Genomic DNA, 57671 nt, shown 5'->3' on the forward strand with positions numbered 1-57671 from the left:
TGCGAGGTTGTTGCTGGCCAAAAAAGAACTCAAGTGGATCGGCGCGGCGGCGAACCTCTTTAGAGCCCGAAACCTGAATACTCACAACACCAGGGGAGATTTGTTCAAGCATAGGTGCAAGAGTCGGTAGCTGTTGCCCATTAACTGCTATTGGTAACTTTGCGTAAGACGCTACCGGGCTCATTAATAAGCTTGTAGATAAAATAGCAGCACTGATAAGTGATAATTTCATTTTCATAGTCAAGGTTTACTCCACTTAGGAAAAACAAAAATTAAAAAAGGCTGCATAAGCAGCCTTTTTTTAGTTTGTTAGTAAGATAAAACAACAAAGCTGTTATATCTAAAGACTATGGGGTCAAAAAAAAGTTCATCAAGATGCTTTAGAGCGGTCCTGTACTTTATTTTCACCAGCAAATAAACCAGACTCACCTGACACAAAGTCTGCCGGTTGCACCTCTGCTGAAGAGCGATCAGAACGACGCTCTTTTAAAGATGCTTGTAATTGCTCTGTTGTTTCTTTTGAAAAGTAAGGGGCTGCTGGTTCTTTATTTCTATCTTCTAACAGTAATTGATTAGTTTCTTCTACATGACTCAAGAGCTGGTTGTAGTTATCTTTCATTTTATTTACAAGCTTGCTGGTGCTTGCTAAATGGTCAGCTACGTCTTGGCGGTATTGCTCAAGTTCGCTTTGCGCTTGTTCCGCTTGCTCTTTTAACTCATCTTGTTTGAACTGTTTTTTAGTAACAAATGCACCAATAAAAAATGCTATAACCGCAACAATAACGATTAAACCTACCCATATAACTGTGCCCATAAACTACCCCTTTGGGAAAATAACGAAAGAATGCTGATTCATTTATAAATCATATTAAGTGTAATATACCCCGAGTTATGATGCGTGTTAATATGCTTTACAAATTAAACTGCGTTTTGACTGAAAATACATATGACTCCTTGGCAAACATATCAACAAGATTTAAAACGAGATGACTTTGTACACGACGCAGCACAAGAAAATGCTGTGCGCCACTTGCAACGTCTATACGATGACCTCACGCAAGCAAAACCAAAATCAACAGGCTTTTTCGCTAATTTATTTGGTAAAAACGAACCAGAACCTATTAAAGGCTTGTATTTTTGGGGCGGAGTTGGGCGTGGAAAAACGTATTTAGTTGATACTTTTTATGAGGCATTACCAAGTGATCGAAAAATGCGCGTGCATTTTCACCGTTTCATGCACCGTGTGCATGATGAATTAAAAAAACTAAATAACACGACCAATCCGTTGGAAAAAGTAGCGGATATATTTAAATCAGAAACAGACATCATTTGTTTTGATGAATTCTTTGTGCAAGACATAACGGATGCCATGTTACTGGGTGGTTTAATGGAAGCGCTTTTTGCTCGTGGAATTGTTTTAGTCGCTACCTCTAATATTGTGCCTGACGATTTATATAGAAATGGCCTACAGCGGGCTCGTTTTATGCCTGCCATTGAACTGGTAAAACTCAATACTGAAATAGTGAATGTAGATTCGGGTATTGACTATCGACTGAGAACCTTAGAACAAGCTGAGATTTTTCACAGTCCGCTTGATGAACAAGCTGATAAAAATCTATTTGAATATTTTGATAAGTTGTCTGCTGAACCGGGTCAACTCGATCACCCTATAGAAATAGAAGGGCGCTTAATAAAAACGCGCAAAGTAGCTCAAAGTGTCGTGCTATTCGAATTTAGTGAATTGTGTGAGACTGCACGTAGCCAAGTTGATTACATGGAAATTAGCCGTTTATATAACACGGTAATTATTTCTAATGTAAAACAGCTTGGCCAAAGTAATGACGATGCAGCAAGGCGCTTTATTGCTCTAGTAGATGAATTTTACGAACGCCACGTGACGCTAATTATTTCAGCAGAAAAACCGATTACCGAACTTTACACCCAAGGTAACTTAAATTTTGAATTTAAACGCTGCATAAGCCGTTTACAAGAAATGCAGTCGTTAGAGTATTTAGCAAGAGAACATTTAGCTTAATAAAAATTAGAATGCCGGTCGTTTTGCGCTCTCAACACTTATTTGTAAATAGCGATAATTTTCTTGTGGGAAAAACAACCGATCGGTAGCAATGTGGTTTAAGTGCTGGTATACTCCCGCGTCTGCCACGTTGCGTTCTATGCCTTCATATAGTTTAGCCACTAATGAGCGGCGCAAAAGTCTAAAACTCGAAGGGGTTATAGCAAACTTAGAGCAGTAGTTAATATTAACTACTTGTGGTTTTAATTGAAAAACATTGGATTTTTATAAATGAAAACGTTTGTTGCTAAACCAGAAACAGTAAAACGTGACTGGTACGTAGTTGACGCTGAAGGTAAAACTTTAGGTCGCATCGCTACTGAAATCGCTCATCGCCTACGCGGTAAGCACAAAGCTGAATACACTCCACACGTAGATACTGGTGATTACATCATCGTTATCAACGCTGAGAAAGTTACTGTAACTGGTAACAAATTCAAAGATAAAGTGTACTACGCTCACTCTGGTTTTCCAGGTGGCCTTAAGTCTACTACTTTTGATAAACTTCAAGCTGCAAAGCCTGAAATGATCATCGAAAAAGCAGTTAAAGGCATGTTGCCACGTGGTCCTTTAGGCCGCGCTATGTACCGTAAACTTAAAGTTTACGCAGGTACTGAGCATAACCATGCTGCACAACAGCCTCAGGTTCTAGACATTTAAGGAGCACTATCATGGCAAATCAATACTACGGTACAGGTCGTCGTAAAAGTTCAAGTGCTCGCGTATTCTTACGCCCAGGCACTGGTAACATCGTAATCAACAAGCGCTCTTTAGAAGAGTACTTTGGTCGCGAAACAGCACGCATGGTTGTTCATCAAGCTCTTGAGCTTGTTGATATGACTGAAAAATTTGACCTTTTCATCACCGTTTCTGGTGGTGGTACAACTGGTCAAGCTGGTGCTATCCGTCACGGTATCACTCGTGCACTTATGGAGTTTGACGAGTCACTACGTCCACAACTTCGTAAAGCAGGTTTCGTTACTCGTGATGCACGTAAAGTTGAACGTAAGAAAGTGGGTCTTAAGAAAGCGCGTAAGCGTCCACAGTTCTCAAAACGTTAATCTATACGTTATCAAGAATTCAAAAACCCAGCTTATGCTGGGTTTTTTGTTATTGGCGATAAATTTCTTCTGATTCCTTTAAGCTTTAAAAAGTTGTTAGCCTAAGCTGTAATTGCAAATTACCGTTTATGATGATCACACAGTGCAATAACGGCGTATTAATTGAACGAAAGGAAGTAAATAGCCAGGTAGCTGCAAAAAAGTTAAATAATTATCGTAATTAGTTTAAATCCATCAGTTAATTGATGGAATTTTTTGCTACAATTGGCGTGGAAGTAAAACGATCAAGTTTTATAACACTATGTGTAGTCTTAAAACTTCCGCTTAGTGGAGTTGATCTTGGTCACTACATCGTTTTTACAGAAGTGATATTATTACTTTTCAGCTCGTGCTCGAACTAGCTTAATCAAACCATTGGTGAAATTAATATTTTTCAAGACCTGAGTTGTTAATAACCTTGTTTTAAACAAGGGTTTTAATTATGATCATTTCTATTTTAAAAATTTCGAATAATTAACCTGCTGTAACTGATGTTCTCAATATAGCAAGTGTTGAGAATCGTAAGTGGAGATAAGTGGATGAGCAATGCGCCTGTAGACAATGGCCGACGTCGCTTTTTAACCATAGCTACCTCTGTTGTTGGTGGTGTTGGTGCGGCTGGGGCTGCTGTTCCTTTTATTGCGTCTTGGAATCCAAGTGAGCGAGCTAAATCTGCGGGTGCGCCTGTAGAAGTAGATATAAGCAAACTTGAGCCAGGACAATTAATACGTGTCGAGTGGCGTGGTAAACCTGTATGGGTTGTATCACGAACCCCAAAAATGCTTGAGCAAATGAAAGAACACGAAGGTCAACTTCGTGATCCGCAATCGCAAGAGCCACAACAATTAGAATCATCAACAAATGACTACCGTTCATTACGTCCAGAGATTTTTGTCGCTGTAGGTATTTGTACGCATTTAGGATGTTCACCTAGCTTTTTACAAGGTGGCTTTGGTGAAAAAGTGGAAGGGACTGATGATGGTTTTTATTGTCCATGTCACGGTTCTAAATTTGATATGGCTGGCCGTGTTTTTCAATCGGTTCCAGCACCATTAAACTTAGAAATTCCACCATATACTTTTCTTGATGAAACCACTATTTTAGTGGGCGAAGAACAAGGGGTGGCCTAATGTTTGGTAAGATTATTGGTTGGATTGACGAAAGAATCCCAATGACACGTGTTTGGAACATGCATATTGCACAGTATCCAGCACCTAAAAACTTTAACTTTTGGTACTTCTTTGGCTCATTAGCAATGTTAGTACTAGTTAACCAAATACTGACCGGTATTTGGCTAACAATGAACTACGTACCGTCTGCTGAAGGTGCATTTGCATCAATAGAATATATCATGCGTGATGTAGATTATGGCTGGTTACTGCGCTATCTGCATTCAACCGGTGCATCAGCATTCTTCATTGTTGTATACCTGCATATGTTCCGTGGCATGATCTACGGTTCTTACCAAAAACCACGTGAGTTACTGTGGTTGTTTGGTATGTTTATTTTCTTAGCCCTAATGGCTGAAGCATTCATGGGTTACTTATTACCATGGGGCCAAATGTCGTTCTGGGGTGCACAGGTAATCATTTCATTATTCGGGGCTATTCCTGTTATTGGTGATGACCTTACACTTTGGATCCGTGGTGACTACGTAATTTCTGGTGCAACGCTTAACCGCTTCTTTGCATTACACGTAATTGCACTGCCATTGGTTATTGTTATCTTAGTATTTTTACACATTGTTGCACTACACGAAGTGGGTTCTAATAACCCAGATGGTATTGATAACAAACGTAAAAAAGGCACGGTTCCTGAAGAAGATAAGCCTAAATTTAAGTTCCATGAATACTACACTGATAAAAAAGACATTATTGATGCGATTCCGTTCCACCCTTATTACACAGTAAAAGATATTGTGGGCGTGGTTGGTTTCTTAATCTTGTTCTGCTGGGTTGTGTTCTTTATGCCTGCTATGGGTGGTTTCTTTTTAGAGGCGCCAAACTTTGAAGCGGCAAACCCACTTAAGACACCGGAACATATATTCCCTGTTTGGTACTTCACGCCATTCTACGCAATCTTGCGCGCAATCCCTGATAAATTAATGGGTGTTGCAGCAATGGGTGCGTCAATTGTAGTACTTGCGTTATTACCTTGGATTGACCGTGGTTCAGTTCGCTCTGTTCGTTACCGTTGTGGTTTCCACAAATGGAACATTGCAGGCTTTGTTGTTACTTTTGTTCTTTTAGGTTGGGTTGGTGCTACACCGCAAACTGACTTTAAAACAATTGTTTCGCAAGTTTGTACTGTGACTTACTTTATGTTCTTCGTACTGTTATTTGTTTACAGTAAGAATGAAAAAACTAAGCCATTGCCTGAGAGGTTAACGAAATGATGAAAAAACTAATAATTGGTTTATTCGCTTTATCAGTAAATATGTTACCTGCAATGGCGGCAGGCCCGTCAGTTCCACTAATGGACGCGGGTAACGATATATCTGATCAGCCATCTTTGCAGCGCGGCGCTAAGTTGTTCATGAACTACTGTCTTGGTTGTCACCAAATGCAGTATCAGCGTTATGAACGTACTTTCCGTGATATTGGTATTCCAACGGAAGTTGGCCAAGAGCAACTTATTTTTGATGGTTCAAAAGTAGGTAGCCATATTAAGAACTCAATGGCTAAAGATGATGCAGCAAAATGGTTTGGTGCGGCTCCGCCGGATTTAACTAATGTTGCACGTGTACGTGGAAGTGACTGGATTTACACGTACTTGAAATCATTTTATAAAGATGAGTCTCGTCCGTTTGGTGTAAATAATACGTTATTTCCATCAGTAGGTATGCCACATGTTCTACAAGAACTTCAGGGTGTTCCTACTCCTATAACTGAAGAAGTAACTGTTGACGGTGTAACAACTGTACATATCACAGGTACTGAAACAGATGGTTCAGGTGAGATGAGTGTAGATGAGTATGACCAAGCAGTTCGTGATTTAACGAATTTCCTAGAGTACGTAGGTGAACCTACTCGACTTGAATCGGAAGCGCTAGGTATTAAGGTAATTGGGTTCTTAGTTATCCTGTTTATCTTGGCATTTATGCTTAAGAAAGAATACTGGAGAGATGTTCATTAAGTTTGAACATATTTAAAGGTAATTTTGCAATAGGGGCTTAAGCCCCTATTGCTGTTTTAGTTATTTAATGGAGGTAGGCATGGCCGTAGCTGCCAATAAGCGCCCTGTAATGACCCTTTTCTCTGGGGCTAACTGTATGTATAGCCATCAAGTACGTATCGTACTTGCAGAAAAAGGTGTAAGTGTAGATATTCATTTGGCTGAAAAGGATAATCTGCCAGAAGCACTTCACGAAATTAACCCTTACGGTACAGTGCCAACACTGATTGACCGTGAGCTTGGTTTATATCAGGCAAATATCATCATGGAATACCTTGATGAACGTTTCCCTCATCCTCCACTAATGCCTGTTTACCCGGTAATGCGTGGTCGTAGCCGTTTAATGATGCACCGCATTGATACTGATTGGTACAGCTTAGCTGCTAAAATCAGCAATAATACATCAGATGCAGCACAAGCTCGTAAAGAGTTAACTGAGGCATTACTTGCAGTAGCTCCTATCTTTAGCGAAGCTCCTTACTTTATGAGTGAAGAGTTTAGCTTAGTAGATTGTTACTTAGCACCACTACTATGGCGTTTACCTGAGTTTGGTATTGAGCTTAATGGTGCAGGCTCTAAAGAGATGAAAGAGTACATGATCCGTTTATTCGAACGTGAGTCATTCCAAGCCTCTTTAACTGAAGCTGAGCGTGAGATCCGTTTATAATGACGCCTAATCGTCCTTATTTATTACGTGCTTTTTTTGATTGGATAGTCGATAACGAATGTACGCCACATATTGTGGTGGACGCTGGTTTTGCGAATGTGCAAGTGCCTACACAATTTGTGCAAGATGGACAAATTGTGCTTAACATTAGCCCATCAGCAGTAACACAGTTTTCGTTAGACCTAACCCAACTTAGTTTTAACGCGCGTTTTGGCGGTCAGCCAATGCAAGTTTATGTACCTTTAGGTGCTGTGCTTGCAATTTACGCCCGTGAGAATGGCGAAGGTACAGTCTTCACTGCAGGCGAGTTTGTAGAGGACGAAGACGAGTTTGATACAGGGCTAGAAAGTGTTGATTCATCTGAGTATATAGATGAAACACCGCCAGAAAAACCTGAAAAGAAAAAAGGCTCACATTTACGTGTTATAAAATAATATGTAGATTACAAAAAAACCGCTTAAAAGCGGTTTTTTTATCGCTGTAATTTAGTGGCTTTTAATTAATATATTCAAATACCTTTACTACTCGCTCAACGCCCGACACATTGCGTGCAATATCAACTGCACGATTAGCTTCATCTTGAGACACCAAGCCCATCAAATAAACCTCAGCGTTTTCTGTAACCACTTTAATGTTATTGCTACTAATATCTTTAGCTGCTAGTAACTGTGCTTTTACCTTTGAGGTAAGCCACGAATCATGAGTTTGAGTTGTTATACCAATATTTGAGCCAATACGAAGTTGGTTATGAATTTTACGAATACCGGCAATCGCTTCTACGGTTATTTGTGCTTCGTTTTTCATTTCCTGATTAGCAACTTGACCAACAAGCAAAACAATACCATTGACACTTATAGCGTTAACTCGAGCAGACTTTTCTAAGCGTTCAACTTCACTAATAGCAATGCTAGCTTTAATTTCTATATTGTTATCATCGATTTGAGAGCCTATAGTGCGACGGTCGTTTGCAGCGGTTACTGCACTGGCAGTGCCAGCTACAACAGCTGCAGCGCAGCCTTGTAGTAAAACAACGGTACCTAAAATAATAAGGGAGCGTTTAAACATAATTTTCATCCTGCGGGAAAAGCGTTAAATCTATAAGTTCACTTAAACAATGTAAGTTAGTTAAATGCGACTCTATAATGCGGCTTGGACGTTTAGACGGTGTTCTTATTTCAACATCATTAGGGCCAAGTAAACCTACTAATTCACCACCATCGTCACCGACCATTACAATGACCTTCATATCGCGTGTAAGTGCAGCTTCAACGGCTGAAATTACCTGCTTTTCATTGCCATTAATTGCTAATACCAATAGTAAGTCACCTTGTTGAGCGAATGCACGGATTTGACGGGCAAATGTATCGTGATCATCGCTGTGATTGTTTTGTCCAAGATTTATATTTTCTTGTGACAAAGCAATAGCAGGCAAGCAAGGACGCTCTGTTTCGTAGTGATTGACCAATATACCCGCTATATGTTGCGCAAGCATATGACAGTTAGCTGTCCCGCAACAAATTAACTTATTACCGTTAATAAGGCTTTGTGCAATTGTGAACGCGGCCGATTCAAGCGCACTGGGAAGGACCTCTCCAGCGGCTATTTGAACTTGAATACTTTCTGTGAAAATTTCTTTTATCGTGTCTTGCATAGCCTACCAATTCTTTTTAGTATTTTAAAATACGTTTTTAAGCCAATTATATGTAGGAGATGATTCTCCGGTTATGGCTACATAGTCAATTCTTAATGCCTGATTTGTTAAGTTTTTAGCTGCTAAGTAATGATGAATACTACGTTTAAGCCGTGCTTGTTTTTGAGTGCTGAGCGCATAATTTGCACCACCTCGAGCATTGTTTTTGCGAAACTTCACTTCCACAAAAACAAGGGTGTTACCCTCTTTCATAATAATATCGAGCTCACCAAAGGGGCAGTAATAATTACGTTCTATAGGTTTTAAACCTTGCGCTACTAGGTATTTTTGCGCTTGTAGTTCGTAGTACTGACCTTTTTCACGACTATTTTGCCACAGCTCTTTAAACCACGACATGCCGCCCCCTTAATTTATCGTTTTTACACCGCTAGCCGATTGCATAAATAAGGGCACAGGGCGTTGTGTTTTTAACTGCACAGACTTAATTTGGCGATTAGTATATTGTGCCCAATCAAGTACGCGTTGTAGGTGCCCATTACTATTAACCGATAACTTACCGCTCAAACCGCTAAATTGATTGCCAGGCATTAAGCTCAACTGCCTAATATCGTTAATAACGAGTACAGCATCGTATGCCATGGCGAATAAGCGCTGGCTAATATCGGCTTGCTCGGGCCAAAGTAAATTATACTGCTCACGTAAGTTATGTTGTGTGATTTGTGAGTTAAGCATCCAAGGTAGTTCTGTGAAATACAGGCCGTCTAAATCGCTTTTGTCGGTTGAGTCAATTTGCTTACTGTGACTTTTTGAGCTCGCATACAGCGGAATTCGCTCTGAGAATGTACTCACATTTACATCAAGGTAGGGCTTAATTAAGCGTGTTTCTATTGCATCACCTAAAATATAAATTACATCAATATCACTGCGTGAGCGTGTTTCACTTTCAACTTCTTGCTTAAATAAGGCTTTTATTGTTTTTATACGCTCTTTAGATTGATCAACTTCTAATAAGCTACTAATCGTTTTTGGCATGTCTTGATTGTTTTCATAAAAACCAATTTGAGGTTTAGTCTCGCTGTAGCGTTGCCATTGCTGATTAAAAAAATCAACTAAGCGCTGGCCATTCGTATTTTCTGGAGCGAGTAGCATGGGTTTTTGGTATCCCATAGCTAGAAAATGCTCTAAAGCTTGTTCAACTTCGTGCTCTGGGTTTAGGGCAAAATAGTAGTGTTGGAGCGAAATAGTGTCTCCATCGAATGTATTTAAATGCAACGTAGGAATATTAATAAGCGTTTCAGCTGCCGTAAGCTTATCTATGTTCGCTTTAAGTAGAGGCCCAACTACAAAGTCAGGGTTAATTTGGTCAAGTTTTGCTGCAATGTCTGCAGTACTTAAATTTTCATCAATAAAAATAGCTTCATTAATATTTTGTTTATCTAATGCGGCTAAAGCTCCTGCTTTTAAAGCATCACCTAGGCGTTCGTTAGGACCTGATTGAGGGAATAACAAAACTAACCGGTCAATATTCAAAGGTGCTAATTCAACAAAGTTTTCATCTTGTTTAGGTAACACGGCTCCAGCAGGGTGTCCCACGTAACGTCGTCGCCAGTTATTAATCGCTTGATCTAGCTCTACACCACTACTGGCATATACTTGGTGATATAAAGCAAGATTTACCCAGCCTTGCTGAATAACTGAGCCACGGTTAAAACGCTCCAGCGCATAAGAAGAAAGCTGTTTTAGGTTATCCCATAACTGTTGGTCGAGTTGCGGTATATCAATATTATTTTTTGCAGATGTTTCTGATGCTCTAAAAAAATAGGGAGCTGCTTTTTTAGGAAAGTTTTGTGAGGCGTAAATACTGGCTGTTAAAAACTGATGCCATGCAAAGTGTTCAGGTTGTGTCAGCTCTCCATCTAGCGATTGTAAAATAATCAAAGACTGGTCATTTTTATTTTGTTGCTTTTGCGCGTAGGCGATGTAAAGACGATTTTGAGTTTGATCAACACTCGCTGTTAATTCTAGGTCGCTACCAATTTGCTCTAATAATGGCCAATTTTTTTCAGAAATAGCTGAATCACGTGCGCTATACAATAATTGTATTTTATCTGCACCTTCGCGATTTACGGCCAATTGATAGATAGATTGAGCATTAGTCGCTTGATTTTTTAGCGCATTAGCACTGCTGCTGAAGTTATCGCTTTTTTTAATTGGTTTTTCGGTTGTGCTACACGCCGATAACCCTGACAATATAATTAATAGACCAACTAGTTTAAGTCGCACAATGATTTCCCAATACGTTAACGCGATTTGCTTATATTACTGACTGACGCAGGAGACCTCAATGTTAAATGAGGAGAATTCACATAAAATTGGCACTCTTTACGTTGTTGCCACCCCAATTGGCAATTATGACGACTTAAGTCAGCGTGCTATCACGACATTATCGCAGGTTGACTTAATCGCTGCTGAAGACACTCGCCATACAGGTAAGCTCCTTAGGCATTTTGGTATTAAGGCAAAAACATTTGCATTACATGATCACAACGAAAAACAAAAAGCACAGCAAATTATCGATCAGCTTAATCAAGGATTAAATATTGCGTTAGTATCGGATGCAGGCACGCCACTCATTAGTGACCCTGGATATGCGGTTGTAAACTTATGTCGTGAGCAAGGGGCAAGCGTAACCCCAGTACCAGGTGCGTGCGCTGCTATAACCGCGGTGTGTTGTTCAGGGCTGCCTACCGATCGTTTTCAGTTTATTGGCTTTACGCCCGCTAAAAGTAAGGCTCGCCAAGATTTTTTTATCGATGCGGTTAACTCAAGTATTACCAGTATAATGTATGAAAGTACGCACCGTATTATGGCAAGTCTAGACGATTTAGAAACTGCACTTGGCAGTGAACAGCAGGTCGTATTTGCCAAAGAGCTAACTAAAACGTTTGAAACTTTTTTTAATGGCACAGTGAGTGAGCTAAAGCAGTTTTTAACCGATGATCCCACTAAGCAACGCGGCGAAATAGTTCTCATGCTGCCGGGTAAGCCTAAGGTGGTAGACGACATTCCACCAGAGGCTCGTAAAATGTTGGCTCTACTTGAAAAAGAAATGCCAATGAAAAAAGCGTGCGGTGTTGTAGCTGAGTACTTTGGCTTGAAAAAAAATGCACTATACAAAACAATTATTGAAGAAAAAGAGTAAATATTACTGCGCTTGGCTTTAGCGTCATGTATACTGCGCGCCGAGTCAGCCAAGATAATCGCTGCCTGTGACGAAAATGATCAGGGGGAGGAAAGTCCGGGCTCCACAGGGCAGAGTGCCAGCTAACGGCTGGGGGGCGTGAGCCCACGACAAGTGCAGCAGAGAGAAGACCGCCAACTTATGTTGGTAAGGGTGAAAGGGTGCGGTAAGAGCGCACCGGGCCGCTAGTAATAGTCGGTTGCAAGGTAAACTCCACTCGGAGCAAGACCAAATAGGGTTCCTTATGGCGTGGCCCACGTTGGAACCGGGTAGGTTGCTTGAGCCATAGAGCGATTTATGGCCTAGACGAATGATTATCACTTTCTTCGGAAAGGACAAAACCCGGCTTATAGGCTGACTCACTCATTCAATAAAAAGCCCGCAGTTAACGCTGCGGGCTTTTTTGCATCTAAATTTTATTAACTTAAATAATATTCTTTCCTTGTTCAGGATCCCTTGACTGCTCTGCCTGTTCGCGTATTTCGTCAGTATCACTGCTTACATCGTTAAGTGTTTCGGTTTGCTCGTGGGTTTCCGGTGGTTTCTTTTCATTTAAACGCTCTTTTACTGCTGAGCTTGAAAATTCCTCGGTAGAGGCATTTAATAAAATCCGTTCTCTAGCATCATCCGGCATACTTATATTTTGCTCAGTAAATTCATTAACTAGTTCACGCATAAGCTGAGAGCTTACTTTAAGTGGACTATGCTGCTCGCTATTAACCCAAAAATATAAAATAAAGTTTATTGTTGATGAGCCTAAATTTTTTATAAGTACTTGTGCTGGGGGATCGTTTAATACGGCCGTTTGTTTGTTTGCTATATTTAGAGCAAGCGTTTGCGCGCTGCGTATGTCGTTATCGTAACCTATACCTATTTCCACTTTACCGCGCATTTTGGGGTTAGCAGTTAAATTTTTGATGGTATTTTTATACACCGTAGCATTTGGAATTTGAATGTGATTACCATCGTAATCAACAAGCGTTGTGGCACGGGCCGTTACTTTTTTTATAACGCCTAAACGTCCATCTACTTCAATTACATCGTCTATTTTAAACGGGCGTTGTACACTTAAAAGTAAGCTTGCTATAAAATTTTCTGCGATGTCTCTAAAAGCAAAGCCTAATATTAAGCCTATTAAACCGGTCCCACTCATTATAGCTACCGCAAATTCAGTAAGCCCTGCTAAACGTAAAAACAGATACAGGCCTAATAAAATGATTAAAGTACTAATACCGCGCCTTACAACCAGCAATACTAGCTTACTATCGGTTACTAAATTGATAGGTTTTATGAGCAAGCGTGAAAGAGGGCCTGCTGTAAAATAGCTAATAGTGAGTAAGAGTAAACCTAACAATAAGGTGGGTAATATTTGCGCTGTAGCGTGAACTAATTGCATGCTTTGGTCATAAAGAAATTGCCACGAAAACACATTTCCTTCCATTACAGGATTTAAGGAGGGTGTACTGACAGCCGATGGTACGTCTGATGCTATTGTAGGCATTGGGTTTCTTCCGTGTTTAGTTACTTTTACTTTAACAGCAAGTTTAATACCAAACACCTTTTTTAAGTTGGCAGTTATTTTGCTTCATTAAAGTACTAACTATAGTGAGATTAAGTATGAAAAAGCCAAAAAGAGGTCAATATGCAGAGCAACCAGCACATATTCCAATGAAGGGCTGGTGGGATATTGCTAAGCGTATTTTTGCGCGCATGAGCAAAGACAATTTATCTTTGGTTTCTGCCGGAGTGGCATTTTATGCGTTACTTGCTATTTTCCCAGCTATTGCTGCTTTGGTTTCTATATACGCTTATTTTGCTTCACCTGCAGAGATCAGTGAGCACCTTAGGCAGTTTACAACCTTAATACCAAATAGTTCACGTGAACTGATCTTATCGCAAATTTCAGAACTCACGCAAAGCTCTCAGGCACGGCTAACTTTAGGGGCGTTAGGTACGCTATTACTCACTATTTGGAGTAGCTCTAAGGGAAGCCAAGCATTAATTACAGCCTGCAACATAAGTTATCATGAATATGAAAAACGTTCTTTCTTGAGGGCGCAGTTTGTTCGTTTTATGTTTTCGGTAGGTGCTATTTTAGTCGCTATTTTTGCGCTGTTGATTATAGGTATTTTGCCTATAGTACTAAATTTAGTAGGTCTCAAAGACAGTATTGATTTGTTAATTAAGGTCGTGTCGTGGCCAATACTAGCCCTTACGTTTAACTTTGCCTTGGTGCTTTTATACCGTTACGCACCGCATAGAAAAGCGGCTAAATGGCGTTGGATAACGCTCGGCTCTGCTATTGCAACCGTATTTTGGATTATAGCATCTATTGGCTTTTCATTTTATGTATCGCGTTTTTCAAGTTATAACGAAACTTATGGATCCTTGGGTGGGGTGGTCATCATGCTAATGTGGTTATATATAAGCGCGTACATCGTCACCATGGGAGCCGTTATTAACGCAGAAACAGAGCAGCAAACGGCAAAAGACAGCACAATTGGACCAGAGAAAGAGCTAGGTGAACGCGGCGCGTATGTTGCTGATCACCTGGGTATCAAAAACGATTAATCAATCGTACTCTGCTGCAATTATTGCTGTAAGTTGATCTTTAAATTCTTGTGCTGCAGGGCCTAATCTATCAACATCGTTACACATTAAATATAAGTTAAGAGGACGCGTAATGCCTTGCTCAAGGTTTAGTACCTTGAGTGTATGATCATTAATAAGATGAGTGACTTGATCAAACGGAAGCCACGCGTAACCTAGATTTTGGCTCACCATATCAATTGAATTACGTAAGTGGCTAACGGTCCAGCGCATATCTGCGCCTAACCAACCTTCGTCTTGGTTAGTGTGTGTTGCAGAATCGCGCACTACAATTTGTCGATGTTGTTTTAAATCTCGAAAGCTTAATTGTTCTTCATATTTGTTAAGTGGGTGATTTTTATGCGCTACGGCAATAAACTCAACATCTGTCAATTTGCTACAACTAATGCCATAAATAGGAACTGATGAAATAGCTAAATCAACCACCGCATTGTTAAGTAATTCATTGGCGCCAGTTAGCACGCTTTCAATCAAATCGATTTTTAGTAATGGATAAAGCTCACTTGTTTTAGCAAGTGCTTGATACAAAATAGGCTGAGGGAATACTTCATCAACTGCTATTTTTAATGTACTTTCCACTCCTTCACTTAGTGTATTTGCAACAGATTCTATTTTATTCGCTTCTTCAATTAAAAACTCTGCACGGCGTAATATAAGTTTTCCACTTTCCGTTAAAAACGCTTTACGGCCTTTCACCTCAAGTAGTTTTATTTGCAAAGCGGCTTCGAGTTTTTGCACTGCATGATGAACCGTTGACTGGCTTTTAAATACCGCGGCACTGGCGCCAGCAAAACCACCATGTTCTACCACGGCTTTAAACATCCGCCATTGATCTAATGTGGGTTTTGCCATTTGAAATCCTGTTAGAAATTTATTTGCTTCTTGGACTTGACCGTATAGACGCATTTTTAATTGCATAACAGAAATAGATTAATTTATGTTTTAACCCAGCCCTAACAAAATTCATTAATCACGGTAAGTTTACTTTGAAAGAATTACCTTTTTCTCAGCAATAAGATCCATAAAATCGCTTTTATTTAAAGGCTTGGAAAATAAGTAACCTTGCCCATAATCACAACCAGCCTCAGTTAGTAGCTGGTATTGTAAAGGTGTTTCAATGCCTTCTGCTATTACTTTTAAACCAAGCTGGTGAGCCATTACAATAATTGCTTCACACAACGATAGTTCTTGGCTATCAGCTTTAATATTATCAACAAATCGTTTATCAATCTTTAAGTAGTCAGTATCCATTTCCTGTAAGTAGGCAAGCGATGAGTAGCCTGTACCAAAATCGTCAAGCGCCAGTTGCATCCCTGATTTCACAATTTGTTTGAGGCGCTTTTGCGTCAGTTCCTCAGGGTTAACCATTAAGCCTTCTGTTATTTCAGCAACAATAGAAGAGGGGGAAATTTTAGCGGCATCGAGCATGGCATACCAATCATCAATACCACTATTAGCAGTAGATAATTGTACAGGGGAGACGTTTACACTTATTTGAAAATCGTCATCAGTAAATTTTTTTATATCGGTGAGTGTTTCTATTGCTTGGGAAAATACAAATTGGCCAATGGCATTAATTTGCCTTGTTTCTTCAGCAAGTGGAATAAACGCAATAGGGCTTATTAGCCCTTTTTGTGGATGTTGCCAGCGTATTAAGCCTTCAGCCTTGTGTATATGTAAATCGTTTAGCGATACTATAGGCTGATAAAATAATTCGAACTGGTGATATTCTATTGCACAGCGCAAGTCTTTGAGTAACACCATACGAGCTTGTGCTTGCTCTCTCATATCACGAGAGAAAAATTCAAAGCCATTACGGCCATTATTTTTAGCCTTATACATTGCCTGGTCGGCTGCTTTTAATAGCTGCTCGGTATTTTCACCATCTTCGGGCGCACAGGCTATACCCATGCTGGCACTTATAAATACTTCTTCATTTTCAACATGTAGCGCAGACGATAAGCTTTGTAAAATATTGCTAGCAATCTGGTTTATATGGCGAGTACTTTTAATATGATTAAAAACAATAACAAATTCATCCCCCCCAATACGCGCAACAAATTCGGCATTTTTAGCTGAATTGACAATACGCTGCGACACCACTTTTAATAGGTTGTCTCCATAGTGGTGGCCTAAAGTATCATTAATATCTTTAAAATGATCAATATCTAAAAGCATCACTACAAAGCTTTCATTATTTGCATTAGAAAACTGTTTATTTAGTCGCTTTTTAAGCTCTAATCGATTTGGTAAATCGGTCAAATGATCGAAGTGAGCTTGTCGCCAAATGGTTTTATTTGCTTGTATTTTTTCAGTTAAATCAGTAAAGATAGCTATTCGGCGTGCAGGTTTGTTATTTTCATCGTAAACAGTGTCTATATTTAGCCACTCAGTAAATAGTACCCCATTTTTTTTACGATTTATAATTTCGCCTTGCCAGCGGCCAGTGGCATTTATGGATGCCCAAATTTTTTCATAAAACTCTTTTGAGTGCTCCCCTGAAGAAAGTATGCGGGTAGAGTGGCCAATTACTTCGTCTTTAGAATATTGTGTTGTTTCACAAAAGGCAGGGTTTACATCAAAAATAATACCGTTGGCATCTGTAATTGCCATACTTTCGCTACTGTTACCATAAACAAGAGACGCTAAGTGAAGCGAGTCTTCATTTACTTTGCGTTGGCTGATATCACGAAGCACAAGTATTAGCTCATCACTTTTTTCAAGATGATTTATGTTCGCCTCAAAATAGTGGTCCGCCACACCTGTACTTATTTTAAAGTCAAAAGTGATGACGTCTTCGCGGTTGGATGCTTCACTCAAAATTTGTTCAGTGATATCTTTTGGTAATATGTCTAATAAGTTTTCAGGCAGTTTACTGCTTGCGGCGAATAGCGGGATAATGGTGCCGCTAACGTTAAGTATAGTACCTGTATTGTTGAATCTAAGGTACATATCGGGGAGGGCATTTAGTAACCCAGTCAACTCGTTATGTTTGTTTTTTAAATCGGCTTCTGTTTGCAAACGTGTTTCAGCCATGGCTTCAAAGCGCGTATACAAAGCCGATAATTCAGGACTATTAGGTTTAATTTTATGAGCGGGCATATTACCTTGTGCCAATATATCGGTTGCTTGGGAAAGTTTTTCAATAGGGTAAAAAATACTTTTTTTAATTAAATGGTGGCCAATAAAAGCAATAATTAAAATAGCGCTAAAAAATAAAATAATAGTTTCTAAAAAGTGTTTATTTGCTCGAACAATATATTTATCAGTGGGCGATGTGATGTAAATTTCTAAGTTATTGTTATTAATGTCATTATAAATAGTTGCTCGGTGAAAGATTTGATTGACGTTGTTATCGTCTTTAAACATAGCCAATGAGCTATCGCCATGTAAAAAGTGTTTGTTGTTTATTTTTTCCCCCAAAGGTAGCAATGAGTTTGGGTAACTTGCCAGTACAAGGCCATTAGAATCAGCAATAACAGCGTTCGAACCCATTGGGAATTCGGCTTTGTCTAAAGCTGCACTCCACCAGTCAAGTGCAATCACTGTAACAACAACGCCCTTTAATTGCTCTTGCTTATCAATAATAGGGTGAGCAAAGTTAACACTGGGTGCTTGAATGCTTCTGTCGTATTGAAAATACCCAATTGAAAAGCTTTTATTTGCTATGGCATTTTTAAAGTATTGCCTATCACTAATAGACACATTTTTAACTATGCCATTGGTTACACAAATTAAGTTTCCTTTGTCATCAACTACACCAATATTGGCAACGTTAGTGTAGAGCTCTTGTATTTGGTAAAAATAGCCAGGGCACGTGTCCGGAAGGTTGGGTTCTGCAGCAATTGTGTTTGCTAAAAACCGAGTGAGTTGCTCAGTTTCTCCAATCATTGCTGTTTGTTGGTGGGTTAAATGCTTAGCAATATTAACGACTTTTTCTTCGCTTTTTTCAATCGCAGCCTCGCGTTCTGCCCATAGGGCTAAAAATGTCACAAGAATGCCCGGGATACTAATAATGATCAGTAACCTATAAAATTGACTTTTGAGCGATGAGGTTAAAATACTCCGTCCCTTTTTTGAGTAAATTTAATGGTGATTGTAGTCAATAAAATATAAAAAAACCATATTTTATAAGTTGTTATGAAAAAATATTTCACTATCAGAACATTCTAAAAAAACGAATGGTTAGCGCGATATAAAGACATGGTTGTTTGGTTTTATCAGTGCTTAAATAAGTATAGATAATATTTCAGATAGTGATTTAAAAAATGAATATAGCAAAAATATTAACATCTTATGCAACTCAAGATGGTGACGGTGTCAATATAAGCCGTATCCCTGGATTCGATGATAAATACCTTGACCCGTTTTTAATGATCGATGAGCTCAAGTCAGATAACGAAGCTGATTATATGGGCGGTTTTCCTGCGCATCCGCACCGAGGTATGGAAACGTTTACTTATATTATTAAAGGAGGATTTGAGCACAAAGATCAAATGGGTAATAAAAAAGCGATCAGAGCAGGCGATGTGCAATGGATGAGTACAGGCAATGGAGTGATCCACAGCGAAATGCCTCTGCCTGATGCCAAAGACGGACTCCATGGTTTTCAAATTTGGATCAATATGCCAAGCAAAGAAAAAATGCGCGATCCCATTTATCAAGATACAACGCAAAGCCCAGCTCCAACTTTTAAAAATGAAAATGGTGTTACATTAACTGCCCTTGCTGGTTCATGGCAATTTGAAGCAGTTGAATTAACATCAAGTATTCAAAAGCTCTCTGCAAATGCGGCTTTAGCCGATGTAAATTTACCTGCTGGTAAGCAGCTAGAGCTTGCTCCTTTGAAACAACAAAATGTGATGCTTTACATACATTCGGGATCCCTTATCACGCCAGATAATCAAACATTCAAGGCGGGTAAGTTACTAATTTTAGAGCAAGGTAGCGATATTGATATAGCAACGCAACATGGTGCAGGTGTATTAATTTTAGCGGGTGATCCGCTCAAGCAACCCATTGCACACATGGGGCCATTTGTTATGACAACACAAGCCGAAATACAGCAGGCCGTTCGTGATTACCAAAATGGTCAATTTGGCACACTTATTTAATTTTTGAGGAGCAAATAATGGGATTACTTGTTAATGGTCAATGGCAAGATAAATGGTATGACACAGATTCAAGCGACGGAAAGTTTGAGCGAGAAGCCGCGCAATTACGAAATTGGATCACGTCAGACGGTAGCGCAGGTGAAACTGGCGAAGGGGGGTTTAAAGCTGAGGCTGGGCGTTATCATTTATATGTTTCGTTAGCGTGCCCTTGGGCGCACCGCACACTTATTTTTCGTACATTAAAAAAGCTTGATGAACTTATTTCTGTATCGGTTGTAAGCCCCGACATGTTGGTTAATGGCTGGGAGTTTGATCAAAATAACCACAGCACGGGTGATGCCTTATTTGCTAGTGATTACTTACACCAAGTTTATACTAAAAATAATGCTAATTACTCAGGACGAGTAACTGTTCCTGTCTTGTGGGACAAAAAACAGAACAAGATAGTTAGTAATGAATCTGCCGATATAATACGCATGTTTAATAGTGCGTTTAATGAAATAACAGGTAATAAAGACGATTACTACCCTGAATCACTTCGTAGTGAAATTGATGAACTTAATGCGTTAGTCTATCCAAATATTAATAACGGTGTTTACCGAGCTGGATTTGCAACGACAACGCACGCTTACGAACAAGCATTCGACGATGTGTTTACAGCTCTAGACAAAGTTGAAAAAATACTGTGTAAAAAACGCTACCTTGCGGGTGACAAAATTACGGAAGCAGATTGGCGCTTATTTACAACGTTAATTAGGTTTGATTGTGTGTATGTAGGGCATTTTAAATGCAATTTGCGCACAATTGAGAGTTACCCTTCGTTGAGTGGATACTTAAGGGATTTGTACCAAGTTGAGGGAGTTGCAAATACGGTTGATTTCTATCATATCAAGCGGCATTACTATTTTAGCCACACTATGATTAATCCCACCCAGATTGTACCAAAAGGGCCAGAAATAAATTATTTGCAAGCACATGGCAGGGCATTGTTAACCAGCTAACCAATTAACCTAATTAGCCAGCCGTATTTTCTTATAAGGCTGGTTTCACTTTTACCAGACTGAACGGCAACGCCAGCTATAAATGCGCTGCTTAAGCCTACTTTACTGGCTGCAAAACGCTTTAATCGATATACAAACGCGGCTTGGTGTTGTCGCTTAAGCTCGCTTTGTAAATCCATTTGTTTAGTCAGTGCTTTTACGTTTGCATCAGGGTTTTTAATCAACATATCAACTAACATATTAATGTCCTTGTAAGTTTAATAATTGTTTAATGCTTTTAAGGGTTTTGCTAAAGCCTATTTTGTTGCTTAAATACGCAACGCTTTTCCATAGCCAAAATAAGCATGCGACCTGTAATAGTGTAACGGTTGCAATACTTACCCACACAGAACCAAATAGGTCGTATATCGCATAACCTGCCGCACCTAATACGCCCGCCCACAACAAAACCAAACCACTGGCAAAACAGCCTAAAAATATAGAGATCAATGCAAGCGATCTTAACGATAAGCGCCATTCAGCCTTTGCAAGCTGGTGGGTGATCTTTCCTTGAGTGTGATAATCATCCTTGAGCTGCTTTGAATACGTTAAGAGTTTTGCAATATGATCTTGCCAATCATCCTTTTGGTACTGTTGATCAGTCGTTTGGTTTTGCGCTGTACCATCCTTGGTTGTGCTCGAGTGGAAATTTTCCATCAGGTTTTACTTACGACGGAATAATGACGTAATTAACATACCCGCTGCAAATGCAATTCCTGCTGTAGCTAGAGGATTCTCAGATGCGAAGGCACGTGTTTTAGCTGTGCACTCACTCAGCTTTTCGCGAGCAATTAATTGCTTTTCGCTCAGTGCCTCAGCAGAACTAGATGCACCTTTTCTCACGCTACTTTCAGCTGTTGCTGCTTTTGTAGACAGTGCATCAACAGCATCGTGAGCAGCTGATGTTGCTTTTTCTGTCAGTGGGGCATCAGTCGTTTGTGCTTTAGTGTCAGACTTAATATCTGTAGTCGTATTTTGTTTAGTCGTCGTAGCAGTAGCCATAATCAATCCTTAATGAGTAAAAGTATTTAAGTAGTGCATTTACTGAAGCAACAATTAAACCAGACTGTGATATTTATGTAACCAATTGATTTTATTGGTTATAATGTTTTTTGTTGAGTCGTTTTTAACATATAATAAAAACGAAGCAGTAACTCTTACCACCGATCTAAGTAAATATTACAAAGTGAGTAAAACCCGCTAAAAAATTGTAATTATTCACTGTTTATTCAGTAATCAAACCATGTAAACAAAAAGTTATTAAAATGGATGAAAATATTTTTTTGTTTGTATCTCCACTTTTTCCCACGTAATTCAACTGCTTCGCCTGAACCCTTATTTTTTCTAGCTTAGAGACTCGGTAAAGGAGGTCAGCTTACTTGACAAAAAGGCTTGTCAAGCCCTAAACTGGAGCACTGTGGTAAAAAGTGGTTTTTAGTGGATCAAACTGGATCAGCATAGATTAATAGCTGATTAAAATAATTTAAAGCAGGCTAATTATGTTCCGTGGCGCGAGTTCACTGAGTTTGGATGATAAAGGACGTTTTGCGGTGCCGACCAAGTACCGAGAATCGCTGCTATCTGAAGATCAGGGAACAGTGATTTGTACCATCGCGTTAAATGAGCCCTGCTTGTGGTTGTATCCATTGGCTGAATGGCAAGAAATAGAAAGTCGCTTAGCTAAAATTTCCAATATGAATCCACGTGCCCGTAGAATGCAACGCATGTTGTTAGGCAATGCGACAGAGTATCAACTTGATAAAAATGGTCGGATTTTGTTAGCGCCGTCGTTACGTGCGCATGCAGACCTTGGTAAAAAAATAATGCTAGTTGGGTTAATGAATAAATTTGAAATCTGGGATGAAGCGCGTTGGAACGAACAAATGCGCCAAGACACTGAGCTTGAGAGGCTAGGTGATTTTGAGCCTAATTCAGATTTAGATAACTTTACACTTTAACGGCACAAAAAAAGGCAAACAATAGCTAATGACAGCGCAATTTGAACACGTATCTGTTTTGATGGACGAAACCATTGATGCCCTAGCAATTAAGCCAGACGGCATATATATGGATGGCACATTTGGACGAGGCGGTCATTCAGGTCAAATACTTGCTCGTTTAGGCGACGCAGGACGCTTACAGGCAATAGACCAAGATCCACAGGCTATAAAGTCGGCTGAAAAATTTGCCGATGACTCCCGCTTTGCTATAGCACACACTCGATTTTCAAAATTATACGATGTAGCTGAGCAAAACGATCTCATTGGTAAAGTGGATGGCATTTTATTAGATATTGGTGTGTCATCTCCACAACTTGATGATGCTGAGCGCGGTTTTAGTTTTATGAAAGATGGCCCGCTTGATATGCGCATGGATCCAACAAGCGGCCGAAGTGCTGCTCAGTGGTTGGCAGAAGCTGAGTTAGATGATATCACCCACGTCATTAAAAAGTTGGGTGAAGAAAAGTTCGGCAAGCGTATTGCACATAAAATTTTAGAAACTCGCGAGCACACACCCATTACAACAACTAAGCAGCTTGCTGATTTAGTTGATGAAGCCGTACCAGTGAAAGATAAGTTTAAACACCCCGCAACGCGCACTTTTCAGGCTATTCGTATTTATATAAACAGCGAACTTGAAGAGATACAAACGGCGCTGCAATCGGCCGTAAAAGTATTAAAGCCGGGCGGTCGCTTAGTGGTCATTTCGTTTCATTCACTTGAAGATCGCATAGTAAAACAATTTATTAGAAAACAGAGTAAGGGAGAAGCATTACCCAGAGGTCTGCCTTTAACCGATGCACAAATAAATCAAAATCTGACGTTAAAAGCAGTGGGTAAAGCTATTAAACCAAGCACTGAAGAAGTAGCGCGCAATCCGCGTTCACGAAGCTCTGTACTTAGGATTGCTCAGAGGTTGGGATGAATACAAAAGCAAATCATCGTCAACCTCCCAATTTATTTTTCGAAATAATTAAAGGCCTTGGTGCTAATAAGCTCACCTTGGCCTTATTGGTTACGATATTTGTTTCTGGCTTTAGCGTAGTGCAAGTTACGCATTTAGCGCGCGGGCAATTAATTGAACAAGATAAATTACTGCAAGAACGAGATGAGCTTGATTTAGAGTGGCGATACTTACTAGTTGAGGAGGAGTTTTACTCTCAGCATGCGCGTATTGAAGAAGTGGCAACCTCGCAATTAAAAATGAAAAGACCGACGAGTCAGGATGAACAGGTAATTATAGTAAAATGAGAAATCGAGGCAAAAAACCAGTTAACAACTTAATCACATGGCGCTTTATGCTGGTGTGTTCGGTTGTGTTTTTGGTGTTTGTGACGCTAGTGTCTCGTGCCGCTTATTTACAAGTAATTGAACCTGATAAAGCACGTTCGGAAAGTGACAAACGTACAGTACGCGTTGAAAAACTTCATGTGCAACGTGGAATGATCTTTGACCGCAATGGCAAAGAGCTCGCGGTCAGTGTACCCGTTGTGAGTGTGTATGCTGACCCTAAGGCTTTACATAAATCACTGGTATCTAAAGTTGTTAGGCAAGCGCGAAAAAATGGTGAAGACAAACAAGCGTTGTTAGATAATGCAGTAGAGCTAAACAAACGCACCACACAGTATTACAAAAACGATTTACGTTGGCGCGAATTAGCTGATGTATTACGTATTGATCAGGCAAAAATTAATTCCCGACTTTTAAATGATCCGAGTCGTCGTTTTGTTTATTTAAAACGCCAAGTAACCCCTGCAGTAGCCGATTATATTGGTGGCTTGCGTCTTCCTGGTATTCATTTATTGGATGAGTCTAAGCGTTACTATCCGGCTGGCGAAGTGACCGCGCATATTATTGGTTTTACCAACATCGATGGTAAAGGCATTGAAGGCATTGAAAAGCTCTACGAAAACGCTTTAACCGGTGAAGAAGGTCGTCGAACTATAAGAAAAGACGCCCAAGGCCGTGAAGTGCAAGTGCTAGATGAACGAGAACGTGTAGAGCCCGAAAGTATTCAACTAAGTATTGATCAACGTATTCAGGCAATTGCCTATAAGGCTGTGAAGTCAGCGGTTTTATCTTATAAGGCTACATCGGGTTCAGCCATGGTGGTTGATGTTAAAACCGGTGAAGTATTAGCAATGGTTAATAGCCCGTCTTTTAATCCAAATAATCTAACCGATGCGGCTCCCCATAAACGCAGAAATCGCGCTATTACTGATTTGTTCGAACCGGGTTCAACCGTTAAGCCACTGGCCATTTTAGCTGGGCTAGACTACGGCGCAATTCAAGCCGATGAACAAATTGACACCTACCCAGGTTGGATGCGTTTAGGGGGAAGTTTAGTCCAAGATACGCGTAACCATGGTGAAATGTCACTACGAGAAATACTAAAATATTCGTCAAATATGGGGGTGACTAAGGTTACTCAGTTGGTTCCAAAAGACTACCTGGTGGGTTTATTCCAAAAGGTCGGGTTCGGATCTGACTCTGGCACGGGTATGGTAGGTGAAAGCAGTGGTTTATTTTACCCTAATCGTCGTTGGTCTGATCACGAAATTGCTGCATTGTCATTTGGTTACAATATTGCTGTTAGTACTGCGCAAATGGCTCGCTTCTATGCCATGTTAGGCGCGGGAGGTGTTAACAGACCGCTCACTGTACTAAAGCAAGATTCTATCCCTGAAGGGGATCGCGTTTTTCAACAGCAAGATGTTGAAGCGGTAGTAAACATGATGGAAAGCGTATTTGAAAGTGGTGGCACAGCACATAACGTTAAAGTTGATGGTTACCGTGCAGCGGGTAAAACGGGTACCTCTAAAAAAGCCGCAGTAGGTGGTTACGGTGATGAATATGTTGGTTATTTTGCAGGTGTTGCACCAGCAAGTAATCCACGTTTAGCTGTGGTAGTAATGATCAATGAACCTGGCGGTGATGTGTACTATGGAGGTGCCACTGCAGGCCCTGCATTTGCAGAAATCGTTTCTAACGCATTAAGAATATTAAACGTCGCACCCGACAAGGAAGAAGTTGCGTACGTAAAAGGTAAAAAGAACGATGCGTGATTTAAAAAGCATTTTAAAATACATAGAAATAGATGCACCATCGCAGCTTGTAAGTCATTTGCGATTAGATAGCCGAGACGTCAACCCAGGCGATGTATTTGTAGCAATAAAAGGCCATGAGCTAGATGGCGGGCAGTTTATAGCTAAAGCAATTGAAAAGGGTGCTGTCGCAGTTATTGCCGACAGACTGTGCGAGTTTGATGTTGCATTTGAGTCACTTTATTTAGTGTCTGAGCTTGATAAAAAGTTGGCTGAACTGGCTAGTCGTTTTTACGATAAACCGAGCCATAACCTTGATTTAATTGGTGTAACCGGTACAAACGGTAAATCGACTACCGCGGCTATGATTGCTCATTTAGCGCAGTATTGTAATACGCAGTCAGCAATTATTGGTACGCTTGGTTTTGGCCATCCAGATAATTTAACGCCGCTCATAAACACCACGCCTTCAGCAGTCGATTTACAACATATATTGAGCGACTTACATCAAGCAGATAAAAAGCTGGTGGCAATGGAAGTGTCGTCGCACGGACTTGTGCAGCACCGTGTTGCACAGTGCCAGTTTAAAGCTGCTGTATTTACTAACCTTTCTCGCGATCACTTAGATTACCACGGTGATATGGCGAGTTATGGTGATGCAAAACTCATGCTATTTCGTGATTTTGCCCCACAGCTTGTTGTACTAAACCAAGATGACAACCAAGCAGGGCAGTGGCTCGAAAAATACGATTTTAATAATTTAATTTGCTACGGACGAAAAAATTTAGCGCCTAAAAATGCACAGTATGTGTACTTTTCAGATGTTGATTATTCGGATGAAGGTATTTCGGCGCAATTATCTACAAGTTGGGGTGATATTAAGGTAAAATCGCCGCTGTTTGGTGAATTTAATCTTTATAACTTAACGGCTGCTTTGGCCACACTATTGGGTTTAGGTTATCCCCTTGAGCAACTTATTGCAGGTTGCCAACAACTTCAGCCAGTAGCAGGACGAATGCAAGCATTTAGTGTTGCGGGTAAACCAACTTGCGTAGTTGATTATGCGCATACGCCAGAAGCATTAGCTTTAGCACTACAAGCCTTGCAAAAACATGTGCCAGGTGGCGTGAGCTGTGTATTTGGCTGTGGTGGTGACAGGGACAAGGGGAAGCGCGTATTAATGGCCCAAGCTGCTGAAAAAAATGCTAACAAAGTGATTATTACCAGCGATAACCCACGCTCAGAAGATCCAAATGTGATTATTGCAGAGGTAGCTTCAGGTTTAGCTGCACCTCAAAGCGCTCATTTAGAAGCTGATAGAGCGTCAGCAATTAGTTATGCAATTAATAATGCAGCTTCTAATGAAGTGGTGTTAATTGCGGGAAAAGGCCACGAAGACTATCAAATTATAGGCGATGAACGCATTGACTTTTGCGATCGCCAGTTTGTACAAGAACAATTAATAAAAACAGATAGAGGGACTCAAGCATGATCCCGATGGATTTTGATTGGTTAGCCAATGTGTTAACAACCGATTATCAGGGTGATAATCAGCAAGTGCTCAACATAAATACAGATACTCGCACAGTATGCGAAGGTGAAGTGTTTTTAGCACTCAAAGGGCCAAATTTTGATGGCCATAAATTTATAGCTGAGGCAAAACAAAAAGGCGCGATAGGCGTTATTGTCGATCATAAAGTCGATGTTGATATTGCCCAGTTTATAGTGAATGACACGCGTATAGCATTAGGCGCTATTGGTACAGCGGTTATGGCGCAAGTAGCACCTAAAACAATCGCTATTACGGGCAGTGTGGGTAAAACCACAGTAAAAGAAATGTGCGCGGCTATTTTATCTGTGCATGGCGATGTGCTGGCAACCAAAGGTAATTTTAATAACGATATTGGCGTACCGCTAACGTTGTTGCGTTTAGAGCCACAACACCGTTTTGCAGTAATAGAGCTGGGTGCAAATCATTTAGGTGAAATTGCATACACAACGGCAATGGCTAAACCTGATGTAGCGGTAGTGTGTAATGTAGCACCAGCCCACTTAGAAGGTTTTGGTAGCTTGATGGGCGTGGCCAAAGCAAAAGGCGAAATTTTTGATGGCCTTAAAGAAAATGGCGTAGCCATAATTAATTGCGACAGTGAGTTTAGTCAATATTGGCTAGATAAACTTGAAGGGCGCAACATAAAGCGCTTTTCAACCTCTGAAAAACTCGATATTTGGGCTGAAGATATAAGCTTAGATGCTAATGCACGTGCAAGCTTTACGTTATGTACAAAACAAAAAAAGGTACCTGTTACTCTCGCATTACCAGGCAAACATAATATCAGCAATGCGCTTATTGCAGCTGCACTGACAAGCGAGCTTGATGTCACTTTAGATGAGATTGCTCATGCATTGGCGACGATGGACGATGTAAAAGGGCGCGTAAACTTAATAGAAGTGTCTGACATGCTCACCGTGGTTGATGATACTTACAATGCCAATGTTAAATCGGTTAAGGCTGCCATTGACTTACTGAGTGATATGCAAGGGCATCGTATTTTAGCGCTGGGTGATATGGGTGAGCTTGGTGAAGACGCACGTAAATACCATCAAGAAGTTGGCGAATATGCGCTTGAAAAAGGCATTAATGAGCTATTTACGCTAGGTGTGTTGAGTAAGTGTGCAAGCGATGTATTTGCACTTGCGAATCGTCACTTCTCAAACCGCGATCAGATGCAGCAACAAATTCAAGCCACAATTAATCAAGTAAATAAAAAAACGACCATCGTCGTGAAAGGATCACGCAGTTCTCGCATGGAATTATTAGTAACCGATTTAGTTAATGGCCAGCAACAAGCCATCAATGGAGTATCATAATGTTAGTTTGGCTGGCTGAGTATTTAACACAGTATTTTAGTGGTTTTAATGTTTTTTCGTATTTAACGCTGCGCGCTATTTTGGGGATTTTAACTGCGCTCATTATGTCTCTGTATTTAGGACCAAAGCTAATTCGTGGTTTGCAAAAAATGCAAATTGGGCAAACAGTACGCGATGATGGTCCACAATCACACTTATCAAAATCGGGTACGCCAACTATGGGTGGCCTGCTTATTTTAGCGGCAATTTTTACAAGTACCTTATTGTGGGCCGATCTCTCTAATAAGTATGTGTGGGCAACGTTATTTGTAATTGGCTCACTGGGAATTGTCGGCTTTATCGATGATTACCGAAAAGTTATCCGTAAAGATCCAAAAGGGCTTATAGCGAAATGGAAGTACTTTTGGCAGTCAGTAATTGCACTTGTGGTTGCAACTGCATTGTACTTTACAAGTACGCAAGCTGCAGAAACGTCTTTAGTTGTGCCGTTTTTTAAAGATGTTTTACCGCAGTTAGGCTTGTTTTACATTGTTATTACCTATTTTGCATTGGTTGGAACATCAAATGCTGTAAACCTGACTGATGGTCTAGATGGCCTCGCTATCGTACCGACTATTTTAGTTGCGGCGGCACTTGCCATAATTGCTTACTTAACCGGTAATATTAATTTTTCTGCTTACTTACATATTCCTCATTTGCCATTAGCCAGTGAGCTTGTGGTTGTGTGTACTGCCATTGTTGGTGCAGGGCTTGGATTTTTATGGTTTAACACCTACCCGGCGCAAGTATTTATGGGTGATGTAGGCTCATTAGCATTAGGTGGAGCGCTGGGGATTATTGCAGTGCTGGTTCGTCAAGAACTTCTACTGATTATCATGGGCGGTGTCTTTGTAATGGAGGCGTTGTCGGTGATTTTACAAGTGGGCTCGTATAAGTTACGAGGGCAACGAATTTTTAGAATGGCGCCTATCCATCATCATTACGAATTAAAAGGTTGGCCAGAGCCGCGCGTTATTGTGCGTTTTTGGATTATATCTATTGTGTTGGTTCTCGCAGGTCTTGCGACATTAAAGATAAGATAAATGCAATATTTAAACGAGATAAAGAATAAACAAATAACAGTGCTCGGACTCGGTGTAACCGGTCTGGGCATTGTGCGTTTTTTACTATCTCACGGTTTAACGCCAAAGGTTGTCGACAGTCGAGCAAATCCCCCGGGGATTGAATGGCTGAGCAGTCATGCTCCTAGTTTAAATACACACTTTGGCAGCTTAGATGCTGCTGGGCTTAATAGCAGTGATATGATTATTGTAAGCCCTGGGTTAAGCCTTAAAACGCCTGCCATTGCGAGTGCTATTAATTCGGGTGTTGAAGTAATAGGTGATGTTGAGCTATTTGCGCGCATTAATACTAAACCTGTAGTGGCAGTGACTGGCTCAAATGGTAAATCAACCGTAGTGACTTTAGCCTATGACGTGTTAAAAGCGGCTGGCTTTAATGTGGCACTTGGCGGCAATATTGGTACCGCAGTACTTGATTTACTCAATGACGACTTTGATGTTTATGTGCTTGAGCTTTCGAGCTTTCAATTAGATACCACAACAAGCTTAAAATCGGTGAGTGCAACGGTGTTAAATGTATCTGAAGATCATTTAGATCGTTACGATAGCTACCAAGCATATATAGATTCAAAGCTGTCTATTTACAACGGTACACAATGTCTTGTTGTTAATGAAGATGACAAACAAACGCATCCGTCCAGTAGCAGTGCTACGGCTAAAATTGGTTTTGGTACTCAACAGGGTGAATATTATTTAGGGCAGCATAATAGCAGTACGTATTTTTTCGCTAACAATGAAGCGTTTTTACCTGTTGATACACTGGCTGTTGTAGGTAAGCACAATTATTTAAATACGCTTGCGGTTATGGCGTTACTAAGCCCCTTTAATATTAGTAAAGAGGCTTATAAAAAGGCACTAAATGAGTTTAGCGGATTGGCTCATCGCTGCCAATTTGTTACTCAGCAACATGGCGTTAAATACTTTAACGATTCAAAGGCAACAAATGTAGGCGCTACCATAGCAGCCATAGACAGTTTGGCCACAGAAACTCAAAACTTAATTGTGATAGCGGGAGGCGATGCAAAAGGCGCTGATTTAAACCCGCTTAAACCTTACTTACAAAAGCATGTAAAAGCGCTGATCTGTTTTGGTAAAGATGCCAAAAAGCTAGTGGCTCTGAGCAGCAAAAGCCATTTAACAAATAACATGAGTGAGGCGGTTAATTTAGCTAAGCAGCTTAGTTCGCCGGGTAATGTAGTTTTATTAGCGCCAGCATGTGCAAGCATTGATATGTATAACAATTATATGCAACGTGGTGATGACTTTGTTAAGTGTGTTTTGGCGGATAACATATGATTGCGCTTGGACAAATAAAAGACACATTAACACCAAAACCCTCGCCGCAGCTTTACGATGTGCCTTTGCTTTATTCAATGCTAATGCTAATTGGTGTTGGCTTTATTATGGTGATGAGTGCGTCTATGCCAACGGCAGAACGCCTTTTTGATAACTCACATCATATTGCTATTCGTCACGGGATGTTTTTGGCCGTTGCGTTTGTACTTTTTTGGATCACGGTTTGTGTGCCAATGGATTGGTGGAAACGCTCAAATGCATACTTATTGATACTGGGCATGGTATTGCTCATTGCTGTATTAATTATTGGCCGAGAGGTTAATGGTGCCAAGCGGTGGATCCCAATTGGACCCATTGGTTTTCAGGTGGCTGAAGCCGCTAAATTGTACTTTTTTAGTTACATAGCGGGTTACTTGGTCCGAAAGCGTGAAGAAGTACAAGAGAACATTAAAGGCTTTGCAAAACCTATTGCAGTGTTTGCCGTGTATGCATTGCTTATTTTGTTGCAGCCTGATTTAGGCACCGTAGTTGTTATGTTTGTAACAACAGTTGGCTTATTGTTTTTAGCGGGCGCAAAACTATGGCAGTTTTTTGTCCTTATTTTAACCGGGATTGGCTTGGTTGTTTTGTTGATTATTGTTGAGCCTTATCGTATGGCGCGTGTTGTTGGCTTTTTAGACCCTTGGGATGACCCATTCGGGAAAGGGTACCAGCTCGTTCAATCATTAATGGCATACAGCCAAGGTGGATGGTTTGGCCAAGGGTTAGGTAATAGCGTGCAAAAGTTGCAATACCTTCCTGAAGCACACAATGATTTTATTTTTGCGGTTATTGGCGAAGAGCTTGGTTTAGTTGGCGTGGTAAGCATTTTAATGGTGCTCGCCACTTTAGTATTTAGAGCACTATTAATTGGCCAGCAAGCCTTAAAGTGCGGTAAAGAATACGAAGGCTACTTTGCCTTTGCAATAGGTATTTGGTTTGCGTTTCAAACCATGGTGAATGTAGGGGCAAGTGCGGGGATTTTACCAACTAAAGGTCTTACATTACCGTTTATTTCTTATGGTGGTTCTAGTTTGATGATTATGACCATAGCAACCGGAATATTATTACGCGTTGATTTTGAAACTAAAATGGCAACTAAACAAGCGACCTCAGGCGGAGGTAAACGATGAGTAAAAAGTGTGTTGTAGTCGCTGGTGGAACTGGCGGGCATATATTTCCAGGTATTGCAGTTGCTGATTACTTAAAAGCGCAGGGGTGGCAAGTTACTTGGATTGGCACACCCGATAGAATGGAAGCAAGCGTTGTTCCTAAGCACAATATTGAAATTGATTTTATTAATGTAAAAGGTGTTCGTGGCAACGGATTAAAACGCCTTGTTAAAGCGCCATTCATGGTCATTAATGCAATATTGCAAGCGCGTAAGGTATTGAAAAATCAACGTCCAGATGTTGTTCTTGCCATGGGAGGATACGTAACTGGACCAACAGGTATTGCTGCAAAAAGTTTAGGTATTCCGTTAGTTATTCATGAACAGAATGCGGTTGCTGGAATGAGCAACCGATGGCTTTCACGATTTGCTAATCGCGTTTTAGCGGCTTTTCCAAGCGCTTTTGATGCAGGACAAGCTGAACTTGTCGGCAATCCAGTTCGTCAAAGTGTAATAGACATAGCGACGCGTGATGTTTCAACACCGGTTAATATGTTGGTTGTCGGAGGGTCGTTAGGGGCTCAGGTACTAAACCAAACACTTCCAAGTGCATTTAAAGCGCTTAACAAAACTAGTGCAATAAATGTATGGCACCAGACAGGTAAAGGACATTTAAACAACGTTGAGCAAACATACAAAACGCACATGTTCGAAAGCGATAATGTAAAAGTTGCGGAATTTATTGATGACATGGATGCAGCGTATGCTTGGGCTGATATTGTTATCTGCCGAGCTGGTGCGCTAACGGTAAGTGAAATTGCAGCAGCGGGAAAAATGGCTGTGTTTGTGCCGTTTCCTCATGCAGTTGACGACCATCAAACGGCTAACGCCCAATATTTGGTTGAGGCAGATGGAGCGTTACTCATGCAGCAAAGTGTATTTAATGAGCAATCGATTGTTGCGCTATTAACCCCTTACTTAGTAAACCCTAGTTTAATTAATAAAATGGCTAATAACGCAAAAAAACAAGCCATTTTAGATGCCACAGCAAGCGTAGCCGCGCACTGTGAGCAAGTATCAAATAAGAGAGCGTAAGTGAAAGAAGCATCAGTACAAAACAAAAGTATACGACCTGCAATGCGTCGAATAGAAACCATCCACTTTATTGGTATTGGTGGAGCGGGTATGGGCGGTATTGCCGAAGTGCTCGCTTTTGAAGGTTACCGTATTACAGGGTCTGATATTGCGCATAGTGCGATGACAGATCGCTTGATTAAAGCGGGTGCAGAAGTATTCATAGGTCATCACGAAAATAACGTAAAAGATGCCAATGTGGTGGTAGTTTCAAGTGCTATTGACGAAACTAACCCTGAAATAATTGCCGCAAAAGCTGCAAGAATTCCTGTTGTACGTCGTGCTGAAATGCTAGCTGAATTAATGCGTTTTCGCCATGGTATAGCCATTGCAGGTACACATGGTAAAACCACAACAACAAGTTTAATTGCCAGTATTTATGCACAAGCTGGGCTCGATCCAACCTTCATTATTGGTGGTTTATTAAATAGTGCAGGCAGTAACGCTAAAGTGGGTAAAAGCGATTTTTTAATTGCAGAAGCTGATGAGAGTGATGCGTCGTTTTTACATTTACAACCTATGGTATCGGTGATCACCAATATTGAAGAAGATCACATGGATACATACGGTGGCAGCCTTGAAAAAATGAAAGACACTTATGTCGATTTTATACATAACCTGCCATTTTATGGTCTGGCTGTTGTGTGTATCGACTCTGAGGTAGCCGCCGAACTAATTCCTCGTTTTGGGCGTCCTATTATTACGTATGGCGAGTCGTCAACGGCTGATTATCGTATGAGTGATTTTAGCCAGTCAGCTAATACGTGTACGTTTACGGTAACCAATAAACAAGGTGAGTGTTTAACGGCAACGCTAAATATGCCAGGTAAACATAACGCATTAAATGCAACTGCAGCGATTGCAGTAGCAAAAGATCAAAATATTGCTAACCAAGCAATTTTAGAAGCATTACAAAAGTTTGAAGGTATTGGCCGTCGTTTTCAACACTACGGCGAATTTGAAAACGAACGCGGCAATATAATGTTAGTGGATGATTACGGTCATCACCCTTCAGAGGTTGCAGCCACTATTGCAGCAGTACGCGAGGGGTGGCCCGATAAACGCTTAGTAATGATTTATCAGCCGCATCGTTATAGTCGTACTCGTGATTTATATGAAGACTTTGTAAAAGTACTTGCCGATGTAGATCAGCTTTTATTATTAGATGTTTATGGCGCAGGCGAAGAGCCTATAGTGGGCGCTGATAGTAAAAGTTTATGCCGAAGCCTTCGTCAACGTGGCAAAGAGCCATTGCATGTAGCATCAAGTAAAGAGCTTGCGGGTGTATTAGCAGATAATTTGCAAAATAATGACTTAGTATTGACCCAAGGTGCGGGTAATATAGGTCAGTTAGTAAAAACGTTAGCAGCAACAGGCATGTCGATAGAAAAATTAAAACAAGGTGAAGTATGACCCAAGTAAATGCACAATTTGGTAAAGTAGCGGTAATGCTTGGTGGTAACTCAGCAGAGCGTGAAGTGTCATTAAAGTCGGGTCAGGCTGTTTTTAATGCATTACAAAATTGCGGTGTAGATGCGATTGCATTCGATCCTCAAAATCGGTCGTTGTGGGAACTCAAAGAGTTAAATGTAGATCGTGTTTTTATTGCACTACATGGCCGAGGTGGTGAGGACGGAACTGTTCAAGGTGCATTAGAGTTTATGAACTTACCTTACACCGGCAGTAACGTACTGGGTTCAGCGCTTGCAATGGATAAAATTCGTTGTAAGCACTTGTTTAAATCAGCCGGTTTAAGCACCGCACCTTATGCCGTTGTGGATGCTAAAAAAGGTTTTGATGCACACGCTATCATGGCTGAATTTAAAAAAGTGATGGTTAAGCCTTCTCATGAAGGGTCGAGCATTGGTATGGCACAAGCAACTACTGCGCAAGAACTCGAAGATGCATTAATCAATGCATTTAAGTTTGATAGCCAAGTGTTGGTTGAGCAGTGGATAACGGGTCGTGAATTTACAGTGACTGTTTTAGGTGATGAGGTACAGCCCGTAATTGAAATGACAACGCCAAATGGCTTTTACGATTATCAGGCAAAGTATCAATCAAATACTACGCAGTATCATTGCCCAGCCAATTTATCGGCGCACGATACGCAGCAATTACAGGCTATGTCGTTAGAAGCGTTTGACTTAGTTGGCGCAAGCGGTTGGGGCCGCGTAGATGCAATGCAAGATGAGCAAGGCAACTTTTATTTATTAGAGGTTAATACTGTACCCGGAATGACAGAAAAATCATTAGTGCCTATGGCAGCTAAAGCAAATGGGGCAAGTTTTGAGCAATTAGTTGTTCGCATTTTGGAGCAAACGCTTTAATATGCATCCCCTTTTAGAAAAAGCTCATAAAATCAAACAGAACCTAAATTGGTCGCTGATTTTTGGCGTGAGCTTTTTTTTAGTTGTTATTATTGGCTTAGTGCAAATTACAACGGGTGTATCTGATTGGTTAGTAAAAAATAAAGATGCACAAATAAAGCACTTAACGGTGCAAGGGCATCCTAAATACACAGATGAAACCGCAATAATAACAGCAATAAAAAAAGCGGATTTAAGTAGTTTTTTTGAGCTTGATGTAAAACATGTACAACAGCTAGTGCAAAATCTACCTTGGGTGGCCACTGTATCGGTGCGAAAACAATGGCCTGATACGATTCAGGTTTACGTTGTTGAACACGAGGCGGTTGCGCATTGGAATAGTGACTTGTTAATTAATAACAACGGTGAGGCTTTTCAAGCTCGCAGCGATAAGTTAAGTAAAGATTTACCTCAGTTATTTGGCCCAGAAGGGAGCGAACAAGAAGCATGGATTGCCTTTAAGCAGTTTGACGAAATGCTTAAAGTAAACGCGTTAACGCTTAAAAGTTTAGCGTTATCAGAGCGTTTTTCTTGGCAGCTTTGGCTTGATAGCGGGGTGCGCTTAAATTTAGGACGTAGGGATAAAGCCAAGCGTGTGCAACGTTTTATAGACGTTTACCCACGTATGAAATATCCAGAAAAAGCACAAATAGATGCAGTCGATTTACGGTATGATACCGGCCTTGCAGTGAGCTTTAAGCCAGTGCAAGAAGAACAATTACAAAATAAGAGTAAGGCATGACTAAGTCAGCAGAAAGAAACCTCGTGATTGGATTAGACGTTGGTACCTCGAAAGTGGTAGCCACGGTAGGTGAAATCACCGCAGATAACAAGCTCAGCATTGTTGGTGTGGGCAGCCAAGTATCCCATGGTATGGATAAAGGTGGCGTTAACGATTTAAACTTAGTGTCTGAGTCGATTCGCCGCGCTATAGATGAAGCCGAATTAATGGCAGATTGTCGAATTAGTTCAGTGTACTTGGGGATTTCTGGTAAACATATTCAATGCCAGAACGAAAGCGGTGTCGTTGCTATTAATAATACTGAAGTAACAGACGAAGATATTGAAAATGTGATTCACATTGCGCGTTCTGTGCCTATTTCAGCTGAACGTAAAATGTTACATGCATTACCGCAAGAGTACAGCATAGACATGCAAGAAGGGATTAAAAACCCACTAGGCATGAGCGGTGTGCGTATGGAGGCACGAGCTCACATTATTACCTGCTCTAACGACATGGCTAAAAACATAGAAAAATGTGTTGAGCGTTGCGGCCTTGAAGTCGACCAATTGATATTTACAGCATTGGCTTCTTGTTATTCAGTTCTCACAGATGATGAAAAAGAGCTTGGAGTCGCTGTACTCGATATTGGTGGTGGTACAATGGACATCACTATTTATATCAACGGTGCGCTGCGCCATTCAGCAGTAATCCCTGTGGCGGGTAATCAGGTAACGGGTGATATTGCAAAAATATTTCGTACACCTATATCGCATGCAGAGTCACTCAAAGTACAATACGCATGTGCAAGCAGCCAATTGGCAAGCAGTGAAGACACTATTGAAGTGCCAAGTGTAGGCGGGCGCCCTGCAAGATTAATGTCACGTCATACATTATCAGAGGTGGTAGAACCTCGTTTCAGAGAATTATTTGAACTTGCGATGGAAGAAATTCGTCGTTCAGGTTTAGAAGACCAAATTGCGGCAGGTCTCGTTATAACAGGCGGAACTGCCAAAATGACTGGTGCAATGGAAGTGGCGGAAGACATTTTTCAAATGCCAGTAAGAATAGGTAAACCAATCGGGATGGTTGGTTTAACAGACTACGTAGACGATCCTTCGTACGCAACCGCTGTTGGTTTGTTACAATACGGGCGCACCATGCAATCGATGAATGCACAAAAGTCGAAAGCAGAGGATAACAATAATTGGTGGAACCGCATTACTAAATGGTTTCAAGGCGAGTTTTAAGACTCAAGTCGGAGAGTGAACATGTTTGATATAATGGAACAACACAGCGAAGAAGCTGTAATAAAAGTAATTGGCGTGGGCGGCGGCGGCGGTAACGCTGTTGAGCACATGGTAAAACAGCAAATCGAAGGCGTGCGCTTTATTGCCGCTAATACAGATGCGCAAGCATTACGAAATTCTGCTGCTGATGTAACAGTTCAATTAGGCACACAAATAACCTCTGGGTTAGGTGCGGGTGCAAACCCTGAAGTAGGCCGCGAATCGGCTGAAGAAGATGCAGAGACTATTCGTGCAAGCCTTGAAGGTGCCGACATGGTATTTATCGCAGCGGGCATGGGCGGCGGTACAGGTACAGGGGCTGCGCCTGTGGTTGCTAAAATTGCTAAAGAGCTGGGTATTTTAACTGTTGCGGTAGTGACGCGTCCTTTCGACTTTGAAGGTAAGAAGCGTGCAGCGGCAGCTGAACAAGGTATCAGCGAGTTGTCAGAAATTGTAGACTCGCTTATTACAATTCCGAACAATAAATTACTTAAAGTTTTAGGCAAAGGCACTACACTTCTAGATGCATTTGCTAAAGCTAATGACGTATTATTTGGTGCGGTACAAGGTATTGCAGAACTCATTACGCGCTCTGGTTTAATTAACGTGGATTTCGCTGACGTACGAACTGTTATGTCTGCTATGGGTACTGCTATGATGGGTACTGCATCTGCGTCGGGTCCTGATCGTGCACAAGAAGCCGCAGAAGCTGCTATTTCAAGCCCATTATTAGAAGACGTTGATTTAACAGGTGCCAAAGGTATCTTAGTTAATATCACCGCGGGTATGGATATTGCGATTGAAGAATTCGAAATAGTCGGTAACCACGTTAAAGCACTTGCCTCTGAGAACGCAACGGTTGTTGTGGGTGCGGTAATTGATCCTGAAATGAGCGACGAGTTACGTGTAACTGTAGTTGCAACGGGTTTAGGCGGCGATCGTCGTCCACAGTTTGGTATTGTTGATAACGGTTTTAAAAAGGCTTCGGGTTCTGATGTTGCAAACACGTCTAACCAAGCAAGCAGCATGTATGTGCCTAGCTTTGCAAGCCAAGACAGCACCGATGAAAGTGCAGCTAAAGCACAAACTGAAAGCGCAGAAAAAACGAGTTCAGCAAGTTCTAGCAATACAGCAAGCTCGTCGTCGCAAACGAGTAAAAAAGCGGATAAATCAGAGGGTGGTGATTACTTTGACATCCCTGCATTTTTACGCAAACAAGCAGACTAATAAAAAACGTTATTTTGCTGGTAAATTGAGCGAATATTGTAAGGCGCGCGTATATATGTTACTATCCGCCGTCTAACTGTAATAAATTTAAGTGAGCGAACCTATGATTAAACAGCGTACGATTGCAGAAGTAGTCAAAGCCATAGGAATTGGACTTCATAAAGGTGAGAAGGTCACAATAACTCTCCGACCTGCGAGCGCAAATACTGGGATTGTATTTCGTCGTGTCGACCTTGATCCGGTTGTTGAATTTGAAACAACACCTGAAGCCGTTGGCGATACGCAGTTGTGTACCTGTTTAATTAACAAAGATGGCGTTCGTTTATCAACTACTGAGCACCTAATTGCTGCAGTTGCAGCAATGGGGATTGATAACCTAATTGTAGAATTAGACAGCTCAGAAGTGCCAATTATGGATGGTAGTGCATTACCATTCATTTATTTATTACAAAAAGGCGGCATTGAAGAGCAAAATGCCGCTAAACGCTTTATTCGTATTAAAGAAAAAGTACGTATTGAAGAAGGTGACAAATGGGCCGAAGTAGAACCGTACGACGGTTTTCACATCGACTTTGAAATCGCTTTTGATCACCCGGCTATTAACGAAAGTCGTCAGCGTGTTGGTTTAGACATCACCGCTCAAAGCTTTACTGAAGAAATTAGCCGTGCTCGTACCTTTGGTTTTATGAAAGATATTGAATACATGCATGCTAATAACCTTGCTTTAGGTGGCAGCATGGACAGCGCAGTAGTACTTGACGAGTTTAAAGTACTAAACCCAAATGGTTTACGCTACAGCGATGAGTTCGTTAAGCACAAAATACTAGACTGTGTTGGTGACATGTTTATGACAGGCCATAATATTCTAGGTAAGGTGACTGCGTTTAAGTCGGGTCACGATTTAAACAATAAGTTGCTTCGTAAAGTAATGGCAACCGAGTCAGCGTGGGAGTGGGCAACATTTGAAACGCCTGTAACGATGCCTGCACCCGGTCTTGAGTTAGCAACAGCCTAACCAAGTATCTTAAAGTACACACTTAAAACAGTTACAAAAATGACGCTTATTAGCGTCATTTTTTTTGCTATGTATCTATTCTTTTAAAATAGTAAGTTTTAAAAATTAAATACCTAAAATAGCTTGTAGCTGTTCTAATTTGGTTATTGTGTAAGTGGGGGTTATTCCTTCAGGTAATTGTTCACCAGGGTGTTGCAACCAACATGTATCTATACCTACATTATTACCGCCAAGTATGTCACTTGATGCGGTATCACCCACCATTAATATTTGACTCTTATTTGGGTTACCCATCAGTTCGAATGTATGTTCAAAAATAGCTTTGTTAGGTTTTGCTATACCTACAAGCTCAGAAATAACTAACCATTCAAACATATCTTTTAAACCAGTATGCTCTAAACGTACTGTTTGTAGGCGAGCAAAGCCATTAGTAATGATGCCTAACCTAGCATGAGGTTTTAATTTATTAAGCAACTCTATAGCGCCTGGTAATGGCTCACAAATTTGCGCCATTGCATCTAAAAATGCATCGTTCAACTCTTTAGCGGGTACATTTAATTTTGCTGACCATTCGTTAAAGCGGGTTACCTGCAAGTAATCAGCGCTAATAACGCCATTTTGATAATCAACCCACAGTTGTTTATTGGTTTTCTGGTAGTGAACGTAGTCGTCTTGCGTAAAGTTAACGCCGTATTTTTTAAACATACGGGTCATACCGGCTAATATATCAAACCTAAATAAAGTTTCGTCTGCATCAAACAACACGTAGCTGTATTTCATTCAATTTCCTGTATTTTATTTGCGATATAGGTCGCTATGTAAAAAGGGTGCCATGGCCAAGGTTAGTGCTTGGGTATAGGTACTTTCGCGTGTTGCATGGTTATTTGTAAGCAGGCCAATGGCGCCGCCTTTTTGTTTTATATTTGTGGTGTTAAATGCTTTATCCATTACATCGCCAAGCTCTTCGCCATTAAGTAATGCTTTAAAAAGTATATTGGGTAATGGAAGATTACTGCTTCGCCCTACAACCTGTTCTGTGGCGTTATCAATAACAACATAGGCAAAGGTCGCTGCACCATAGCTAAATTGCTCTGCACCGCCTTCCATTGCCACGTAGTAATCGGCTTGATGGTGCTTTTTACAATAGTTAACACGGTTTTGCGCGCCAATACGTGTTTCATCTTCACCAATAGGTTGATCTGGCACGTTTGAAGGAGCGTTAACACCTAGGCAATCAATGGTGTTATTTGGAAAGTACATAGTAAAAATATGCTTTGCTGCATTTATTTTTACTGGATTTTTAGATCCAACTATAACTTTTAACAATGATGACATGCTGATCTCGTATTGAGTAAAATCAGCAGTGTACGTGACTTCTGTTAAACAAAAAAGAGCACTAAAGCGATAATACTAAATAGGCAAATCAAGCGGAGCAAGGTTCTCTAGTGCGCGCTTTTTCATAATAATATCTTTTATCAGCGGTGTTAATACAAGCTCCATTGCAAGGCCCATTTTACCGCCCGGCACTACCAGCGTATTAATACGCGACATAAAGCTACCTTCAATCATTCTCAGATAATAAGGAAAATCAACATCTTCAATGCCTCTAAAGCGGATCACAACAAAACTTTCATCAAGTGATGGAATGTCTTTTGCGCTAAATGGGTTTGATGTATCTACGGTAGGCACACGCTGAAAGTTAATATGCGTTCGTGAAAACTGAGGGGTAATATGATTTATGTAATCGTCCATACTACGCACAATTGACCCCATCACGGCTTCGCGAGAGTGGCCTCGCTCTGAAGTATCGCGGATTAGCTTTTGTATCCATTCAAGGTTAATAATAGGCACCATGCCTATGAGTAAATCAACATGCTTGGCTACATCAACGTCTTGGTCAACAACTCCGCCATGCAAACCTTCGTAGAACAAAATATCTGTATTATGCTCAAGCTCTTGCCAAGGAGTAAATGTGCCTGGCAGTTGGTTATAAGGTACAGCTTCATCAAAGGTGTGCAAGTAGCGGCGCAATTTGCCTTGCCCTGTTTCACCATAATTACTAAATAACGATTCAAGGGCGCCAAAGTCGTTAGCTTCACGGCCAAAGTAACTAATATGCTTACTTTCTTGTTGGGCTTCGCGTATTTTTTTGTCCATTTCGGGGCGTGTATAACGATGAAAGCTATCACCTTCAATAAATGCAGCCTGAATATTTAGGCTACGAAAAATGTGCTTAATGGCATTGGTCGTGGTGGTTGTACCCGCACCCGATGAACCAGTAATTGCAATGATAGGATTTTTAGCTGACATGTTAATTCTCTTTTTTAGGACCAGGCTATATAACCAGACTAAACTTAACACTTTTTTAAGTCGTTTGGGTATCTTACGTGTTGACTGACTAAGCTCAAGTGACGCCATCAGCAAATAACGTTATCATGAGGTGCTTAAAATTAAAACGAGAGAAAGCATGAAACTTTTAAAACCATTACTTAGCTTCTTTTCATTAAGTGCGTTAGCCGCAGGTTGTGCGCACGCTAACATGCCTAAAAGCCAAATATTACTTGCTGATTTAAATACGCCATATGGTGTTCAAGTGACCATAGTAAGCGACAAAACAAGTTACAATAACCAGCCTTACTTAATTAATGACGATTTATACTTTACCCATGAGGTATTAACTAATAACCAAAGCCAAACCGATATTGCACACTACAATTTAACAACACGTGAAATAACTAACTTAACAAATACACCTGTCAGTGAGTATTCGCCAACGTTAATGCCTAATAAAACAAGTTTGTCAGCCATTGTTGTAGAGGCCGACTCAAAACAAAAGTTGTGGCAGTATCCGCTTGATACACAAAGTGCGCCTAGTCGTATTTTTGATTGGATAGAGCCTGTTGGCTACCATGCTTGGGGCATTAAAAACGATTTAGTGATGTTTATTTTAGGTCAGCCGCATACGCTTCAATACACCTCAGTAGACGCTGCTAGAGGTGAAATAGCCGCCAGTGATATTTCTCGTACACTTATTTATAACCACAACGCGGCGATGTTTTTATTTAGTTACACTAAAAATGATGAGCATATTTTAGCGAGCTTTAATCCACAAAATAAACAAGTAGGCGATTTATTAAGGCTACCCACTCAGGTACAAGACTTCATATTAAAAGATGATAAAACAATTGCTTACGCTATTAAAAATCGGGTTTATCAACGTAAGCTCGATGGCAGTAATGAGATATCACAATGGCTTGATTTAAGCACTTACTGCGAAACTAATATCACCCGAATGAGTTACAACAATGATAAGCTTGCATTTGTATGCGACGTAACACAATAAAGTAAGACTTCAAACTGCGTATGCGTTAAGGTGATACGCAAATTAACGAATAGGGATAAACATGGCGTACAGTGCAGATGAGTTAACAGAGCAGCTTATAAAACTACAATGCAGAAGTAATTTTAAAATTAAAAACATTGCTGAATACATGTTAGTTAATTCTAAAGAGGCCTTTTACACTCACAGTGAAAGCGGTAAAGGTAAAATAGTGATTCGCCCTGCGTTTGAAGTGTTTAGCGATGACTTTAATGACATAGATGGTGTAACACGTGCACAAGGGTATTTTCATAGCAGTGAAATGACCCGATTTCCAACTCGTATATATAAAAGCGCTCAACCAATTCATTATGGTGTCGCATTTAAAATAAATTCAGAGCAAGCTGCAAAAGACTTTATTGCTAAGTTGACGATGATCATTGGTAATTAATCTGAACTTTAGTTAAGAAGTTTTTTATCCGTAATTTGAGTTAATTAGTTTCGCCCTAAAATTATAAAGCCGCTGAGTGAATACTCAGCGGCTTTTTTATAGCTTAATCACATAGTGGTTATTTACTGTTTAAGAAGCTATTAACCGAATCAAGCTCGCGTTTTTTTAGTGCAATACAATCAAGCGTACTTTCTTCTAGTTTACTCAATGTACGGCTGTACCCAGGCACTTCTGAAATTTTATCGTTAAAGAAGTTTTGAGTGGTTGCTAAGCTTTTGGCATCACAGCCTACGGTTGTAAAGTACGGTAAATTAGGAATAAAGAACGGCGGCAAACTTGCTGTTACTTTATCGTAATTGTTATAAACCCAATCGATAAATAATGCTTGGCGCTCTTCTGTGTAACTTTGCCCAGATAAAATAGTACGCATATCAGAGGCGGTTACTTCATCAGTTAAGCTGTAAGCTAGCACTGTATTTTGTAACTCAGACTCACCAAAAAAGCCCATAGCAGCTAGCATGTTAGTGCGCACTTGAGGGTCTTTAGTCGTTTTAAATGTTGTCATGAATTGATCAAGCAAGGCTTTATCACCATGAAAAGCCGCGAGTCTTAAATAAACACCTGCTAAGTATGGGTCTACTTTTTGAGGATTAGTCAAATACACTTGCGTTTGTTCTTTGGCTTTATTGATTACGTTTTGGTCTTCGCCATCAAAGCCTAAGCGTGATATGACGGCTGCACGAAGTTGCGATACTGCACCATCTTCGTCAATTTTTGCCTCTAAACCATATTTTTTAGCAGCAGGAGTCACTGCGTCACGTATAAATGCAGGCCATAAGTCTTTATTGCTTTCATCTTTGAACGTACGTTGCTGCGATACTAAGTAGCCCAGTGCAGTATTTGCTACACGAGGGTGGCTGTCACTTACAAATACTTCAAGGGTTTGCATTAACTTGGCGGCAGAGATAACGCCAGCCTTAAGCAGTGCATCGGTGGCCGATAATAGCGCTAAACGTTCGCGGTCAGTCAGCACTGTTGGCGCGTTTTCAATTAATGCGTTAAATTGCGCGTCGTCCATTACCCAGCGGTAGTAGCCAAGAGCACCTTGGTCAGGGTAAATCCACTCAGGTGCAAAATCTAAATCAAGCGTTTGGCTTTGTTTGTTTAGTAAAACACTGGCTGTTTTAACGTTGTCGCCTGCACCGTATTTAATCGTTACTGGCACATTCCAAAGTTGTGCTGGCGCATCAACACCAGCATTCACAAAGCGGCTTTGTGAAATGGTTACTTTTTTGCCTTGCTGTTTAACACTTACAAGAGGAAAAGAAGACTGCTCGATAAATGATTTTAAAACACTGGCTACATCTTTATTTGATGCTTTACCTAGTGCTTGCCATAAATCAGCCGCTTCTGCATTTTTATAAGAGAAGTCTTTTAAGTAACGCTGAATCCCTTTTTGGAATGCTTCTTCGCCAATCCAGTTTTCAACCATTGCAAGTACTGAGCTACCTTTACTGTATGCAAGGCCTAAACCGTCCATAATGTCAGCTTCGGTTTTAATTGGCTTACGAATAGGCTTAGTGCTTAAGCGGGCGTCTAATGCCATTACGTTATTTTGTGGTAAGTCTAAATGTGATTCAAACTCAGGATTTAGCTGCTTGGTCATTTTAGCTGCCATCCAGCTTGCAAACGCTTCGTTTAACCACAGGTCATTCCACCACTTCATGGTTACCAAGTTACCGTACCATTGGTGTGCTAGTTCGTGAGCAATAATAGATACGTTACGTTGTTTTTTACTGCGTGTCGCTGCAGCTAAATCAACGAGTAAAATGTCTTCGCGGTAAGTTACTAAACCTGAGTTTTCCATTGCGCCAAATGGAAATTCAGGTACGGCAACTGAGTCGAGTTTTTTATACACATAAGGAATACCAAAATACTCTTCTAATGCTGCAAGTACGCGCGGCATATTATCTTTAGCATATTCGGCTAAATGAATTTTACCTTGAGGAGTAATAACGCGCCCAGGAATGGGCATACCTTCAATGTCTATTTCTTCAAACGGGCCAACAGCCATTGCAACCAAATACGATGGAATAGGCGGTGTTTTATCAAAAAAGTGGGTTGTCATATCACCATTTGTTGTTGTTTTTAGTTCTGGTGTATTGGCATAAACTTTTTGTGAGCTTGGAGCCGTTATTGTTAACTGAAAAGGAATTTTATAGCTTGGTTCATCAAAAACGGGGAAGGCACGACGTGCATCACTCATTTCGAATTGGGTAAATAAGTAAGGCGTACCTTGATCCAATGTTTTGTATAACCCCACACTTTGGCGGTTGTAGGGAGCAGAAAAATCAATATTAAGCGTGTATTTACCCGGTTGAATTTTTTCATCACAGCTAAATTTAACTTTACCTGTTTTAAGTATTTCATTACTTAAGTCACAGTTTTCTTTACCTAAAAGTTGCGCCATTTTTACAGCATAATCCACGCCGTTTAGCTCAATGTAATGTGTTGGTTTTAATACTTCTAAGGCAATTTCAGTCATCCCTGTGAATGTATCTTTGCTTGGGTCGAGCGTTAGCGATACATTTTGCGAACTTGGTTTTGCGAGTTTTTCGATAACGAATTCGTTAGCGTTTGCTGCATTTATTGCTAGCGCAACACTCACAGTTAAGAGGCTTTTTAGAAACATAGTGATCCCTTGTTTATTGTTAGAAACGCCCAGATTTTATGGGTACAGTTTATCCTACCAGTTTTTGTGAGGCGCGTAATTGATTTAAGAAGTGGCTTTGATGGTAAATAGTAACAAAGTTTGTCAGTGGCTTTCGCGTGATAGAAAACGTTGCCAGCTGAGTTGTGTATTTATAATACGTACTTGTTGAATAACCGTATTTAATAAGCTGATTTCATCAAACTGACGGTTTGGGTATTCGTTAAAACCCATTAAATAATTAAAAGCGTCTTTAGAGTTAGCCTGAAGCGCATAAATACGCACTTGTTGTTCAAAGTTAAGGCGTAAGCTACTAATGGCGGTTTTCATACCGAGCTGGTCAACGTTGGGGATATCACATTTTTGTAAATAGCCGGCACGATCGCCTTCACCCGAAAACCAAATACGTACTTTTTCACTGTATCTGCCGGTTTTAGCCGGGAGGTCAAACATAAGTCGCTGGTGGTTTTTAGACTTTATAAACTCAACATAATCGCTAAATCCTGCATCGATAAGTGCTTTATGTACAGGGACTAAGCGAGGCTTTATTTTACCGTGAGTATGAAAGTTAAAACATAAAATATCATCAATAATACAAAGATCATCAAGTGTTAAACAGCCAATTTCATCACTGTAAGCACCGCTGTAATAGGCTATTAATGGCAGCCAAAAGTGCCAATGTTTTGCTTGCTCGCGGGGGAGTCGAACATCACCGTATATAAATCCATTATAAAGAGTGTGCAGTTCCATGGCTGAAAAAGGGCGGCGACCAAGATGGGTTTTCAACGTAATACCTTGAAAATAGTGAGATGTTTTATTTTATACCCAACTAGCACTAGATGCTAGTCGGGTTATCAGGCTTTAAGGTCCTGTGTGTAAATTATTATTCACTTAATGCACGAGCTAAACCCGTTGGTTCAATCTCTACACATACTTGGTCATCATTCCAATTTATGCCAACTAATGCGTCGTCTTCATTTAAATCTTCAACCCATGCATCTAAAAACTCATCAAGGTTAATTTCTACCGGGCTGTAATCTTTCCATTCTTCTTTGCACTGCGCTTTAGCCGCTTCTTCACTTTCCCAAAGCAGTAAAACATCAGTGTCGTCAAATTGGTTTGAGTCGCACACTACAAAGCCATTATCTTCTGCGCCCAGTGCCCAAATGACTTCGCTAACACGTACTTTTTCTACGAAGTTAACTAGCTGTGATTCAATTTCAATATCGCTCATGTGTTTACCTTATTAAGTTAGTGACGAGGATTAGTTTCTATTGCTGATTGACGTTCGCTAAATTGTCCATGAAATGCAACAAGTTCACTGTACTGACTAAAGTCAGTTAATTCACGAAAGCTAATCCAATCAAGCAAGCAGTATAAACTGATGTTGAGGTATTCACAGCTTTTAAATTGTTCATCGTTTAAATGGTTGTTTAAAAAGCTTAATGTTTGTTCTATTCGCTCATTTTGCAGATTAAAAAATAATGCATCGCTTCGTGTATCTAAACCTGAGCGCTCGCATAATAGCATTTCAACAAGCGAGTCGTTGCAGGCATTAATAGTGGTAAGTAAGTGCTCTTGCGGCCAGTTTAGCTTTGATTTGCCTGTTTTCTCTAATAAGTAGCGTATTATTGAGTTTGAGTCGCTCAATGTTAAATCACCATCAATTAAAATAGGTATTTTACGGGCTGGGTTTTTATTGGCCATTTTAGGGCGATCTTGAGCTGAAAATATGTCTAAGCTTATAAGCTCTATATTACAGTTGTTTTGCAGAGCCCATATTCTAATTCGGCGAACGTAAGGTGAGGGAACAGAACCAATTAATTGCATAATTACTCCAAAAAAAAGCCGCTAAAGCGGCTTTTATTAAACGTTAATAGCAGTAAAGCTCAATTTATTCTGAACGGCTAGTAACTTCAAGTAAATGGTAACCAAATTGCGTTTGTACAGGGCCCTGTACCTGGTTTATTGGGGCAGAAAATACCACTTTATCAAACTCAGGAACCATCATACCTGGGCCAAACTCACCAAGAGCGCCGCCGTCTTGTCCTGATGGGCAATTAGAATGTACTTTTGCTAATTCAGCAAAGTCTTCGCCTTGTTCAATTTTTGTTTTTAAGTCTAAACATTGTGCTTCGCTGTCTACCAAAATGTGTCGTGCGCTTGCCACTGCCATAAAATCTCCTGATTATAAGTGGTGTTTTTTTAACCTAGTGTATTGCCATACTAGTTAGTTTGTACAAATTGTACCAGTATAAATTTAGATTTTAGACAGGGAATTTTCCACTGCCTTAATCATTTTTTCTGAATCTGGTTTAACTTTGCTGTTAAATCGTAAAATTGTTTTACGATCAGCAGATACTAAATATTTATAAAAGTTCCAATTGGGCGAACTTGTTTGCTCGTTTAAATGCTTGAATATAGGATTTGCATCACTTCCTCTCACTTCGCTGGTGGCGAACATAGGAAAGGTGACCCCATAATTAATAAAACAGACTTTGGCTGTTTCTTTTTCGTTATCTTCTTCTTGAAAAAAGTCATCAGAAGGGAAACCCAATACTACAAGCCCTTCGTCTTTGTATGTTTTGTGTAGTTTTTCTAAGCTTTCAAACTGAGGGGTGAAGCCACAGTTACTTGCTGTATTAACAATTAACAGAGGTTTGTTTTTGTAGTCGCATAAATTAATGGACTCTTTAGAGCGAAGTTTTCGGATATCAACGTTAGTAAAATCGTCACAGGCTTGGGGATTTACGACTTCATTATTTGGCTGTGTTTGTGCCATTAAAGTTGAACTAACCAGCAACGCAGTAAACCCTATTATCATTTTTTTAAGCATCATATTACCTAACTATCCGATTGTTTGATTGGCTGATCATACGCTAATATGGAGGAAATTGATCAACCACTTAAATTTACTATGACAACTCGCTTAGCAACTATTGACGACCTTAATGATATTGTCGCCATTTATAATGAAACCATAGAAGGGCGAATGGTAACGGCAGATACCGAAGAAGTAACCGTTGAAGAAAAAAAAGATTGGTTTAATAGTCATACACAAAAGCGCCCAATTTATGTGTATTGCGAAAACGATACCGATACCGTACTTGCTTGGGTGAGTTATAAATCGTTTTACGGACGCCCTGCTTACGATGGAACCGTAGAAATGAGCATTTACATCACTAAAAATGCACAAGGTAAAGGCTTGGGTAAAAAGTTAATGCAGTTTGCGCAATCGGAGGCTAAAAAGCTTGATATTAACGTGTTACTTGGCTTTATTTTTAGCCATAATTTGCCAAGCGTAAAGTTATTTAAGCACTTTGGTTTTGATGTGTGGGGGGAGTTACCAAACGTTGCCGTTATGGATAATAACTTATACAGCCTAACCATATTTGGTAAGCATTTAGAATAAGTTACGCTTATTTATTGGTCATATTTGTTTACAAATAACGCACAGGAATGTGTGTTATTTTCGTGTTTTTATACTACGCTGGTAACATATTAATTTTATTGGTTGTAAGTGTAGTTTAATGGCTAGAAAAATATTGATCATAGACAGCAGCACCATCATAGCAATGAGAGTAAAAGTACTCTTAGAGCTCATTGGATGTAATGTTGAGCTGATTCATTTCTCTATGCTTGAGATGTTTACTCACGCCGAAAATTACGATTTAGTTGTTATAGCTCACGGTGTGCCGGTTGCCCCTATTAAACCGCTAATTGATAAATTATCTCATGGGCGTTTATTATTACTTGCCCCTAAAACCGAAAACACAGAGCAGTTAACCGCATTTGCTGGCCTAAATAAAATAGTACCTGATGCTACGGTTGTTTATCCTTTCTTCTCTAATAAAGAGATCACCTCTCTTTTAGAAAGTTTATTAGAGCTAGACTCTAACCATATGATGCAACTGCCCACTATATTGTTGGTCGATCATATCCAAAATCGCCTTGATAATATGAAGAGCAATTTAATTGGCGCACATATTAAAGCCCTTACGGCAAGCAGCTTAAATGACGCACTCACTATTGCAAAAAGTAATAAAATCGATATTTTAATTAGCGATTTTAGCCTCGGTGAAGCGACTGGTCTTCAAATATTTTCAAAATTAAAAGTGTCGCAACCAAATGCACGGTGCTTGCTTTTCACTTCCCGCCCTGACCAAGTTTCAATGATTGAAGCTATTCGCCAAGGTGTTGAAGACGTACTGATTAAACCGCTCAATGAAAATATTTTACTGCAATCAGTGCATAAGCTTTGGCAAACTGAATTATTAAAACGCCGCAATGCCGAGTTAGTTGAGCGCCTTCAAGAAACTGTCGATGCACTAATAGAAAAAGACAGCTTGCTACAAGTTATTTATAAACACACCCCTGACGCTATCATGCTATTTAAACGCAACGGTCAAATTATTGAAGCAAATGACGCTTGCTTAAGACTGTTAGATCTACCGTTTAGCGGGCTTTCTGGTAAATCTTTATTTGATTTTTTAGATAACGATTCGATTGCTGGAATCAAAGAAAAAATTTCAACATTAAACAGCAATCGTCAGTTCAGTTACGATTTACGTCTACCCATTAAAAGCGGTGGCACAGTGCCTTTGTTTGGCTCTTTTAACGAAATAGATCACCATGGTGAGATTGCACTGGCTGTAATTTTCAAAAATGTAACTCACTTAAAACAAAAAGAAGAGCTACTTCAAGAAGCTAAAGGGTTACTAGAAGAAGAGGTCAAAGCCCGTACATCGCAGTTAGAGCATGCTAAAAATGTAGCCGAAGCGGCAAATTTAAGTAAATCAGACTTCTTAGCAAATATGTCACATGAGCTGCGAACCCCCATGCACTCAATTTTAAGTTTTGCACGCTTTGGACTCGATAAGCTAGAAGCTGGCGACTTTGCTAGAGAAAAGTTACTAAAATACTTATCTCGTATCGAGTGTAGTGGCGATAGGCTGCTATCTTTATTAAATAACCTTCTTGATTTATCAAAGCTTGATGTAGGTAAATTTCCGTTTAACCCGCGCCCTCATAATTTAGAAAGCATTATTAAAACGAGCATTGATGATGTGTCGGGCACGGCGATGGAAAAACACATTAATATTATTTTTCCTGCGCCAGATTCACCGGTCATTGTGCAATGCGATGAAGAGCAAATTAATCAGTTGTTGCGCAACGTATTGGGCAATGCATTAAAGTTTAGTGAGCCCAAAAGTAACATCACGCTTAAATTAGCATCGGATGGCCAATTTGCTGATATTGAAGTCATTGATAGTGGTATAGGTATTCCTGAAGATGAGCTTGATCATATTTTCACAAAGTTTGTGCAAAGCAGTAAAACAAACAGTGGTGCAGGTGGCACGGGGCTAGGCTTAGCACTTTGCCGAGAATTTGTATCGTTGCATCAAGGTCAAATTAGCGCGTGTAATAATACCAATGGTGGTGCCACAGTACATATAAAATTACCACTTGAAATAAATTTAGACGAACACCTAGTCGATGAATAAAAGTACGCTAAAACAGTAAGTTGTTTATGTTTATACAATTTATTTTTGAATTTAAAAGGATGATTTAGTTATGGCTTTAACAAAAATACTTGCAGTAGATGACGAGCCCTTTAACCTTGAGATAATTGAAGAAATTTTAGAAGACTTAGATTTTGAGTTAAGGCTAGCCAACAGTGGCCCTGAATGCTTGGATATGGTTGAGGACTATATGCCTCAAGTTATTTTACTTGACGTAAGCATGCCGCAGATGAGTGGTTACGAAGTGTGTAAAACGCTTAAATCAAACCCAAGTACCGCACATATTATTGTTATGTTTGTATCTGCAAGAGGAACTGTGGAGGAGCGCATGGAAGGCTACTCAGCCGGCGCTGAAGATTACATAGTAAAACCATTTGGGCATGATGAGCTTAGATCTAAATTAAAAAATCTAAACCAAGTATTAGTAGAGAAACAAAGCCTAGAAAAACAAGTAGAAGCGGCAACTTCAACCGCGTTCAATGCAATGGCTAACAGCAGCGAAATGGGGCAAATAGTCAACTACGTAGAAAGCATAGCACTCATAACTAACCCAGACGATTTAGCAAAAGCACTTATTGATTGCCTACAATCTTTTGATTTACAAAGTAATGTAGAATTTAGATACGACTCTATTGTTAAACATTATGCTTTACATGGTGTTTGCTCGCCTATTGTGATCGAGCTATTTGAAATGCTTAAAAACAAAGGCCGTTTGCATGAGTTTTCGCAGCGCTTATTAGTTAACTACGAGCTAATTAGTTTACTCATCTTAAACATGCCAGGACACGATCCTGATAAACACGGCAGAATACGCGATCACGTGTGCTTTATTGTTAGTGTTACAGAGCAGCAGTTACGCGCCATAATAACTAAGAACTTATTAGATGCGCAGCAAGTAAAACTAAACGCAGTAGCAAGTACAGTACACAGTAAATTTCATGGTTTGATAGATTTACTTAATGAAAATCGCCTAAACAACGAACAAGTATTTAAAAAACTTCAGGAAGAGCTTGAGGTTAGAATTCCAACAATGGGTTTAGACGAAGACCAAGAAATTTTTATCTATAAAAAAGTAGATGAAACAATTCAAAATTCTGTAGCCCGCGAGGAGTCTGTTATTCAAGTAAAAGAGGCGTTCGCAGACATTGAAACAGAGCTTTCGATACTGCTAAACCATAGCCAATAATAAACACATAGACTTACTTTTAGGGCTTGTTTGCCATTAATATAGGGTTTACCGCCCTATAATGGCGAATAATCACACTCCAATAGCTCTGATTTGCTTTAGTACTAAATAGGCTTCTATGAATTTATGCATCTCGTGGTAAGCCTTTTTCCACTATCCTGATCAGCCTTTGCGTTTTTCTAAGTGAGGGTTGTTTATTGTTTTGCTGCTTCAGGGCCCACTCAATATGCTCTTTTACTAGGTCACTACACCCATCTATTTTTAGCTCTAGTGCATCAATAATATCTGGGGCAAAGTTTGCATTACCTAAACCAACCGCTAAATTACGTAACCAACGTTCGTGACCAATTCGGCGGATTGGACTCCCTTCGGTATTTTTTAAAAATGTTTCTTCATCCCAGCTAAATAGCGCTAGCAAGTCTTTGTCTTTTAGCTGCGTGCGCGGGTGAAAGTCTTGTTCGTCGGTGATTTGTCCATAACGGTTCCATGGGCACACTAGTTGGCAGTCGTCGCAGCCGTAAACACGATTGCCTAATAAAGACCTATACTGCTCAGGGATAGGCCCTTGGTGCTCTATTGTCAGATATGAAATACATTTTCGCGCATCAACCACATAGGGTTCTACAATTGCACCTGTAGGGCATAATGTTATACAGGCAACGCATTTTCCGCAGCCTTCAAAGGTGTTTTCATTATCAATAGGCAAAGGTAAGTCAATAAACAGCTCACCTAAAAAAAACCACGATCCAGCTTCTTTGTTTATTAGTAATGAATGTTTACCACGCCAGCCCAGTCCCGCTTTTTCAGCCAATTGGCGCTCTAGTACAGGGGCAGAATCAACAAAGGGTCTAAAACCATATTCACCTACTTCTTGTTCTATTTTTTGGCCGAGCTTTTTTAATCGATTACGAATTAATTTATGGTAGTCTCGGCCAAGTGCGTAACGGCTAATATAGGCTTTTTGTTTGTTTTTTAATGTTTTAGCAAAGCCAGCATCGGGGGGCAGGTAGTTCATTTTTACCGATATAACACGTTGTGTGCCGGGAATAAGCTCGTCAGGGCGAGCGCGTTTCATTCCATGTGCCGCCATATAATCCATTGAGCCATGAAACCCGGCGTCAAGCCAACGCTGAAGCTGTTGTTCATGCTTACTCAAATCTATATCAGTGATCCCTACTTCGCTAAAGCCGAGTTCTTTTCCCCATGCTTTTATTTGCTGGGCTAATTTAGGGTAGTCAGGAGTTAGGTTGCTCACACATATTCACGCATATTAAATAATCGCCCTGTAATTTAGCATAATTACAAGGGTGTGTTGAGGTTTACGCATCAATAGGTGTTTAAACGTAAACCGCGTTTATGATAAAAATTAAAGTACAAAGCGCTTCAATTGCTGCTGTGTTTGTAAGCTTAACTCTTGCGACAATTGACTGTCGGCAAGAGCGGTGTCTATTTGCTGTTTAGCCTGCTCGCCTAATTCAACAATTTGCTCTACCGATTGATGGGTTAAATTTTGCGTATCTTCTAGTAAATGTACGGCGCTGGCAATTTGCTGTAATTGCTGTTGATTACTCTCAAATTCATTAAGCATTTTACTAAACCCTTCAGAGGTTGAACAAATTGAGCTTTGCGCATTTTTAGAATGGTTAATAAGTTGCTCTGACTCTTTATTTGTTTCACTTACTAGGTCGTTCATTTGGGTTATAAAATCACTGATTTGGCGAGTAGCTCCACTTACTTTAACCGAGAGGGTACGAACTTCATCAGCAACAACAGCAAAACCACGTCCGGCTTCACCTGCTCGTGCAGCTTCTATTGCGGCATTAAGAGCGAGTAAGTTAGTTTGATCAGAAAATTCCTCAACCATTTTTAAAATGCTGCGAATATTTTCACTGTTTTCTTTTAACCCCTCCACTGTGCTTGCAAAACTACCTAGCATATTAGTAATTAATTGAACTTGCTCAACGAGGGTACTGAGCTCTTTATCTGAGAGTTTAACAAAGGCTAAATGTTCATTATTTACAGTGTGGACACTGTCGGTGTTGCCCACAATATTTTGCAAGCTTTGAGTAATTTGGTTGCTGGCATCAATGATGGTGTGGCTCAAGTGTATTTGCTGCTGGCTAGAGTTTTCAGTATGTTTCATCGACTCTGTAACCGCTTTATTACTTTGCGCACTTGCTTCTGCACTGGTGTAGGTTGTGTTAAGCAGTTCACCTAAATGGCTAGTGAAATCGTTATATTGGGAGCTTAACGTTTTAAATTCGTCGAATGAAAAGTGCGGGAGTTTGGCGTTTAAATTGGCATCTTGTTGATTAATTTTAATGAGCGTATCGCACATTGCTTTTACAGGACGCACAATTAAAAATCGCATATAAAAAAGCGTAAACGCAAAGCCCGCAACAATAACCAAGGTTAGCAGCCAAAAAAGGCCAAGACTTTGTTGCTCACTTAAGCTGTCATAAAGCCAAAATAAAGTAATCGCCTGAAACAAAAAAACAAAACTCAAGTTACCAACAATTTTACGCGTTAAAGTAAAAAAGAACGTTTGTTCGATGTAATTATAAATTTTCATTAAGCCACTCATCTTGCTTAAACCTATGTTTGAACGCTTTTACGCAGGCATTAGCGTGGTATAAGCGAATCTATTTATTAGCTAACGATAGCAAATATGCTTTAGATTGCATGGGAAAGTTGGTAAAAATTCCGTCTAAACCGTAGTCACGCATAAGTGCGATATCTTGTTGCTTATCCACAGTATAAGCGTAGATTTCTAGCCCGCGTTTTTTAGCATCATCTACAAATGCTTTGTTAATAAAGCTTTTATCTACATGCACGCTAAATGCATTTAAATCTTGTGCAAACTTTGCGTAATTAATTGGAATAGAAGACGTCAATGCGCCTATTTTTAACCAGGGTAAACGTTTTTTAAGCCATTGTAATTGATGGTGATCAAACGATGACACTAAAATATTAGCACATGAAATTGTTCCCGCACTGATATTACGCTCAAGTTGGTTAGCAAACTTTTCAAGCTCAAAGGCATGTTTAAGTTCTAAATTAAGTAAGGTTTTATTATCATTCCAATCAAATAACTGCTGAAGCGTGGGTATATATTCGCCATTACCAGCATCCAGTTTAGCTAGAGTTACTGCGTCAAACTCGCTAACTTTACCTTTACCATTAGTGGTTCGATCTAACCACGAGTCATGTATGAGCATGTAGTCGTCGGTGGCACTTTGAATATCAACTTCAATACCATCTACGCCAATATTCAACGCTTCTAAAATGGCACTTTTGGTATTCTCGGGAAAATGACCACTTGCGCCTCTGTGTGCAAAAATTTTCATTGTCGCGCCTTTTTGGTAATCGACCAAGTTTCAAAGCATGCCGCGCTTACAATGAGTGCGCCGCCAATCAGGGTTATTAATGTTGGGCGTTCGTGAACTATAATAATAGCCAAAATAGTACCGTATAATGGTTGTAAACACGAAATTAACCCAGCCGTTGCAGCCGATAAATGTTTTAAACTTGCCGCAAATAGCGAATGTGGTGTAGCGGTAAATATAATACCAGCAACGGCAATTAAAATAAGGTCATGGTTACTTACTTCGTACACGGGCACTTCAATAAATGCGCACAGCATTAAGCTTGCCACTAAGGTTTGATAAAACATTGTTTGTGGGCCGCCATATTGGCTAAAGTAGCGTTTATGGGTAATGTTTCTAATAGAGAAAAATAACGCCGATACCACACCAGTAATAACACCAAGTGTTACATCGTCACCTAAATCAGCACTTGGCACTAATAAATAAATACCAAGTACAACTACGCCAGCGCTTATTATGTCTTTTGCTTGAGGCTTATTTTTATTAAATAACGGCTCTAAAAAAACCGTCATTACTGGGTAGCTAAAAAATGCAAGCATACCAATGGTTATGCCTGCCATTTGCATCCCCGCAAAGTAAGTCACCCAGTGTAATCCCACCGCAACACCTAAAAATAGGGCAATAAGGTAGTCTTTTGGCTTATTTAGCTTTATTTGTTTTTTTCCTAATAAAAGCATTGCCAATATCGCCATGCCAGCAATGGCTGTTCGGTAAACTGTAATATCCAGCGCATTTAAACCAATGAGTTTGGCAAATAGGGCCGTTCCTCCAAAAAGTAACACGGCAATATGTAAGTAAAATAAACTTTGCTGTTGTGGCTGCATTTAAACGTCATCTCCTTTTTTTAGCATGTTATCACTGGGCGAGCGTCTACAAGATGAATTTTTTGAAATATGACAAATGTCAGCAAAGTTAATGACACTTCACACTCTTATTATTTTTACGTACTGGCATAGTTACTCTACTTAATAGGAGAGCGCTATGAATAGTTTAGTTTTAATGAGTCTTGATATCAGCGAATTTTTTGATTCGCTCAATTTTACTATCACTTACATTGATTATTTTATGCTGATGAGCATTTTTGTGGTATCTATATTTATTAACAAAAATAGTGCTTTAAATAAAAATAATACACCTGAGGTATTAGCATGAGTTCGCTAAGTAGCTTTTCTCAACAAACGGATAAAAC

Annotated in this window: 60 protein-coding genes and 1 other RNA gene (2 of these 61 running past the window's edge); 36 read left to right on the top strand and 25 right to left on the bottom strand. The window is 40.1% G+C overall.

What is annotated here, in order from left to right; translation table 11 throughout:
- A protein-coding gene (locus tag MTP24_RS02705) for a Do family serine endopeptidase (protein WP_008130320.1) crosses the window boundary here: on the bottom strand, positions 1–238 show its start. Its footprint begins 1115 nt before the window's first position; only the first 238 of its 1353 coding nucleotides appear in the window; it begins with the start codon at positions 236–238; the stop codon falls past the left edge of the window.
- 132 nt (positions 239–370) lie between these two features.
- Positions 371–814: a YhcB family protein gene (locus MTP24_RS02710; protein WP_243532661.1), complete on the bottom strand. Its 444-nt coding sequence runs from the start codon at positions 812–814 to the stop codon at positions 371–373.
- 132 nt (positions 815–946) lie between these two features.
- Here MTP24_RS02710 and zapE point away from each other — a divergent pair, with 132 nt between their 5' ends.
- The 8 genes from zapE to MTP24_RS02750 all read left to right on the top strand — a co-directional run bounded on the left by zapE (position 947) and on the right by MTP24_RS02750 (position 7449).
- Complete coding sequence (gene zapE, locus MTP24_RS02715) at positions 947–2035, top strand: cell division protein ZapE (RefSeq protein WP_006792114.1); 1089 nt, start codon at positions 947–949, stop codon at positions 2033–2035.
- Between the two features lie 270 nt (positions 2036–2305).
- On the top strand, positions 2306–2734 hold the full coding sequence (rplM, locus tag MTP24_RS02720) for a 50S ribosomal protein L13 (RefSeq protein WP_002957960.1): 429 nt from the start codon (positions 2306–2308) through the stop codon (positions 2732–2734).
- Between the two features lie 8 nt (positions 2735–2742).
- On the top strand, positions 2743–3135 hold the full coding sequence (gene rpsI / locus MTP24_RS02725; protein WP_086007041.1) for a 30S ribosomal protein S9: 393 nt from the start codon (positions 2743–2745) through the stop codon (positions 3133–3135).
- A 578-nt stretch (positions 3136–3713) separates the two neighbouring features.
- Positions 3714–4304, top strand: coding sequence for a ubiquinol-cytochrome c reductase iron-sulfur subunit (petA, locus tag MTP24_RS02730; RefSeq protein WP_006792117.1), 591 nt, complete (start codon positions 3714–3716; stop codon positions 4302–4304).
- On the top strand, positions 4304–5569 hold the full coding sequence (locus MTP24_RS02735; protein ID WP_243532662.1) for a cytochrome b N-terminal domain-containing protein: 1266 nt from the start codon (positions 4304–4306) through the stop codon (positions 5567–5569). The genes petA and MTP24_RS02735 overlap by 1 nt, the downstream gene beginning before the upstream one ends.
- Entirely contained in the window at positions 5566–6309 is a 744-nt protein-coding gene (locus MTP24_RS02740) for a cytochrome c1 (protein WP_006792119.1), read from the top strand. The genes MTP24_RS02735 and MTP24_RS02740 overlap by 4 nt, the downstream gene beginning before the upstream one ends.
- A 79-nt stretch (positions 6310–6388) precedes the next feature.
- Entirely contained in the window at positions 6389–7015 is a 627-nt protein-coding gene (gene sspA, locus MTP24_RS02745; protein ID WP_006792120.1) for a stringent starvation protein SspA, read from the top strand.
- Positions 7015–7449 carry a ClpXP protease specificity-enhancing factor gene (locus MTP24_RS02750; protein WP_243532664.1) on the top strand — a complete coding sequence of 145 codons (435 nt, stop codon included), beginning with the start codon at positions 7015–7017 and terminating at the stop codon, positions 7447–7449. The genes sspA and MTP24_RS02750 overlap by 1 nt, the downstream gene beginning before the upstream one ends.
- A 61-nt stretch (positions 7450–7510) precedes the next feature.
- Here the strand turns inward: MTP24_RS02750 and dolP are convergent, their stop codons facing one another.
- From dolP to MTP24_RS02770, 4 genes are read right to left on the bottom strand one after another with little or no spacing between them, the layout of a single operon-like run.
- Positions 7511–8080 (bottom strand): division/outer membrane stress-associated lipid-binding lipoprotein, encoded by a 570-nt coding sequence (dolP, locus tag MTP24_RS02755; protein WP_008130334.1) that lies wholly within the window; start codon positions 8078–8080, stop codon positions 7511–7513.
- Positions 8073–8666 carry an SIS domain-containing protein gene (locus MTP24_RS02760; RefSeq protein WP_006792123.1) on the bottom strand — a complete coding sequence of 198 codons (594 nt, stop codon included), beginning with the start codon at positions 8664–8666 and terminating at the stop codon, positions 8073–8075. The genes dolP and MTP24_RS02760 overlap by 8 nt, the downstream gene beginning before the upstream one ends.
- A 24-nt stretch (positions 8667–8690) precedes the next feature.
- Positions 8691–9062 (bottom strand): YraN family protein, encoded by a 372-nt coding sequence (locus MTP24_RS02765; RefSeq protein WP_243532666.1) that lies wholly within the window; start codon positions 9060–9062, stop codon positions 8691–8693.
- Positions 9063–9071: 9 nt separating this feature from the next.
- Complete coding sequence (locus MTP24_RS02770; protein ID WP_243532668.1) at positions 9072–10949, bottom strand: penicillin-binding protein activator; 1878 nt, start codon at positions 10947–10949, stop codon at positions 9072–9074.
- Between the two features lie 61 nt (positions 10950–11010).
- Between MTP24_RS02770 and rsmI the strand changes: the two genes are divergently transcribed.
- Both rsmI and rnpB read left to right on the top strand, forming a co-directional pair.
- Positions 11011–11868, top strand: coding sequence for a 16S rRNA (cytidine(1402)-2'-O)-methyltransferase (gene rsmI, locus MTP24_RS02775; RefSeq protein WP_243532670.1), 858 nt, complete (start codon positions 11011–11013; stop codon positions 11866–11868).
- 41 nt (positions 11869–11909) lie between these two features.
- An RNA gene (gene rnpB, locus MTP24_RS02780) (RNase P RNA component class A) lies at positions 11910–12273 on the top strand.
- 58 nt (positions 12274–12331) lie between these two features.
- On the opposite strand, the gene MTP24_RS02785 is transcribed toward rnpB, so the two are convergent.
- Complete coding sequence (locus MTP24_RS02785; protein WP_243532672.1) at positions 12332–13408, bottom strand: mechanosensitive ion channel domain-containing protein; 1077 nt, start codon at positions 13406–13408, stop codon at positions 12332–12334.
- 116 nt (positions 13409–13524) lie between these two features.
- Here MTP24_RS02785 and MTP24_RS02790 point away from each other — a divergent pair, with 116 nt between their 5' ends.
- The gene (locus MTP24_RS02790) at positions 13525–14478 is read left to right on the top strand and encodes a YihY/virulence factor BrkB family protein (protein WP_243532673.1); all 954 of its coding nucleotides are present in this window, start codon (positions 13525–13527) and stop codon (positions 14476–14478) included.
- On the opposite strand, the gene MTP24_RS02795 is transcribed toward MTP24_RS02790, so the two are convergent.
- The gene (locus tag MTP24_RS02795) at positions 14479–15369 is read right to left on the bottom strand and encodes a LysR family transcriptional regulator (RefSeq protein WP_243532675.1); all 891 of its coding nucleotides are present in this window, start codon (positions 15367–15369) and stop codon (positions 14479–14481) included.
- A gap of 129 nt (positions 15370–15498) precedes the next feature.
- Positions 15499–18510, bottom strand: coding sequence for an EAL domain-containing protein (locus MTP24_RS02800; protein ID WP_243532677.1), 3012 nt, complete (start codon positions 18508–18510; stop codon positions 15499–15501).
- Between the two features lie 275 nt (positions 18511–18785).
- Here MTP24_RS02800 and MTP24_RS02805 point away from each other — a divergent pair, with 275 nt between their 5' ends.
- Complete coding sequence (locus tag MTP24_RS02805; protein WP_243532679.1) at positions 18786–19631, top strand: pirin family protein; 846 nt, start codon at positions 18786–18788, stop codon at positions 19629–19631.
- A gap of 17 nt (positions 19632–19648) precedes the next feature.
- Positions 19649–20632 carry a glutathione S-transferase family protein gene (locus MTP24_RS02810; RefSeq protein ID WP_243532681.1) on the top strand — a complete coding sequence of 328 codons (984 nt, stop codon included), beginning with the start codon at positions 19649–19651 and terminating at the stop codon, positions 20630–20632.
- Here the strand turns inward: MTP24_RS02810 and MTP24_RS02815 are convergent.
- Genes MTP24_RS02815 through MTP24_RS02825 form a run of 3 tightly spaced genes read right to left on the bottom strand, consistent with a single transcriptional unit; the run spans position 20629 to position 21673 of the window.
- Positions 20629–20871, bottom strand: coding sequence for a hypothetical protein (locus MTP24_RS02815; protein ID WP_006792133.1), 243 nt, complete (start codon positions 20869–20871; stop codon positions 20629–20631). The two genes, MTP24_RS02810 and MTP24_RS02815, sit on opposite strands and share 4 nt — an antisense overlap.
- 1 nt (position 20872) lies before the next feature.
- Positions 20873–21328 carry a hypothetical protein gene (locus tag MTP24_RS02820; protein WP_006792134.1) on the bottom strand — a complete coding sequence of 152 codons (456 nt, stop codon included), beginning with the start codon at positions 21326–21328 and terminating at the stop codon, positions 20873–20875.
- A 6-nt stretch (positions 21329–21334) separates the two neighbouring features.
- The gene (locus MTP24_RS02825) at positions 21335–21673 is read right to left on the bottom strand and encodes a hypothetical protein (protein ID WP_010555679.1); all 339 of its coding nucleotides are present in this window, start codon (positions 21671–21673) and stop codon (positions 21335–21337) included.
- Between the two features lie 497 nt (positions 21674–22170).
- Here MTP24_RS02825 and mraZ point away from each other — a divergent pair, with 497 nt between their 5' ends.
- The 16 genes from mraZ to lpxC all read left to right on the top strand — a co-directional run bounded on the left by mraZ (position 22171) and on the right by lpxC (position 39908).
- Complete coding sequence (mraZ, locus tag MTP24_RS02830) at positions 22171–22629, top strand: division/cell wall cluster transcriptional repressor MraZ (RefSeq protein ID WP_010555680.1); 459 nt, start codon at positions 22171–22173, stop codon at positions 22627–22629.
- Positions 22630–22657: 28 nt separating this feature from the next.
- Complete coding sequence (rsmH, locus tag MTP24_RS02835) at positions 22658–23596, top strand: 16S rRNA (cytosine(1402)-N(4))-methyltransferase RsmH (protein WP_010555681.1); 939 nt, start codon at positions 22658–22660, stop codon at positions 23594–23596.
- Positions 23593–23922, top strand: coding sequence for a cell division protein FtsL (ftsL, locus tag MTP24_RS02840; protein WP_006792138.1), 330 nt, complete (start codon positions 23593–23595; stop codon positions 23920–23922). The genes rsmH and ftsL overlap by 4 nt, the downstream gene beginning before the upstream one ends.
- Complete coding sequence (locus MTP24_RS02845; protein WP_008126791.1) at positions 23919–25736, top strand: peptidoglycan glycosyltransferase FtsI; 1818 nt, start codon at positions 23919–23921, stop codon at positions 25734–25736. The genes ftsL and MTP24_RS02845 overlap by 4 nt, the downstream gene beginning before the upstream one ends.
- Entirely contained in the window at positions 25729–27207 is a 1479-nt protein-coding gene (murE, locus tag MTP24_RS02850) for a UDP-N-acetylmuramoyl-L-alanyl-D-glutamate--2,6-diaminopimelate ligase (protein ID WP_243532683.1), read from the top strand. The genes MTP24_RS02845 and murE overlap by 8 nt, the downstream gene beginning before the upstream one ends.
- The gene (murF, locus tag MTP24_RS02855) at positions 27204–28586 is read left to right on the top strand and encodes a UDP-N-acetylmuramoyl-tripeptide--D-alanyl-D-alanine ligase (RefSeq protein WP_243532685.1); all 1383 of its coding nucleotides are present in this window, start codon (positions 27204–27206) and stop codon (positions 28584–28586) included. The genes murE and murF overlap by 4 nt, the downstream gene beginning before the upstream one ends.
- The gene (mraY, locus tag MTP24_RS02860; protein WP_006792142.1) at positions 28586–29668 is read left to right on the top strand and encodes a phospho-N-acetylmuramoyl-pentapeptide-transferase; all 1083 of its coding nucleotides are present in this window, start codon (positions 28586–28588) and stop codon (positions 29666–29668) included. The genes murF and mraY overlap by 1 nt, the downstream gene beginning before the upstream one ends.
- Positions 29669–31003: a UDP-N-acetylmuramoyl-L-alanine--D-glutamate ligase gene (murD, locus tag MTP24_RS02865; RefSeq protein ID WP_243532687.1), complete on the top strand. Its 1335-nt coding sequence runs from the start codon at positions 29669–29671 to the stop codon at positions 31001–31003.
- On the top strand, positions 31000–32175 hold the full coding sequence (gene ftsW, locus MTP24_RS02870) for a cell division protein FtsW (protein ID WP_243532690.1): 1176 nt from the start codon (positions 31000–31002) through the stop codon (positions 32173–32175). Before murD ends, ftsW begins: the two co-directional genes overlap by 4 nt.
- The gene (gene murG / locus MTP24_RS02875) at positions 32172–33248 is read left to right on the top strand and encodes an undecaprenyldiphospho-muramoylpentapeptide beta-N-acetylglucosaminyltransferase (protein ID WP_039036385.1); all 1077 of its coding nucleotides are present in this window, start codon (positions 32172–32174) and stop codon (positions 33246–33248) included. The genes ftsW and murG overlap by 4 nt, the downstream gene beginning before the upstream one ends.
- Positions 33249–34700, top strand: coding sequence for a UDP-N-acetylmuramate--L-alanine ligase (gene murC, locus MTP24_RS02880; RefSeq protein WP_138740413.1), 1452 nt, complete (start codon positions 33249–33251; stop codon positions 34698–34700).
- Positions 34697–35617, top strand: a complete 921-nt coding sequence (locus MTP24_RS02885; RefSeq protein ID WP_010555686.1) for a D-alanine--D-alanine ligase — start codon at positions 34697–34699, stop codon at positions 35615–35617. The genes murC and MTP24_RS02885 overlap by 4 nt, the downstream gene beginning before the upstream one ends.
- A gap of 1 nt (position 35618) precedes the next feature.
- Entirely contained in the window at positions 35619–36398 is a 780-nt protein-coding gene (locus MTP24_RS02890) for a cell division protein FtsQ/DivIB (protein WP_243532692.1), read from the top strand.
- A complete protein-coding gene (gene ftsA, locus MTP24_RS02895) occupies positions 36395–37627 on the top strand; it encodes a cell division protein FtsA (RefSeq protein WP_010555687.1) in 1233 nt (410 codons plus the stop codon). The genes MTP24_RS02890 and ftsA overlap by 4 nt, the downstream gene beginning before the upstream one ends.
- 21 nt (positions 37628–37648) lie before the next feature.
- A complete protein-coding gene (ftsZ, locus tag MTP24_RS02900) occupies positions 37649–38893 on the top strand; it encodes a cell division protein FtsZ (RefSeq protein WP_243532694.1) in 1245 nt (414 codons plus the stop codon).
- A 103-nt stretch (positions 38894–38996) separates the two neighbouring features.
- Positions 38997–39908, top strand: a complete 912-nt coding sequence (lpxC, locus tag MTP24_RS02905; RefSeq protein ID WP_008126813.1) for a UDP-3-O-acyl-N-acetylglucosamine deacetylase — start codon at positions 38997–38999, stop codon at positions 39906–39908.
- A gap of 105 nt (positions 39909–40013) precedes the next feature.
- Here lpxC and yjjG read toward each other — a convergent pair whose 3' ends face one another.
- The 3 genes from yjjG to MTP24_RS02920 all read right to left on the bottom strand — a co-directional run bounded on the left by yjjG (position 40014) and on the right by MTP24_RS02920 (position 42218).
- Entirely contained in the window at positions 40014–40688 is a 675-nt protein-coding gene (yjjG, locus tag MTP24_RS02910; protein WP_243532697.1) for a pyrimidine 5'-nucleotidase, read from the bottom strand.
- Between the two features lie 15 nt (positions 40689–40703).
- Positions 40704–41243 carry an inosine/xanthosine triphosphatase gene (gene yjjX / locus MTP24_RS02915; protein ID WP_006794075.1) on the bottom strand — a complete coding sequence of 180 codons (540 nt, stop codon included), beginning with the start codon at positions 41241–41243 and terminating at the stop codon, positions 40704–40706.
- Between the two features lie 75 nt (positions 41244–41318).
- Positions 41319–42218, bottom strand: a complete 900-nt coding sequence (locus MTP24_RS02920; RefSeq protein ID WP_008126819.1) for a phosphoribulokinase — start codon at positions 42216–42218, stop codon at positions 41319–41321.
- A gap of 157 nt (positions 42219–42375) precedes the next feature.
- Between MTP24_RS02920 and MTP24_RS02925 the strand changes: the two genes are divergently transcribed.
- On the top strand, positions 42376–43251 hold the full coding sequence (locus MTP24_RS02925) for a hypothetical protein (RefSeq protein ID WP_010555690.1): 876 nt from the start codon (positions 42376–42378) through the stop codon (positions 43249–43251).
- A 61-nt stretch (positions 43252–43312) separates the two neighbouring features.
- Entirely contained in the window at positions 43313–43678 is a 366-nt protein-coding gene (locus MTP24_RS02930; protein WP_006794078.1) for a hypothetical protein, read from the top strand.
- A 118-nt stretch (positions 43679–43796) separates the two neighbouring features.
- Here MTP24_RS02930 and MTP24_RS02935 read toward each other — a convergent pair whose 3' ends face one another.
- From MTP24_RS02935 to MTP24_RS02960, 6 genes are all read right to left on the bottom strand, one after another.
- The gene (locus MTP24_RS02935; RefSeq protein ID WP_243532699.1) at positions 43797–46370 is read right to left on the bottom strand and encodes a M1 family metallopeptidase; all 2574 of its coding nucleotides are present in this window, start codon (positions 46368–46370) and stop codon (positions 43797–43799) included.
- Positions 46371–46493: 123 nt separating this feature from the next.
- The gene (locus tag MTP24_RS02940) at positions 46494–47174 is read right to left on the bottom strand and encodes a hypothetical protein (RefSeq protein WP_243532701.1); all 681 of its coding nucleotides are present in this window, start codon (positions 47172–47174) and stop codon (positions 46494–46496) included.
- 97 nt (positions 47175–47271) lie between these two features.
- Complete coding sequence (locus MTP24_RS02945; protein ID WP_006794081.1) at positions 47272–47622, bottom strand: DUF2750 domain-containing protein; 351 nt, start codon at positions 47620–47622, stop codon at positions 47272–47274.
- Between the two features lie 17 nt (positions 47623–47639).
- Positions 47640–48218 carry a glutathione S-transferase family protein gene (locus MTP24_RS02950; RefSeq protein ID WP_243532703.1) on the bottom strand — a complete coding sequence of 193 codons (579 nt, stop codon included), beginning with the start codon at positions 48216–48218 and terminating at the stop codon, positions 47640–47642.
- Between the two features lie 64 nt (positions 48219–48282).
- Positions 48283–48564: a peptidylprolyl isomerase gene (locus MTP24_RS02955; RefSeq protein WP_006794083.1), complete on the bottom strand. Its 282-nt coding sequence runs from the start codon at positions 48562–48564 to the stop codon at positions 48283–48285.
- Positions 48565–48648: 84 nt separating this feature from the next.
- On the bottom strand, positions 48649–49224 hold the full coding sequence (locus MTP24_RS02960; protein WP_243533656.1) for a glutathione peroxidase: 576 nt from the start codon (positions 49222–49224) through the stop codon (positions 48649–48651).
- 48 nt (positions 49225–49272) lie between these two features.
- Here MTP24_RS02960 and MTP24_RS02965 point away from each other — a divergent pair, with 48 nt between their 5' ends.
- From MTP24_RS02965 to MTP24_RS02975, 3 genes are all read left to right on the top strand, one after another.
- Positions 49273–49800: a GNAT family N-acetyltransferase gene (locus MTP24_RS02965; RefSeq protein WP_243532706.1), complete on the top strand. Its 528-nt coding sequence runs from the start codon at positions 49273–49275 to the stop codon at positions 49798–49800.
- Between the two features lie 118 nt (positions 49801–49918).
- Entirely contained in the window at positions 49919–51892 is a 1974-nt protein-coding gene (locus tag MTP24_RS02970) for an ATP-binding protein (protein WP_243532708.1), read from the top strand.
- A 70-nt stretch (positions 51893–51962) separates the two neighbouring features.
- On the top strand, positions 51963–53096 hold the full coding sequence (locus tag MTP24_RS02975; protein WP_006794087.1) for a response regulator: 1134 nt from the start codon (positions 51963–51965) through the stop codon (positions 53094–53096).
- A gap of 124 nt (positions 53097–53220) precedes the next feature.
- Here MTP24_RS02975 and queG read toward each other — a convergent pair whose 3' ends face one another.
- The 4 genes from queG to MTP24_RS02995 all read right to left on the bottom strand — a co-directional run bounded on the left by queG (position 53221) and on the right by MTP24_RS02995 (position 57306).
- A complete protein-coding gene (queG, locus tag MTP24_RS02980; RefSeq protein ID WP_243532710.1) occupies positions 53221–54351 on the bottom strand; it encodes a tRNA epoxyqueuosine(34) reductase QueG in 1131 nt (376 codons plus the stop codon).
- 111 nt (positions 54352–54462) lie between these two features.
- Complete coding sequence (locus tag MTP24_RS02985) at positions 54463–55680, bottom strand: methyl-accepting chemotaxis protein (RefSeq protein ID WP_243532713.1); 1218 nt, start codon at positions 55678–55680, stop codon at positions 54463–54465.
- A gap of 58 nt (positions 55681–55738) precedes the next feature.
- Positions 55739–56443 (bottom strand): glycerophosphodiester phosphodiesterase family protein, encoded by a 705-nt coding sequence (locus MTP24_RS02990; RefSeq protein ID WP_243532715.1) that lies wholly within the window; start codon positions 56441–56443, stop codon positions 55739–55741.
- The gene (locus MTP24_RS02995; RefSeq protein ID WP_243532717.1) at positions 56440–57306 is read right to left on the bottom strand and encodes a DMT family transporter; all 867 of its coding nucleotides are present in this window, start codon (positions 57304–57306) and stop codon (positions 56440–56442) included. Before MTP24_RS02995 ends, MTP24_RS02990 begins: the two co-directional genes overlap by 4 nt.
- 157 nt (positions 57307–57463) lie before the next feature.
- On the opposite strand from MTP24_RS02995, the gene MTP24_RS03000 reads away from it, so the two are divergent.
- Both MTP24_RS03000 and MTP24_RS03005 read left to right on the top strand, forming a co-directional pair.
- Entirely contained in the window at positions 57464–57634 is a 171-nt protein-coding gene (locus MTP24_RS03000) for a hypothetical protein (protein WP_171034612.1), read from the top strand.
- On the top strand, positions 57631–57671 hold the 5' portion of the coding sequence (locus tag MTP24_RS03005; protein WP_243532719.1) for a histidine kinase. It continues 1063 nt past the right edge of the window; the window shows 41 of its 1104 coding nt (coding positions 1–41); the start codon lies at positions 57631–57633; its stop codon lies beyond the right edge, outside the window. Before MTP24_RS03000 ends, MTP24_RS03005 begins: the two co-directional genes overlap by 4 nt.

It is taken from the genome of Pseudoalteromonas sp. APM04, assembly GCF_022809815.1.
GTDB classification, from domain to species: Bacteria; Pseudomonadota; Gammaproteobacteria; order Enterobacterales; family Alteromonadaceae; genus Pseudoalteromonas; species Pseudoalteromonas marina.

What these genes read in the sequence shown, in the direction of transcription:
- mraZ (WP_010555680.1), top strand. Translation starts at nt 22,171, where the DNA reads ATGTTCCGTGGCGCGAGTTCACTGAGTTTGGATGATAAAGGACGTTTT.
- rplM (WP_002957960.1), top strand. Translation starts at nt 2,306, where the DNA reads ATGAAAACGTTTGTTGCTAAACCAGAAACAGTAAAACGTGACTGGTAC.
- murG (WP_039036385.1), top strand. Translation starts at nt 32,172, where the DNA reads ATGAGTAAAAAGTGTGTTGTAGTCGCTGGTGGAACTGGCGGGCATATA.
- MTP24_RS02765 (WP_243532666.1), bottom strand. Translation starts at nt 9,062, where the DNA reads ATGTCGTGGTTTAAAGAGCTGTGGCAAAATAGTCGTGAAAAAGGTCAG.
- MTP24_RS02750 (WP_243532664.1), top strand. Translation starts at nt 7,015, where the DNA reads ATGACGCCTAATCGTCCTTATTTATTACGTGCTTTTTTTGATTGGATA.
- MTP24_RS02760 (WP_006792123.1), bottom strand. Translation starts at nt 8,666, where the DNA reads ATGCAAGACACGATAAAAGAAATTTTCACAGAAAGTATTCAAGTTCAA.
- ftsZ (WP_243532694.1), top strand. Translation starts at nt 37,649, where the DNA reads ATGTTTGATATAATGGAACAACACAGCGAAGAAGCTGTAATAAAAGTA.
- MTP24_RS02995 (WP_243532717.1), bottom strand. Translation starts at nt 57,306, where the DNA reads ATGCAGCCACAACAGCAAAGTTTATTTTACTTACATATTGCCGTGTTA.
- MTP24_RS02950 (WP_243532703.1), bottom strand. Translation starts at nt 48,218, where the DNA reads ATGCAATTAATTGGTTCTGTTCCCTCACCTTACGTTCGCCGAATTAGA.
- MTP24_RS02740 (WP_006792119.1), top strand. Translation starts at nt 5,566, where the DNA reads ATGATGAAAAAACTAATAATTGGTTTATTCGCTTTATCAGTAAATATG.
- mraY (WP_006792142.1), top strand. Translation starts at nt 28,586, where the DNA reads ATGTTAGTTTGGCTGGCTGAGTATTTAACACAGTATTTTAGTGGTTTT.
- rsmI (WP_243532670.1), top strand. Translation starts at nt 11,011, where the DNA reads ATGTTAAATGAGGAGAATTCACATAAAATTGGCACTCTTTACGTTGTT.
- murD (WP_243532687.1), top strand. Translation starts at nt 29,669, where the DNA reads ATGCAATATTTAAACGAGATAAAGAATAAACAAATAACAGTGCTCGGA.
- sspA (WP_006792120.1), top strand. Translation starts at nt 6,389, where the DNA reads ATGGCCGTAGCTGCCAATAAGCGCCCTGTAATGACCCTTTTCTCTGGG.
- MTP24_RS02955 (WP_006794083.1), bottom strand. Translation starts at nt 48,564, where the DNA reads ATGGCAGTGGCAAGCGCACGACACATTTTGGTAGACAGCGAAGCACAA.
- murE (WP_243532683.1), top strand. Translation starts at nt 25,729, where the DNA reads ATGCGTGATTTAAAAAGCATTTTAAAATACATAGAAATAGATGCACCA.
- MTP24_RS02845 (WP_008126791.1), top strand. Translation starts at nt 23,919, where the DNA reads ATGAGAAATCGAGGCAAAAAACCAGTTAACAACTTAATCACATGGCGC.
- MTP24_RS02810 (WP_243532681.1), top strand. Translation starts at nt 19,649, where the DNA reads ATGGGATTACTTGTTAATGGTCAATGGCAAGATAAATGGTATGACACA.
- MTP24_RS02805 (WP_243532679.1), top strand. Translation starts at nt 18,786, where the DNA reads ATGAATATAGCAAAAATATTAACATCTTATGCAACTCAAGATGGTGAC.
- MTP24_RS02925 (WP_010555690.1), top strand. Translation starts at nt 42,376, where the DNA reads ATGAAACTTTTAAAACCATTACTTAGCTTCTTTTCATTAAGTGCGTTA.
- yjjG (WP_243532697.1), bottom strand. Translation starts at nt 40,688, where the DNA reads ATGAAATACAGCTACGTGTTGTTTGATGCAGACGAAACTTTATTTAGG.
- MTP24_RS03000 (WP_171034612.1), top strand. Translation starts at nt 57,464, where the DNA reads ATGAATAGTTTAGTTTTAATGAGTCTTGATATCAGCGAATTTTTTGAT.
- murF (WP_243532685.1), top strand. Translation starts at nt 27,204, where the DNA reads ATGATCCCGATGGATTTTGATTGGTTAGCCAATGTGTTAACAACCGAT.
- zapE (WP_006792114.1), top strand. Translation starts at nt 947, where the DNA reads ATGACTCCTTGGCAAACATATCAACAAGATTTAAAACGAGATGACTTT.
- lpxC (WP_008126813.1), top strand. Translation starts at nt 38,997, where the DNA reads ATGATTAAACAGCGTACGATTGCAGAAGTAGTCAAAGCCATAGGAATT.
- ftsW (WP_243532690.1), top strand. Translation starts at nt 31,000, where the DNA reads ATGATTGCGCTTGGACAAATAAAAGACACATTAACACCAAAACCCTCG.
- rsmH (WP_010555681.1), top strand. Translation starts at nt 22,658, where the DNA reads ATGACAGCGCAATTTGAACACGTATCTGTTTTGATGGACGAAACCATT.
- ftsA (WP_010555687.1), top strand. Translation starts at nt 36,395, where the DNA reads ATGACTAAGTCAGCAGAAAGAAACCTCGTGATTGGATTAGACGTTGGT.
- MTP24_RS02975 (WP_006794087.1), top strand. Translation starts at nt 51,963, where the DNA reads ATGGCTTTAACAAAAATACTTGCAGTAGATGACGAGCCCTTTAACCTT.
- MTP24_RS02790 (WP_243532673.1), top strand. Translation starts at nt 13,525, where the DNA reads ATGAAAAAGCCAAAAAGAGGTCAATATGCAGAGCAACCAGCACATATT.
- MTP24_RS02985 (WP_243532713.1), bottom strand. Translation starts at nt 55,680, where the DNA reads ATGAGTGGCTTAATGAAAATTTATAATTACATCGAACAAACGTTCTTT.
- MTP24_RS02930 (WP_006794078.1), top strand. Translation starts at nt 43,313, where the DNA reads ATGGCGTACAGTGCAGATGAGTTAACAGAGCAGCTTATAAAACTACAA.
- MTP24_RS02890 (WP_243532692.1), top strand. Translation starts at nt 35,619, where the DNA reads ATGCATCCCCTTTTAGAAAAAGCTCATAAAATCAAACAGAACCTAAAT.
- dolP (WP_008130334.1), bottom strand. Translation starts at nt 8,080, where the DNA reads ATGTTTAAACGCTCCCTTATTATTTTAGGTACCGTTGTTTTACTACAA.
- MTP24_RS02970 (WP_243532708.1), top strand. Translation starts at nt 49,919, where the DNA reads ATGGCTAGAAAAATATTGATCATAGACAGCAGCACCATCATAGCAATG.
- MTP24_RS02965 (WP_243532706.1), top strand. Translation starts at nt 49,273, where the DNA reads ATGGAGGAAATTGATCAACCACTTAAATTTACTATGACAACTCGCTTA.
- petA (WP_006792117.1), top strand. Translation starts at nt 3,714, where the DNA reads ATGAGCAATGCGCCTGTAGACAATGGCCGACGTCGCTTTTTAACCATA.
- ftsL (WP_006792138.1), top strand. Translation starts at nt 23,593, where the DNA reads ATGAATACAAAAGCAAATCATCGTCAACCTCCCAATTTATTTTTCGAA.
- MTP24_RS02945 (WP_006794081.1), bottom strand. Translation starts at nt 47,622, where the DNA reads ATGAGCGATATTGAAATTGAATCACAGCTAGTTAACTTCGTAGAAAAA.
- MTP24_RS02795 (WP_243532675.1), bottom strand. Translation starts at nt 15,369, where the DNA reads ATGGCAAAACCCACATTAGATCAATGGCGGATGTTTAAAGCCGTGGTA.
- MTP24_RS02920 (WP_008126819.1), bottom strand. Translation starts at nt 42,218, where the DNA reads ATGTCAGCTAAAAATCCTATCATTGCAATTACTGGTTCATCGGGTGCG.
- MTP24_RS02820 (WP_006792134.1), bottom strand. Translation starts at nt 21,328, where the DNA reads ATGGAAAATTTCCACTCGAGCACAACCAAGGATGGTACAGCGCAAAAC.
- MTP24_RS02735 (WP_243532662.1), top strand. Translation starts at nt 4,304, where the DNA reads ATGTTTGGTAAGATTATTGGTTGGATTGACGAAAGAATCCCAATGACA.
- MTP24_RS02935 (WP_243532699.1), bottom strand. Translation starts at nt 46,370, where the DNA reads ATGTTTCTAAAAAGCCTCTTAACTGTGAGTGTTGCGCTAGCAATAAAT.
- yjjX (WP_006794075.1), bottom strand. Translation starts at nt 41,243, where the DNA reads ATGTCATCATTGTTAAAAGTTATAGTTGGATCTAAAAATCCAGTAAAA.
- MTP24_RS02885 (WP_010555686.1), top strand. Translation starts at nt 34,697, where the DNA reads ATGACCCAAGTAAATGCACAATTTGGTAAAGTAGCGGTAATGCTTGGT.
- MTP24_RS02825 (WP_010555679.1), bottom strand. Translation starts at nt 21,673, where the DNA reads ATGGCTACTGCTACGACGACTAAACAAAATACGACTACAGATATTAAG.
- MTP24_RS02710 (WP_243532661.1), bottom strand. Translation starts at nt 814, where the DNA reads ATGGGCACAGTTATATGGGTAGGTTTAATCGTTATTGTTGCGGTTATA.
- MTP24_RS02815 (WP_006792133.1), bottom strand. Translation starts at nt 20,871, where the DNA reads ATGTTAGTTGATATGTTGATTAAAAACCCTGATGCAAACGTAAAAGCA.
- MTP24_RS02785 (WP_243532672.1), bottom strand. Translation starts at nt 13,408, where the DNA reads ATGCCTACAATAGCATCAGACGTACCATCGGCTGTCAGTACACCCTCC.
- MTP24_RS02960 (WP_243533656.1), bottom strand. Translation starts at nt 49,224, where the DNA reads ATGCTTAAAAAAATGATAATAGGGTTTACTGCGTTGCTGGTTAGTTCA.
- MTP24_RS02990 (WP_243532715.1), bottom strand. Translation starts at nt 56,443, where the DNA reads ATGAAAATTTTTGCACACAGAGGCGCAAGTGGTCATTTTCCCGAGAAT.